51 protein-coding genes and 2 pseudogenes (1 of these 53 running past the window's edge) are annotated in these 56,117 nt (G+C 62.2%); 25 read left to right on the forward strand and 28 right to left on the reverse strand.

Translation table 11 applies throughout. The features are described 5' to 3' along the window. Window positions 1-128 precede the first annotated feature (128 nt). The 4 genes and pseudogenes from P0R31_RS32820 to P0R31_RS32835 form a co-directional block, all read right to left on the reverse strand. Window positions 129-497 (reverse strand): annotated as a pseudogene (locus P0R31_RS32820) (recombinase family protein); the annotation flags it as partial. Window positions 498-1,071: 574 nt separating this feature from the next. Beyond that, window positions 1,072-2,121 (reverse strand): hypothetical protein, encoded by a 1,050-nt coding sequence (locus tag P0R31_RS32825; protein WP_275518742.1) that lies wholly within the window; start codon window positions 2,119-2,121, stop codon window positions 1,072-1,074. Next, window positions 2,118-4,211 carry a hypothetical protein gene (locus P0R31_RS32830; protein WP_275518743.1) on the reverse strand — a complete coding sequence of 698 codons (2,094 nt, stop codon included), beginning with the start codon at window positions 4,209-4,211 and terminating at the stop codon, window positions 2,118-2,120. The genes P0R31_RS32825 and P0R31_RS32830 overlap by 4 nt, the downstream gene beginning before the upstream one ends. Next, window positions 4,208-5,503: a metallophosphoesterase family protein gene (locus P0R31_RS32835; RefSeq protein WP_275518744.1), complete on the reverse strand. Its 1,296-nt coding sequence runs from the start codon at window positions 5,501-5,503 to the stop codon at window positions 4,208-4,210. The genes P0R31_RS32830 and P0R31_RS32835 overlap by 4 nt, the downstream gene beginning before the upstream one ends. Before the next feature lie 732 nt (window positions 5,504-6,235). On the opposite strand from P0R31_RS32835, the gene P0R31_RS32840 reads away from it, so the two are divergent. Next, window positions 6,236-7,699, forward strand: coding sequence for a hypothetical protein (locus tag P0R31_RS32840; RefSeq protein ID WP_275518747.1), 1,464 nt, complete (start codon window positions 6,236-6,238; stop codon window positions 7,697-7,699). 291 nt (window positions 7,700-7,990) lie between these two features. Here P0R31_RS32840 and P0R31_RS32845 read toward each other — a convergent pair whose 3' ends face one another. After that, complete coding sequence (locus P0R31_RS32845; RefSeq protein WP_275518748.1) at window positions 7,991-8,314, reverse strand: hypothetical protein; 324 nt, start codon at window positions 8,312-8,314, stop codon at window positions 7,991-7,993. A gap of 760 nt (window positions 8,315-9,074) precedes the next feature. Between P0R31_RS32845 and P0R31_RS32850 the strand changes: the two genes are divergently transcribed. Beyond that, complete coding sequence (locus tag P0R31_RS32850; protein WP_275518750.1) at window positions 9,075-9,350, forward strand: Swt1 family HEPN domain-containing protein; 276 nt, start codon at window positions 9,075-9,077, stop codon at window positions 9,348-9,350. Window positions 9,351-10,188: 838 nt separating this feature from the next. Here P0R31_RS32850 and P0R31_RS32855 read toward each other — a convergent pair. Next, entirely contained in the window at window positions 10,189-10,506 is a 318-nt protein-coding gene (locus P0R31_RS32855) for a hypothetical protein (protein ID WP_275518751.1), read from the reverse strand. 1,575 nt (window positions 10,507-12,081) lie between these two features. After that, entirely contained in the window at window positions 12,082-12,711 is a 630-nt protein-coding gene (locus P0R31_RS32860; protein ID WP_275518753.1) for a DUF5343 domain-containing protein, read from the reverse strand. Window positions 12,712-13,129: 418 nt separating this feature from the next. Between P0R31_RS32860 and P0R31_RS32865 the strand changes: the two genes are divergently transcribed. The 3 genes from P0R31_RS32865 (at window position 13,130) to P0R31_RS32875 (ending at window position 17,513) form a co-directional block, all read left to right on the forward strand. Beyond that, the gene (locus P0R31_RS32865) at window positions 13,130-13,762 is read left to right on the forward strand and encodes a DUF1326 domain-containing protein (protein ID WP_275518754.1); all 633 of its coding nucleotides are present in this window, start codon (window positions 13,130-13,132) and stop codon (window positions 13,760-13,762) included. Window positions 13,763-13,822: 60 nt separating this feature from the next. Next, on the forward strand, window positions 13,823-14,602 hold the full coding sequence (locus P0R31_RS32870) for a DUF2182 domain-containing protein (protein WP_275518756.1): 780 nt from the start codon (window positions 13,823-13,825) through the stop codon (window positions 14,600-14,602). Between the two features lie 343 nt (window positions 14,603-14,945). Then, on the forward strand, window positions 14,946-17,513 hold the full coding sequence (locus tag P0R31_RS32875) for a bifunctional diguanylate cyclase/phosphodiesterase (protein WP_275518757.1): 2,568 nt from the start codon (window positions 14,946-14,948) through the stop codon (window positions 17,511-17,513). A gap of 88 nt (window positions 17,514-17,601) precedes the next feature. Here P0R31_RS32875 and P0R31_RS32880 read toward each other — a convergent pair whose 3' ends face one another. The 3 genes from P0R31_RS32880 to P0R31_RS32890 are packed head-to-tail and all read right to left on the reverse strand — an operon-like array spanning window position 17,602 to window position 20,929. Further along, window positions 17,602-18,819 carry an SAM-dependent methyltransferase gene (locus tag P0R31_RS32880; RefSeq protein ID WP_157283250.1) on the reverse strand — a complete coding sequence of 406 codons (1,218 nt, stop codon included), beginning with the start codon at window positions 18,817-18,819 and terminating at the stop codon, window positions 17,602-17,604. A gap of 3 nt (window positions 18,820-18,822) precedes the next feature. Continuing rightward, window positions 18,823-19,611 (reverse strand): DUF1365 domain-containing protein, encoded by a 789-nt coding sequence (locus P0R31_RS32885; RefSeq protein ID WP_275518758.1) that lies wholly within the window; start codon window positions 19,609-19,611, stop codon window positions 18,823-18,825. Window positions 19,612-19,615: 4 nt separating this feature from the next. After that, the gene (locus P0R31_RS32890; protein ID WP_275518759.1) at window positions 19,616-20,929 is read right to left on the reverse strand and encodes an NAD(P)/FAD-dependent oxidoreductase; all 1,314 of its coding nucleotides are present in this window, start codon (window positions 20,927-20,929) and stop codon (window positions 19,616-19,618) included. A 201-nt stretch (window positions 20,930-21,130) separates the two neighbouring features. Here P0R31_RS32890 and P0R31_RS32895 point away from each other — a divergent pair, with 201 nt between their 5' ends. Together P0R31_RS32895 and P0R31_RS32900 are read left to right on the forward strand one after the other, a co-directional pair. Beyond that, window positions 21,131-21,901, forward strand: coding sequence for a DUF1295 domain-containing protein (locus P0R31_RS32895; protein WP_430516880.1), 771 nt, complete (start codon window positions 21,131-21,133; stop codon window positions 21,899-21,901). Window positions 21,902-22,025: 124 nt separating this feature from the next. Next, entirely contained in the window at window positions 22,026-22,571 is a 546-nt protein-coding gene (locus P0R31_RS32900) for a DUF2177 family protein (RefSeq protein WP_343299352.1), read from the forward strand. Here the strand turns inward: P0R31_RS32900 and P0R31_RS32905 are convergent. The 4 genes from P0R31_RS32905 to P0R31_RS32920 all read right to left on the reverse strand — a co-directional run bounded on the left by P0R31_RS32905 (window position 22,487) and on the right by P0R31_RS32920 (window position 24,653). Beyond that, window positions 22,487-22,789 carry a hypothetical protein gene (locus P0R31_RS32905; protein WP_275518762.1) on the reverse strand — a complete coding sequence of 101 codons (303 nt, stop codon included), beginning with the start codon at window positions 22,787-22,789 and terminating at the stop codon, window positions 22,487-22,489. The genes P0R31_RS32900 and P0R31_RS32905 overlap by 85 nt on opposite strands. A gap of 16 nt (window positions 22,790-22,805) precedes the next feature. Next, on the reverse strand, window positions 22,806-23,390 hold the full coding sequence (locus tag P0R31_RS32910) for an RNA polymerase sigma factor (protein ID WP_275518763.1): 585 nt from the start codon (window positions 23,388-23,390) through the stop codon (window positions 22,806-22,808). A 79-nt stretch (window positions 23,391-23,469) separates the two neighbouring features. Beyond that, a complete protein-coding gene (locus tag P0R31_RS32915) occupies window positions 23,470-24,111 on the reverse strand; it encodes a ChrR family anti-sigma-E factor (RefSeq protein WP_128264882.1) in 642 nt (213 codons plus the stop codon). After that, window positions 24,108-24,653, reverse strand: a complete 546-nt coding sequence (locus tag P0R31_RS32920; RefSeq protein ID WP_275518838.1) for a sigma-70 family RNA polymerase sigma factor — start codon at window positions 24,651-24,653, stop codon at window positions 24,108-24,110. Before P0R31_RS32920 ends, P0R31_RS32915 begins: the two co-directional genes overlap by 4 nt. 295 nt (window positions 24,654-24,948) lie before the next feature. Between P0R31_RS32920 and P0R31_RS32925 the strand changes: the two genes are divergently transcribed. The 4 genes from P0R31_RS32925 (at window position 24,949) to P0R31_RS32940 (ending at window position 28,054) form a co-directional block, all read left to right on the forward strand. After that, on the forward strand, window positions 24,949-25,197 hold the full coding sequence (locus tag P0R31_RS32925) for a hypothetical protein (protein ID WP_025032359.1): 249 nt from the start codon (window positions 24,949-24,951) through the stop codon (window positions 25,195-25,197). A gap of 189 nt (window positions 25,198-25,386) precedes the next feature. After that, window positions 25,387-26,049 (forward strand): FABP family protein, encoded by a 663-nt coding sequence (locus P0R31_RS32930; protein WP_275518765.1) that lies wholly within the window; start codon window positions 25,387-25,389, stop codon window positions 26,047-26,049. A 19-nt stretch (window positions 26,050-26,068) separates the two neighbouring features. Next, window positions 26,069-26,776 (forward strand): RibD family protein, encoded by a 708-nt coding sequence (locus tag P0R31_RS32935; RefSeq protein WP_275518767.1) that lies wholly within the window; start codon window positions 26,069-26,071, stop codon window positions 26,774-26,776. 9 nt (window positions 26,777-26,785) lie between these two features. Further along, a complete protein-coding gene (locus tag P0R31_RS32940) occupies window positions 26,786-28,054 on the forward strand; it encodes a flavin monoamine oxidase family protein (RefSeq protein WP_275518769.1) in 1,269 nt (422 codons plus the stop codon). Window positions 28,055-28,098: 44 nt separating this feature from the next. Here the strand turns inward: P0R31_RS32940 and P0R31_RS32945 are convergent, their stop codons facing one another. The 6 genes and pseudogenes from P0R31_RS32945 to P0R31_RS32970 all read right to left on the reverse strand — a co-directional run bounded on the left by P0R31_RS32945 (window position 28,099) and on the right by P0R31_RS32970 (window position 32,531). After that, window positions 28,099-28,398 (reverse strand): hypothetical protein, encoded by a 300-nt coding sequence (locus P0R31_RS32945; RefSeq protein WP_275518772.1) that lies wholly within the window; start codon window positions 28,396-28,398, stop codon window positions 28,099-28,101. Window positions 28,399-28,632: 234 nt separating this feature from the next. Then, window positions 28,633-28,980, reverse strand: a complete 348-nt coding sequence (locus P0R31_RS32950) for a DUF3088 domain-containing protein (RefSeq protein WP_275518774.1) — start codon at window positions 28,978-28,980, stop codon at window positions 28,633-28,635. A 52-nt stretch (window positions 28,981-29,032) separates the two neighbouring features. Further along, window positions 29,033-29,611 (reverse strand): hypothetical protein, encoded by a 579-nt coding sequence (locus P0R31_RS32955; RefSeq protein ID WP_275518776.1) that lies wholly within the window; start codon window positions 29,609-29,611, stop codon window positions 29,033-29,035. A gap of 204 nt (window positions 29,612-29,815) precedes the next feature. Further along, window positions 29,816-31,129, reverse strand: coding sequence for a tetratricopeptide repeat protein (locus P0R31_RS32960; RefSeq protein WP_275518778.1), 1,314 nt, complete (start codon window positions 31,127-31,129; stop codon window positions 29,816-29,818). A gap of 15 nt (window positions 31,130-31,144) precedes the next feature. Continuing rightward, window positions 31,145-31,949: pseudogene (locus tag P0R31_RS32965) on the reverse strand (aldo/keto reductase). 156 nt (window positions 31,950-32,105) lie between these two features. Next, a complete protein-coding gene (locus tag P0R31_RS32970) occupies window positions 32,106-32,531 on the reverse strand; it encodes a PaaI family thioesterase (RefSeq protein WP_036014328.1) in 426 nt (141 codons plus the stop codon). Between the two features lie 70 nt (window positions 32,532-32,601). Here P0R31_RS32970 and P0R31_RS32975 point away from each other — a divergent pair, with 70 nt between their 5' ends. Continuing rightward, the gene (locus P0R31_RS32975) at window positions 32,602-33,228 is read left to right on the forward strand and encodes an NUDIX hydrolase (RefSeq protein ID WP_275518780.1); all 627 of its coding nucleotides are present in this window, start codon (window positions 32,602-32,604) and stop codon (window positions 33,226-33,228) included. A 56-nt stretch (window positions 33,229-33,284) separates the two neighbouring features. Next, window positions 33,285-34,502 (forward strand): hypothetical protein, encoded by a 1,218-nt coding sequence (locus tag P0R31_RS32980; RefSeq protein WP_275518781.1) that lies wholly within the window; start codon window positions 33,285-33,287, stop codon window positions 34,500-34,502. A 163-nt stretch (window positions 34,503-34,665) separates the two neighbouring features. On the opposite strand, the gene P0R31_RS32985 is transcribed toward P0R31_RS32980, so the two are convergent. After that, window positions 34,666-34,971: a hypothetical protein gene (locus P0R31_RS32985; RefSeq protein ID WP_275518783.1), complete on the reverse strand. Its 306-nt coding sequence runs from the start codon at window positions 34,969-34,971 to the stop codon at window positions 34,666-34,668. A gap of 193 nt (window positions 34,972-35,164) precedes the next feature. Between P0R31_RS32985 and P0R31_RS32990 the strand changes: the two genes are divergently transcribed. The 5 genes from P0R31_RS32990 to P0R31_RS33010 all read left to right on the forward strand — a co-directional run bounded on the left by P0R31_RS32990 (window position 35,165) and on the right by P0R31_RS33010 (window position 40,343). After that, the gene (locus P0R31_RS32990) at window positions 35,165-35,644 is read left to right on the forward strand and encodes a hypothetical protein (protein WP_275518785.1); all 480 of its coding nucleotides are present in this window, start codon (window positions 35,165-35,167) and stop codon (window positions 35,642-35,644) included. 336 nt (window positions 35,645-35,980) lie between these two features. Further along, window positions 35,981-36,928, forward strand: coding sequence for a TAXI family TRAP transporter solute-binding subunit (locus P0R31_RS32995; protein ID WP_275518786.1), 948 nt, complete (start codon window positions 35,981-35,983; stop codon window positions 36,926-36,928). 108 nt (window positions 36,929-37,036) lie between these two features. Continuing rightward, the gene (locus P0R31_RS33000) at window positions 37,037-39,145 is read left to right on the forward strand and encodes a TRAP transporter permease (RefSeq protein WP_275518788.1); all 2,109 of its coding nucleotides are present in this window, start codon (window positions 37,037-37,039) and stop codon (window positions 39,143-39,145) included. Next, the gene (locus P0R31_RS33005) at window positions 39,106-39,525 is read left to right on the forward strand and encodes a DUF1850 domain-containing protein (protein ID WP_275518789.1); all 420 of its coding nucleotides are present in this window, start codon (window positions 39,106-39,108) and stop codon (window positions 39,523-39,525) included. Before P0R31_RS33000 ends, P0R31_RS33005 begins: the two co-directional genes overlap by 40 nt. 11 nt (window positions 39,526-39,536) lie before the next feature. Next, window positions 39,537-40,343: an SDR family NAD(P)-dependent oxidoreductase gene (locus P0R31_RS33010; RefSeq protein WP_275518839.1), complete on the forward strand. Its 807-nt coding sequence runs from the start codon at window positions 39,537-39,539 to the stop codon at window positions 40,341-40,343. A gap of 78 nt (window positions 40,344-40,421) precedes the next feature. Here P0R31_RS33010 and P0R31_RS33015 read toward each other — a convergent pair whose 3' ends face one another. After that, on the reverse strand, window positions 40,422-40,757 hold the full coding sequence (locus P0R31_RS33015) for a putative quinol monooxygenase (RefSeq protein WP_275518790.1): 336 nt from the start codon (window positions 40,755-40,757) through the stop codon (window positions 40,422-40,424). A gap of 151 nt (window positions 40,758-40,908) precedes the next feature. On the opposite strand from P0R31_RS33015, the gene P0R31_RS33020 reads away from it, so the two are divergent. From P0R31_RS33020 to P0R31_RS33035, 4 genes are all read left to right on the forward strand, one after another. Further along, the gene (locus tag P0R31_RS33020; protein ID WP_275518791.1) at window positions 40,909-42,162 is read left to right on the forward strand and encodes an FAD-binding protein; all 1,254 of its coding nucleotides are present in this window, start codon (window positions 40,909-40,911) and stop codon (window positions 42,160-42,162) included. Further along, window positions 42,162-43,484: a glycolate oxidase subunit GlcF gene (gene glcF / locus P0R31_RS33025; protein WP_275518792.1), complete on the forward strand. Its 1,323-nt coding sequence runs from the start codon at window positions 42,162-42,164 to the stop codon at window positions 43,482-43,484. Before P0R31_RS33020 ends, glcF begins: the two co-directional genes overlap by 1 nt. 85 nt (window positions 43,485-43,569) lie before the next feature. Further along, window positions 43,570-43,941, forward strand: coding sequence for a histone (locus tag P0R31_RS33030; protein ID WP_275518793.1), 372 nt, complete (start codon window positions 43,570-43,572; stop codon window positions 43,939-43,941). 412 nt (window positions 43,942-44,353) lie between these two features. Beyond that, window positions 44,354-45,367, forward strand: coding sequence for a TorF family putative porin (locus tag P0R31_RS33035; RefSeq protein ID WP_275518794.1), 1,014 nt, complete (start codon window positions 44,354-44,356; stop codon window positions 45,365-45,367). Between the two features lie 302 nt (window positions 45,368-45,669). Here the strand turns inward: P0R31_RS33035 and P0R31_RS33040 are convergent, their stop codons facing one another. Further along, the gene (locus P0R31_RS33040; RefSeq protein WP_275518795.1) at window positions 45,670-47,421 is read right to left on the reverse strand and encodes an ABC transporter ATP-binding protein/permease; all 1,752 of its coding nucleotides are present in this window, start codon (window positions 47,419-47,421) and stop codon (window positions 45,670-45,672) included. A gap of 387 nt (window positions 47,422-47,808) precedes the next feature. Here P0R31_RS33040 and P0R31_RS33045 point away from each other — a divergent pair, with 387 nt between their 5' ends. Next, window positions 47,809-48,207: an META domain-containing protein gene (locus tag P0R31_RS33045; RefSeq protein WP_275518796.1), complete on the forward strand. Its 399-nt coding sequence runs from the start codon at window positions 47,809-47,811 to the stop codon at window positions 48,205-48,207. A 149-nt stretch (window positions 48,208-48,356) separates the two neighbouring features. On the opposite strand, the gene P0R31_RS33050 is transcribed toward P0R31_RS33045, so the two are convergent. From P0R31_RS33050 to P0R31_RS33060, 3 genes are all read right to left on the reverse strand, one after another. Continuing rightward, on the reverse strand, window positions 48,357-49,562 hold the full coding sequence (locus P0R31_RS33050; RefSeq protein ID WP_275518797.1) for a hypothetical protein: 1,206 nt from the start codon (window positions 49,560-49,562) through the stop codon (window positions 48,357-48,359). A gap of 196 nt (window positions 49,563-49,758) precedes the next feature. Further along, a complete protein-coding gene (gene groL / locus P0R31_RS33055; protein ID WP_212259319.1) occupies window positions 49,759-51,390 on the reverse strand; it encodes a chaperonin GroEL in 1,632 nt (543 codons plus the stop codon). Window positions 51,391-51,507: 117 nt separating this feature from the next. After that, a complete protein-coding gene (locus tag P0R31_RS33060; protein ID WP_008544107.1) occupies window positions 51,508-51,804 on the reverse strand; it encodes a co-chaperone GroES in 297 nt (98 codons plus the stop codon). A 313-nt stretch (window positions 51,805-52,117) separates the two neighbouring features. On the opposite strand from P0R31_RS33060, the gene P0R31_RS33065 reads away from it, so the two are divergent. Then, on the forward strand, window positions 52,118-52,639 hold the full coding sequence (locus tag P0R31_RS33065) for a hypothetical protein (protein ID WP_275518800.1): 522 nt from the start codon (window positions 52,118-52,120) through the stop codon (window positions 52,637-52,639). Window positions 52,640-52,892: 253 nt separating this feature from the next. Here P0R31_RS33065 and P0R31_RS33070 read toward each other — a convergent pair whose 3' ends face one another. Continuing rightward, complete coding sequence (locus P0R31_RS33070; RefSeq protein ID WP_275518802.1) at window positions 52,893-53,678, reverse strand: protein phosphatase CheZ; 786 nt, start codon at window positions 53,676-53,678, stop codon at window positions 52,893-52,895. 316 nt (window positions 53,679-53,994) lie between these two features. On the opposite strand from P0R31_RS33070, the gene P0R31_RS33075 reads away from it, so the two are divergent. Then, a complete protein-coding gene (locus tag P0R31_RS33075) occupies window positions 53,995-54,825 on the forward strand; it encodes a L,D-transpeptidase (protein WP_275518804.1) in 831 nt (276 codons plus the stop codon). Window positions 54,826-55,451: 626 nt separating this feature from the next. On the opposite strand, the gene P0R31_RS33080 is transcribed toward P0R31_RS33075, so the two are convergent. Continuing rightward, a protein-coding gene (locus P0R31_RS33080) for a DUF2076 domain-containing protein (RefSeq protein ID WP_275518806.1) crosses the window boundary here: on the reverse strand, window positions 55,452-56,117 show its 3' portion. 162 nt of this gene lie beyond the right edge of the window; 666 of the gene's 828 nt are visible here — the last part of the coding sequence; its start codon lies off the right edge, out of view — the gene reads right to left on this strand; the stop codon is at window positions 55,452-55,454.

A 56,117-nucleotide genomic window follows, 5' to 3' on the forward strand; every position in this document is an offset into this window, starting at 1 on the left:
CCAGAAAACAGACAGCCAGAACGCCTCGCGCCCCGGGCGACATCAAATCGGAATGGTGGGCGAGATCATCTCGGAATCCTGGGCGAGATCAAATCGGAATACCCGGGCGAGATCTTCGGAATCAGCAGTTGGAGCATGAATCGACCGGTGGGGCCTTCGATTTCAGGCAGGTCGGCGAAGCGAACTTCCACTCCGGATTCTAACAACCGCGAAAGAAATGCGACAGACCTTGTAAGGCGATCTACCTTGGCAACGACAATAGGAACGCGATGAACTCGGGCCTCAGCAAGAGCCCGCTCTAAGGCCGGCCTGTCGCTTCGGCGTCCACTCTCAACCTCCTTGAACTCCGCGATAACTTGCCCGTGCTCTTTCAGATAGGCCGCAACAGCGGACCTCTGTGCGGCTAACCCGAGGCCAGATACTCCCTGCTTCGCTGTCGACACGCGATAGTAAGCGACAAAGCGATTGATCGTGACTGACATGCACTGCTCCAACATTTGCAACAACGTCCGTTGATGCAAACGTAGAGCATCCTTTCACTAGCTCAACGCTGTCATCGTGAGTCAAATCGACTCAGCCTGACGAGATAAAGGGACTCTTCGAGGAAGGATGGCGTACATTGAACGGCTCGGAGAAACCTCGATCGATGAGAGGGGACGGGGGGTAAACCGGAAGCCGCCGCAACGAGGTCACGGCTCGCGTTCGGGACCCTTCGGGCAAATCCTCCCGCTGGCGCTGCCTCGGCCCGGGTCCGCTCCACGACACTGGCGGACTGGTCAGTGGGAGTCCTGCGCTATCAACTCGCGGCGAATACCCTAAGGAGGCTTTACTAAAAGACGACGCAGCTTGCGGGCGCTGCCCGACTCTGGCTCGACGGCTATGAAGGCGAAAGAGATGAATAGACCGCCCATATTGAAGCCCGGTTAGCTCGCTAACCCGCGAGTAGCTGGCAGAATCCGATGCGCCGTATCGTCAAGGTGGCAAGACTCAAACGTTCCTCGCAATAACCGCGCTGCTCGCCCTACGCCCTTAGATGTGGGTCTGCTTAGCCAAACTAAGAGGCCGGTAGTGTTATGAAAGATAGGCGTTCGGTTCGAATCGATCTTCAATTTCGAAGCCAACCACCCGGCCATTTGCCTCAACATCAAGTGTGGTGTAACGAGTGGGTATACGACAAATGATTTCCATTCTAGGCTGGCTCAGGGCAGCAATGCCTAACGCAAGCGCGTGAGTCTTCGAGCCGATAGCGAGAGCGGTGATTGTGTCGGCGGATGATTTCTTACAAAAATCTATTGAGTACCTGACCGTGCCGATTACGTCGGTGAGCGATAAATTGACACGTTCGACGTTTGGCTCACCTTGGAGTTCGCTCAAGGCATACTGTTCGCTCTTTGGGAGCCTACTGGGCGTCTGCACCTCACTCTCCGAAATCATGACCAACCCCAATCGGCGCGGTTCGTATTTTTCAATGAATGGCAGGGTCAAGCCTACTTCACCGCCGAGCGTCACCAAAACGTCTCGGTGGTTCGGAATAGTGCTTTCAGATTCGAAGAACGGTATCGGAAGAGACTCCCAAACGCCCTCCGACGTTATGCTGCCAGTCGTGTTCGCGAGAGAGGCTGATGCTTCATGCTGTTTCCCAAGCGGATATTGTCCTTCCGCATACAGGCAGTCCAGGCGTGCAAAGTAGTTTTTACGAAAGCCCAGACCGATAAGTAGCAGTAAATAAGACTTCGGGATGCAAGTGATGTCACAAAGAATCCGAAGCGGTCGCTTCTTGCTCACGACCTTTTCCTGCAAGAGATCGTCTATCCTCTGCATGTTCGAAGAGAAAGAGGTCGAGCTGTCGAGCTCCACCGGGATGCAACATTTTGAATACTTTGAAAGCAGCTTTAGCTGTTCATCTTTGCGCTGGTTTGCGGCCGGGTTCATCGAAGAGTTAAATCTCAGCAGGCAAAGCTCATCAATTTCTCTCCCGAGCCTCTTTAAGGCCGCAGTACCGCGCTGCTCCCAGCTCAGTGTAGACAATACCAAGTCGTATTCGCGATCTCGGAAGAAACCTAAATCGACAGACGATTGTCTCAATAGTACGTTTGCGCTTGCAAAAGCTTGCTCGTTCACTGATTGCCATCCCATCCCAGAGACAGTTCCCTCTGATCGAGCATGTTCGGATGAGCCGCCATCGCCTCAGCCCAAAGCATCGGCTCAACAGGACTGCTCCGATCGCAAAGCTGCCAAATTTCGGAAGCTGAAACCGCAACGGTCTCGTATGGTCCCCTGTAAGAAAAGCCATAATAGGGTGCCAGTCTCCGATGAAGACGAAAGCGCAGCAACTGACCTTGTCTCGGGTCGCCCCGTACATCGTGATTCGGAGGATCGACCATTCTGAGATAACCGGCGATTTCCGCTTGTCTCACAACATTCAATACAGCACGTTCGCGTCTTGCCGCGGCGTCCACCCTCTCGCTCCAAGCGGCTTCGAACCGCACTTGGAAGATGCCACGTTCAGATCTGCCCATTACACTCGGGTCGCGACGATCTGATTGCAACATCGTTGCATATCGCCCCAATCCTTCAATAAGACGCAGAACGACATCAAAGTCCCTTTCACCGCGAGCGCTCACCCCTGCATGATAGGCACTGCTCGCTCTATAAATTCCGGTTGTCTGGACTTCGTTAGCAATGGTCGTTCGAGCCAGAGCAAATTTATCCAAGCTCTCTTGGCTATAAGCGTCCAATTTGTGCCTTTTGGTGTAAGCCTCGTATATAAATCCCAAAATCTCTAAGAAGTCGCGGATAGAGCCATCCGACAACGAAATGATCACGTTTGCACCTGCGAGAGGCAGGCGCTTGAATCCAAGAGTCGACGCCAAATGAAGTAGTGCAGCGTTTTGCTTTCGTCTAAGCCAAGCCTCACCAGCCGGGCTGTTGCTTGACTGAGCTCGGCGCTCTAAATCGTCCTCGTCCGCGCTGTTGAATGAGGTCTTGAAGGCCTCTCCCTGGCCCTGCCAATGCAGCAGAACGTACGTCTGATACAAAGGGGGAGTGGTAGCATTGTTTATCTTTCCGGTTCGTATCCGTTGAACAATGGCCGCGTTCCTCGCGAGGCGCTCTGCGGTCGGGCTCGTTGATCGCTTAATCATCTGCTCCATGATGTCGTTGACGGAGCGGCTTCCCAATCGAGCATCTAAAGGAAAAAAGTCAGAGACCTCCTTGACGGAGCGCAATGTCCTTGCCTGCTCCGAAACCGAGAACATCAGACGCAGACTTACGACCGCTTGGCAGAGCTCTCGGTAATCACTTTCATTTCTTGAGTCGAGCGAGATGACGCGGCGGTCCGCATCAGTGAGGGGTTGCTGCTCAAGGTAGGTGCGGCTGTTCTCGAATAACGATCCTACGTAGCTTACGACCCATGAGACCGGAAATTTGGAATTGCGTACGAGTGTATTGAGGCTTACCTGCTGCGCAGTTCCCAAAACTTCGCAATCATCGAGGCAAAATTTGAAGCCTGGAGGACGCGAAGGCGTTACCCCGGCCAGTCGCACAGCGCTCGAGAGCTTTGTAACTAGCAGGGAGAGCATCTCTCCGGGCTCTCGCGGCGGGAGGCGCTCGTTTATCGAAGAGACTGTCCCCCGTACTGATGAGGCATTCATCTCCCGCACTATGTCGCGCAGGAGCCGCGCCAGCTCAAAGAAAGTTGCGGCTTCTGCGTGCGCGAAATGCGCTAGTCGCGGAAATTCTGCAATAAAGCTGCTCGTGATCTCCTTCTCCTTCGCTGGCGAGAATGTTGCAAGGCTTTGAGATCTAAGTTCGTGGCAGGCGTGCAGAGCTCTCTCGCAACATGTGAGTTCGACAAGCAGTGAAAAGAACCGATGAAATTCGAGCGCTGGTGATGGCGCGTCAGGATAAACCTTCGCCCAGTCAACAAACGACATAGCGACGGTCAGGTGGTCAGGAAAGCGGATGTAAATACCAATACTCTTGAAGTCTTCGAGCTTTCTCTGCATGCGTAGGGAGCTGTTAGTTGCCAAGTCGTCCCAGCAAACGCTTTTCAAAAGCGTCGTCTTACCACTCCCACGGCTACCGCTTACGTAGATCGACTTGTCGTCTGCTAGATTGTTCGCAATCCTCGTGTACCAGATCAGCTGTTTGCCGTCCTGTTGGTGCTCCCAACGAGTAGGTCTGAATGGATTGAGCGGCAGTCGTGTCATACGCGAGCTCCTATTATCCAATTTGTCGACCGCAGCTCGTGGTTATAAATTTCGATTTTCGCATCCGAAAGAAGCAACTCTAGCGACTCTTCAAGTTCTTCTTCAACGTTGGACGAATAGATGGCCTTCGCCTGAGTAACGAGATCTGTCCAGTATATTTCGCCATGCTTGAGGAGGAGGCTGTATAGACTTGCCAACGCCTCACTATGGGATCGTCGCCTGGACCCAATAAGCGGGATGGTGATAGGCCTCAGCTGCCTCAAGTATCCGCCTTGATCGAATCTCCACTTAATGACCCGGCAAGTTAGCGGCATCATTGTGCGCGTGAATACGAGTTCAATAATGTTGAAGCCTGCAACTATTTGAGGAGCGGCAATTGACGCCACAACGGCCCCGCCGGGGACTTGCAGCAATTCAATGGGGTCTTGATGGATGTGACCGTGAAGATAGAGGACGGGCCTATCGAGTTCCAGCAGCGCACTTCGGACGGCTCCAGAGTTAACTAACTCAGTGTAGGGCGCCAATCTCGTTTGTCGCTGCGGCAGCAGGTTGTGATGGGCCGCAACTATTAAGACGGAGCAATCGCTCGCTGACGGGGTGCTATTGAGTAGCTTTTCGATCGTATCGTTTGAAAAGGCGGGTGTATCGAATTGCCTGTCGTAGTACGCGGCGATCTTCTTCTCGTGCTCTCCGCGTTGTAGGGCCTTTTCGATGGCTTCCTGCACGTCGTCTCGAAATTCAGCTGGGATGAACTCTTTCGATCCGCAGCCCCAGCAACTGTTCAAGAGAACAAGGCCGATCGAGGCTCCCGGTGTTTCCAGCTCCAGCCATGTAGGATCTGTCACGGGAATCGCGGGCAGGCCTTCCGCTGCAAGCGCTGCCACGAGGGGTTTAAACTTTGCTGCGAAGCTTGCTTCCTTGGCGAGGGTGCGGTCGATATCGTGATTCCCCGGAATGATGCCGACCGGCATTTTTGAATTTTGACCCTTGGCGCCGATCTGAAGCGCCGTCGCGATATATTTTGCGCATGCGATGTACCCGTCGATCTTACCGAAGTCCGTCAGGTCGCCCATGAAAACTAATCCAGCAATCTGGGCGGATTCCGTGAGTTCATAAATCTTGCGAAATACCTGCTTTATGGGACTATTGGAGATGATTTTCTTCAAATCCGACGGGAAGCGAGAGTCCTTGTCGTCGATGGCCCCAGCGGATCGCCCGGCGGTGGGAAGGTGGATGTCCCCAATCTGGATCAAGCGGACTTTAGAGAGCAATGGACGGGCCTCGCTTTTCAAAAGGTTGTATCGCTATCACGAGTCGCGATTTCGCCCAAGTAGATGAAGGCGTTCTGCACAACTGCTTCCGGAGCCATCGGTTCTACTCGCGGGCTCCGAATGGGACGTGGACTGGGTCGCCCTTGGCTGGCTAAAAGTGAGATTCAGGTAACTCGCTGCTCGGCTTGAACCCCCCAGATCGCGCTTATGTCACTGCGTTGACCAATGAAGGGGCTTGGATCGGAAATCGGGACCATCCACGAAGGCGGCGCGTTCAACGTCGCTGACCAGGTCATTTCGGAAATTCGGGTGCACTCAACCTTAGCCCGGGGAATGCTTCGGAACACCTCTTTGAAGCGGCCACACGGCGCCTCCCGGGGACCAGACGTTGAGGGCTGACCAACGAGGTCTGAATTGACTCACCAGAGACCACTCAACGCAACAGACAGTCCACGCCTTTGATGATCCGCCCTCCATAGAGCCGCTCGAATAAAGGTCGCTCTTGAGCGCTCATTTCCCCATCCGGCACATCAAAGAAGGCTTGCCTTGAAATAGAAACCTGATGTCAAATACCTGACAGGTTGAGTAGACTAACCCGTCAATCCTTAGAAGGTTGGCAGGTTTCCGGGAAATGGGTCCCTGAAGCCAACGTTCAGCAGGATTATTCTGTCCTTGCGGCGAGGATCTGGGATTTGAGCAATGTCGCGCTTTACGAGCCGGCATCTTACGCAACTCTTTCTTTTGGAGCGGCGAATGAAGCAAGGGCCGTGGCTATTCTATTTGATCTTAGTTGCTGGCATCCAGATGGTTGGTCTTGAGCGTCCTGCCAATGCTCAAACACCGGGGTTTGTCAGTTCGCTGCTAGGCAAGCCGGTTGACTGGAATGGTTCTCCCTCAGACTTGTTCTCGGCGAACTTGAATTTCCCCACCAGGTATCCAGATTTGTCAAACGAGCCCTGGATGCGACTTGATCCGAGCGACCCCTCGCAGCGAAATGCCTATTTTCAAGCAGTCCTCGCCTACGGACTGAGCTCCTTTGTAAGCGATATCAGTGGTGCATGTCCGCGCACTAGTCCGGAATGGTTTCATGTACCCTGGCTTACCTTCTCAGTCGGCAATACCTCTGCCGATCTGGCGGCCGGAAAGATTGGAAGTGGTCGCGAGCCGATATGCGGGCTTACACAGGAAAGGCCGGCTCCAATCGGCTTCCTGCATGCCAAGCAAACTCGTCGTGTGCAGAGTTGGGCGGTCGGCTCGATGAACCAGGTTGGCGGCTACTTGCTGGGCAGAGTGTGGCGAGACCGCTCGGCAACAGACATCTCCGAGACGACGTTTCCGCGCGGCACCTTTGTGGTGAAGTTTCTTTTCACCGAAGCAACTACGGTAGAAGTGCCATATTTAGTTGGTGCACCCGAATGGGATGCCAACGTCTATCGAGTGGTCGATGGTAGCACGCGCGAAACTAAGCGGATGCGCTTGGTGCAGATCGATTTCTCTATTCGCGACCCCCGATTCGATGCCCAGACTGGATGGGTCTTCGGCACATTTATGTTTTTCAATGACAGTGGTTCGCCGCCAAGAGACTGGACAACGAAGTTAGTTCCTGTCGGCCTGATGTGGGGAAATGATCCAGGGCAGACAAGTCGGCCTCATTTCCGCGAGCAGGTGTTAGAACCATCTGTGATGGCCCTGCGTGATCAAGGACAAGTGTTTGATCTATCTAAGCGAACAACGTTTGGTTGGCTAGACAGAGTAAATGGACCTCTCGATAATCCCGTTTCATCGTGCCTTTCCTGCCATGCCACTGCGCAGGTTCACAAGTTGCGCATCATCAAGCATTTTCTCACGCCGACGCTCCAACCCGGCCAGAATACGGACCCGAATCGCATGCTGTGGTTTCGAAACATACCGCCGGGCACACCCTTTACGTTTTCAGCTACAGAGTTGGCCTTAATAGATCAGGGCCGCCCAAGCCTTGTACGTGAAGACTGGACTTCGGCATTGATGGCAGATTTCGTTTCGACGGACTATTCGCTTCAACTGCGCATGGCGATTGAGAATGCTCGCTTCCATGCTCTCCAGGGCGCGCCAAATGTACTTGATTCATTGATCCCGCCGACGAAAGAACGGCTACCCACAGGCGGCGCACGTGAGCGATTATTCGAAGATTTCAGGCGTGAGGCTGAGCGTATCGAAAGGTCAGGCGAGCTTGAGTAGCTGATTGTCGGCTTGGCTGCTTCGACAAAAGCGACGTAGACATTAAGCAATGCGTGTGCCTGGCATTCTGAGAAAGCGCCAAGGCTGGGTCCAGCGGGCTTATGCCACCAAAGCGCCCAGCCAACGAGGTTCATGCTGCAACACCGCCTTTAGAATCGACAGACATGGTCAGCGTCAGCCCCGCTGGACCAAGTGCTTAGATCAGGAAATCTTCGATCCTGATTGAGCCTGAGATAGGCTCGTCCTATTCCGCATTTCACTCGTTCTTCGACTGCTGCGAGTGAAACGGGGTCAGTAGATTCGGTCGGCATTGTCGCGCAGCCGCTGAGCAATGCACAGCAAACTGCAACGCTCGTCAGTTTGAACACGATTGCGCCCACCCGAATGCCCAAAACCAGAGAGAGCGTGCAAGTGGAAACAAGCGTTCCGCGAGGCCTCGGTCTTGACAAGTCCACGTGGAGTGACGCTCGTTTCAAAATGCAATTGCCTTTTGCGCATCTCCAAGGGTTTCGATATTCTTGATTGGCGGCCTGCTGCGATGCCCATCTTTTCGAAGGCTTCGATAATTGCGATTTCGATCAGCCGTCGCATCTTTAACGCGCAGCCGTCGGCCATCCCTCTCTCTCTCTGCGGTAGCCAATCCTGGTGATATCTGGGGGGAAGCGTCGGCTTGCAGGATCTTCCGCCGCGCCGAGCATAACGCGGCTAGTTGCCGATATTCCAGCCAAGCAGCTTTCATGCCGTCCGCCCCCATTCGGCATCCTGCAACAGCCGCCAGTTGATCTTGTTGCATTTGCTGCGATCGTGCTCAAGTAGTCTCGTTTGGCTTTGGCAATAAGCGCGAACAGGAATAGCTCATCGCCCAGTGCCTTTTCGTCTCTGGTGCCCGCCGACTTGTACGTAGAGATTGCAACAGCCCGCGGCAGGGTTGTGAAGGAAGGCGTTGATCCCAGTCACGGCTGGCGCCATCACTTCAAGACTATCGGGATCGAGCAGGGCGTTGAGACCCGCGGCTGGACGCCATATAGGGACATGCACCGAGCAAAGTCTCAGAGGGCTACGGAGACGTGACTATTAAGGCGAAGGCAAACGCCATCGCGCAGTTTCCGATCTTTGAGGTCGAGAGGCCTCATGGCCTCGAGCAGTCTTTCAAGGAGCTGGAGGCCGGCGGGATAGCTGTTCATCCCTAACAGAAAAGAAGGTCGCGGAGCGGGCAGCCCGCGCATTACGGCTGAAGCCGCGAAGATGGCTTCTGTTTTCGCTCTGTTCTTCTGCGTAGAGAATTCGTGTCGCGAGCTAATTACTGAGCGGCTGCTCGAAGGTCATGGGATCGATTGGTGGGAAAACGTGCGTACCAGTCAAGATCAGGACAGTTGTGCAATCACTCAAGGAGGCTGAGGAGCATCATCGGTATCATACTGCCCGCTCCTCAGAATCGATCGGCTACACGACCTTCGGCCATCTTGCGCAGATCGTGATCGCACGTTGGCAAGATTTCGAGGACTTATTTCCAGATCAGGCCTGGATCGTTTCGCGATTCAAGGACATGGAGATGTCGCGCAACATCATCATGCACACAGGTATCCTTGCCCCTATTGAAATCGACCGCGTTGAGAGCATTGCCCGCGACTGGGTGAGGCAGGTAGGTTAAGGCTACCTACGCTCGCGAGATGTAAGCTCCGCGTAACTCCAGAGTCAGCAAGGGTTGCAGGGTCAAAGATATCTCGAACTTAGTCCTCTGAACCAGATCGGGCCAAAGCTTGGATTGCGTTCTGCTCTGGACCTCTTGGGCCCAAAGCGAGGATCAAAATGGATAGTGCCGTGGGACAGGTCAGTATGCCTGCCACCAATCTGTCGCATTGCAACCTCCAGTGTGCCCGACAAAATGCAACTAAGAATCTGAGCAACTGAAGATGCGCATGTTCGAGTTTAGCACAATTACCAATGCTAACTCCAAAGTTCATGATCGGATAGTCAGGGTGAGGAGGGTTGGGAATGAAATTCATCGTCGCTCAGCTTTTACTAGCTGCGGGGATTTTCCTTGGTCTGGGAATCACACCAGGTGGTGCGGCATGCAGCCCACCCGATGGGTGCGTTGTGGAAGACAGTTGCAGACCTTTTGGAAACTATACTAGGTGCGGCGTAGCCTGTAACAACGGGAGTAGCGACAGGTGCTACAAGGAGATTAGCCCATATTGCGCACGATGGCCAAAATGCTCCGGCGCACTTCTTCGGAGGAAAGGATGAGTCCGAGGAACGCGTAAGCGAAGAGAGCTTTAAGGACGCAATGAACAAGCTGGCGCTTGCAATCGCAGCGGTCGGACTAAGTACTGCCAGTGCGTCGTCCAAGAAAGTCCCGTACATAACGCGCCTGTGGTGACGTACGGGTGACCAAAACGTCTTAACCCCAACCGATCGGTCCGCATTAGGTTACGCAGCCGCCCCGACAACCCGTCGGAATTGCCTCGCTCATCCGAGCAAGACGACCTTCACGGGCCGGCGACATTGTACGTTATATAAAAGTACCGGACATAATTAGGACAAACCTGCGTTGGTCCCTTAGACACGATATCAAGCTTAGGCACTTGATATCCCGAGGTAAATCCCGCACAAACACCGCCGGCAGTTCCTGCTCCCTTAAAGTAAATATACGAGCCGTGGTCCACGACAGAGTTTTCATCCACATAGCGACTATAGGTTGTCATGGGATGCGGCGTGAAGTCCGGTTCGGACGTAAACTGCTTCAGTTCCTCCTCAGTGGCTCGCTTCAACGTTTTCAGCCAAGCCGATATTTCTTGATTGGTCATTGTTGCCTCGTCTTTTCGTGACCGATGTGACCTTTCATCCGTTATTAGGTACGGCCTTAGATAACGCTGGTGGGCGCTTATCATGCCATAATATGGGATTATGGGCGCAACTGAAAGTCGAAATGCGCAACCTCTCTCGCGCTGCACAAGCTAACGATGTGTCAACCGTCGGCCAGGATGCCAGCAACATAGTCGCATCGGACACGACCCATTTCGCAAACAGACAACATCGAGAAGAACCCAACGAGCGGCTGATTTTTTGGTGCGAGCGCGATACGTGGTGGTCTTGGTCGCTGCGGCCTTGCTCGGGGCCTGTCTTTACGCGAGCCAAAAAGACGATTCGTATGAGGACGCCTGCGGATGGCGCTGTGATCGTTTGTTTGAAGATGACAGCTTGCAGAGCGGCAGCGACCGACTATGCCAAGAATTCGCTAGGAGTTAATTCGCTCCAGGCGGGGTGGCGCAGATTCAAGTGGCACTGGACCAGCTTCCAATAGTCTTCGCCGTCTGCAACGTAAGCAAGCGGCCGACGACACTCGGGTTGACCATCTGACAGCGCTGAGCGAACGAGGAATTAACTTTTGAAGGCGTCTTCCGCTCATGCCGTTTTACATTGATGGGCGAGCCTACTGTCGGTAAACCGATGCAGATTAGCTCAGCTGTCGAATAGCGGTAGCACATGCGCAGGTCTGTTATCAGCTCTCCTATGAATCAAACATAGTTATCGCAGAGACAGAGTGTGTTTGTTGTACCAGTTCTTGTAGCACGGAGTGACATAGGGCTCTCCAGCTGCTCGCTCAACGCCACTATACCAGGGAAGAGCGCTTTATAGCATATGTCAGAGAGGATGGCTCAACTCCGATGCGCGATGTCAGCCTTCCTTCGCATAAGTACACTTCATTAGTTGTCCTAACGTGGCGAAGCATCCTCCGGCTCCTCTTCGAAGTGGAGCATCGTGGTCTCTGGGCGCTTTACGACGCGAGCTGTTGAGCGCTAGCGGCGCCTTGGGGACCTTATCGGAGTGTGATTCCTAACTTGTCCGTCACCTCCGCACGTATGGCTTGACTCGCAGAAGCAGTCTACGCAGGCACCTTGCTCATCAAGGTAGCATATCTCCTGAGTACCGGAATAATCACAGCAACCACCGATGTAACAGATACCTCGTGGCCGAACGCGCGCTTTGCCCTTCGCGTGCAATATAGAATTCGCCGTTTCCGGCATCTGAGATTTTGATAGCTGGGCGAATTCGTTCAAACTGCCATCACTAGCCGCATAGGCGCTGGGGCAAGAAAAGTATAGAGCAATTGCAGATAAAATTCCTAGCACGAGTCTTATTGTGATGCTCCTGCTCGTTCGCTTATTGCTGAATATTAGCGGCAGGATGCTACACCAGGGTGTGACCTTGCGCCAGCTGGATTAGGGCACGGTTCAATGCATTTGGAGAGACGCGCCACGGCTCCACATGTGAAGCGGCTCTAATGGTTGATACGGAGCTCAGGCAATATCGAAGACGCGGTTAGCATTAAGGCTCGAGCAGAAGCCCATCGAAGACGAAGCGCTTCAGCTTCTCCAGGTTCATATTCCGAGGTTCTCTTTCAGTGATCGGAAGATGGCATTATAAATTGCAACATCACTCGTCGCGGGTAAGTGTATCTGCATATTGTAATGAAACTCCGTTGGCTTTTGGCCAGGCTGAGCTTGGTTGTGCGTCGGGGACACTGGCGGTGTTGCTGGTAAGGCAATAGGTTCAACCACCTTCGCGGGCTCTGCTCTCCGAGCTGACTGCGCCTTGAAGTCAGCCAGATTTGCTAACGCTCTAAAGGTTGATGCGTAACGCGCTACTGTCGCTGCATCCTTTCCGGTGATCCTGCTGATTGCGCCCCGTAACTCGTTGTCCGAAGCATCCTGCATGTTGATATTGATCGCGAAAAGATCCGCATACAGTTCTCGAAGTTTTTCCGCGAGGATCGCCCCACGCGTTTCCTTCACGCGCAGTACGTCAAAAGCATCGGTTGGGGCACCATCGCCGTTGAGAAAACCAAGCTTCCGGAACAGCGGAATAAGTGCCCGGTCATTTGTGCTGGTGAACCCGAGTGACCTTAGGAACTCTTGTGTGAGCTTTTGAGGTCTGGCGGCAGCACTGAGAGCGTCCAAGAATGAAGCAATTCTGTTGTTGCTGATTACAAACGGATACTGATCAGGCACGTATGCCCCTCCCTCTGAGCTCCCCAGATCCAATCATCTGGCGAGTCGGGGGTGGTCAACTTCTACGATATGTGTAACGTGACTGGTAAACACCTCCTACGGCTGCTAATAATTCGCTAGAAAAATCAAAGCCAAAGGCGTCGCGCAGCGCAATCCGCCCCTGGGCACCATGTCCCTGACATCGGACGTCCCCGAGACGTGGCTGCCCCTGAGGCACGACCCTCGTTCGCTATACGCGGCCGGCGGCCGCTGATATGATCCTCGGACGGTAAACGGCAGCTCGCCACCAACCTTTCTGCGATGCCGGCTTTCTGATCGGACCTCGATCCCGCTCGCGCCTTTTCGCATTGCTTCGACAACAACGCTGAACAAATTCGTCAACGGCTGCCGCGTCCCCGCTCATATTGGGAGATGTGCCATGACTGCATCGGACTGGCGTCTCGAAGGCGAATGGATGAAGAACTGCACCTGCGCGTTTGGCTGCCCCTGCGATTTCAACGCACGGCCGACCCAAGGCTATTGCAAGGGATTGGTCGCCATGCGGATCGCCAAGGGACATTTCGAAGGGACCAGGCTCGATGGTCTCTGCTTTGCGATCACGGTGGATTTCCCAGGGCCGCTGCATGAGGGCAACGGGACAATCCAGCCCATCATCGACGAACGCGCCACGGCGGAGCAGCGACAGGCGTTGTTCGATATCTTCTCCGGTAAGCATTCGGCCGAAGGCACGCTGTTCCAGATCGTCAGCATGATCGTCACCAAGATCCATGATCCCGTGTTTGTGCCGTTCGAGTTCTCCTTCGACAAGGACGGACGCGTCGCAAGACTCGTCGCCAAGGGCGTGCTCGAGACCGATGTCGAGCCGATCAGGAATCCGGTGACCGGTGATCCGCACCGCATCCAGGTGGTCATGCCCGAAGGGTTCGAACATCGGGCGGCCGAGGTCGCATCCGCCGACATCCGCTCGACCGGCGCGATCCCGTTCGAGACCCGCGGTACGCACAGCTCGCTCGCCAATGTCGTGCAGACGCCCAAGGGCGTTGCGGCATGATGCGGCGCTGACACCGACACGAGAGCTCGGCGTCAGCTCCTGATCGCCATGGACAAGTCGATGCAGGAGCGCTCGATACTGGAACACTTGCTCCACCGCGACCGGCTGATCGTCGCGATCGGGACCGCCGCAGTGGTGGCGCTCGCCTGGGCCTATCTCGCTGCCGGCGCCGGCATGGACACGGAGATGATGGCCGAGATGCCGGACATGGCGCCGATGCCGTGGACGCCATTCTATGGCGCGCTGCTGTTCGTGATGTGGTGGGTGATGATGGTCGCGATGATGGCGCCGAGCGCGGTGCCCACCGTTCTCTTGTATGCGACCGTGAAGCGCAAGCAGGAGGCTGCTTCTCGCGCCGCAATCGATAGCTGGATCTTTCTCGCCGGCTATCTCGTGACGTGGGCCGGGTTCAGTCTCGTTGCAGTCCTGGTGCAAGGAGCGTTCGAACGCTTCGGGTTGCTGTCGATGGCGATGGCAAGCACCAGCGCCATTCTGGGCGGCGGCGTTCTGATTGCAGCAGGGCTTTATCAGTTCACGCCGCTCAAACAGGCCTGCCTGCGCTATTGCGACAGCCCGCTGTTGTTTCTCAGCCGACATTGGCGGCCCGGCACGCGCGGCGCATTCCGGATGGGACTTCGCCACGGCAGCTACTGCGTCGGCTGCTGCTGGTTTCTGATGGTATTGCTGTTCGTCGGCGGCGTGATGAACCTGGCCTGGATCATCGGCATCGCACTCTATGTCGCCGCCGAGAAGCTGCTGCCGTTCGGCCAACGACTGAGTTATGCGGCAGGCGCGCTTCTCATCCTGTCCGGCACGATCGTCCTTGCGCGCGCGATGTGAAAAGCGGTCCAAAGACGGTTAAAATGTGCCGCTCGCGACATGCCGATGCCCGAAACCATCCGACCTCCGTGATGATACGGATGCTTGGAGCTGAAGAATTGAGCATTGTCCCAACAAAAACTTAAGGCTGTTTCAGCTAGCTTTGTGCCATGAACAGCACCGCGCCCCGGCATCGAACCGCGGGTGCCCCTGTGCAGTCGAGGCGGAGACAAGCGATGCCAATACTGCGGGCGAACGCAGTTCTGCCCTGGCGGCCAAAGCGGGGGTGCGCGTCGTGATTCCCGCAGGGGCAGTCCGCAAAGCCGGAAGAACGATCCTGCGGAATGGCCCGCTGCAGATCGCATTGTTCTTTCTGCCCCTGGTCTGGATCGGCTATTTCGCAATCACCGCCTCTGAGCGGATGGATGCGATGCAGCAAGCGCGGTCGCACGGCAACAGCGTCGCCGAATTGTTCGAGGAGAACACCGAGCGCATCTTCGAGCGCGTGGATCAGTCGTTGCTGGTGGTGCGGGCACTTTACGCCCAGGATCCGCCGGCCTTCAGCCTGAAGTTCTGGTCCGACAAGGCCCGCATCGCCACCGGCGACGTGGTCCAGTTCGCTCTGATCGGATCGGACGGATACATGATCGAGACGACGGCGGGCTATTCCGGTCCGCCGCTCTATCTCGGTGATCGCGAGCACTTCATCCATACCCTGTCGCAGGTCGACGATCGCCTCTACGTGGCGAAGCCGGTGCTGGGCCGCGCGTCCAAGAAGTGGACGATACAGCTCGCGAGAAAGCTGTTCGACCTCGCCGGGAATCCGGTCGGCGTGGTTGTCGGCTCGATCAGCGTCGACGTCGTCGGCAGGTTCTACGACACCGCAAAGCTCGGCGTCGGAGGAACGCTGATGCTCAGGAACGCGAGCTACGTCGTGCTCGCCGCCCGGGGCGTGGACCAGGGCTCCGTGCTGGGACAGCGCGCGCCGAGCCGCGTCGAGGGCGAACTGGGCGACGGCTTCTATGCGCAATATTGGAACGAGAATCGACCGAACCGCAGCGACCGGCTGATCACGGCGCGCCGGTCGCGCGTGTTTCCGCTCATCTTCACCGTCGGCATTTCGGAGGAGGAGATTTATTCCCGCTCCGCCTTCAGGCAGAAGGTCTATCTAGGCGGGGCCCTGCTGCTTACGTTCATCATCCTCGTCGCGACGACATTCCATTGGCGACGGCAGCAGGCGCTGGATCGCGCCCACCGCGAGCGGCGCGATTTTTCCAGCAAGTTCGAGGATGCGCTCAGGAACCTTCCCCAGGGCTTGAGCATGTTCGACGGCCGCGACCGCCTGATCGCGTTCAACCGGCAATGGCTCGAACTCTATGACCTCGTGCCGGAAGACATTCGGATCGGCATGGACTTCCGGGAGGTGTTCGCGAAGCAGACCGCCGTGCTCGACGTCGAGATGTACCTCGTCGATCTGAAGAACCGGCTCGCTCAGTCGGAGCAGATCTCGAACACCGTGCAGTTCCCGGACGGCCGGGTCGTCTACATCTCCTACGGCCGGCGCGAGGACGGCGGCTGGGTTGCCACGCATGAGGACATCACCGAGCGAAAGGCGTCGGCGGACCGCATCGAGCGGCTCGCGCATTACGACAGCCTGACCGGCCTTGCCAATCGCAACCTGTTCAAGGAGCGCATCGACGAGGCGCTGGCCCGCTCGCGTCGGCTGGAGCCAGCGTTTGCCGTACTCCTGCTCGATCTCGACAAGTTCAAGTCGGTCAATGATGCGCTCGGCCATCAATGCGGCGACGCGTTGCTGAAGCAGGTCGCCGACCGGATCAAGGCGCAGATCCGTGATGCCGATACGGCGGCGCGGATCGGCGGCGACGAGTTTGCCGTGATCGTTGCGCCCGGCCGGGCCGTGATGGGCGACGGCGCTGCAAGCCTGGCCGCGCGGCTGGTCCAGGCCATTGCCGAGCCCTATCACATCGATGGCCATCCGGTCGTGATCGGCTGTAGCATTGGTCTTGCGCTCGTGCCCGAGCACGGCACGCGGGTTGACGAGATCCTTCGCAATGCCGATCTCGCGCTCTACAGGTCGAAGAATGCCGGCCGCAGCTGCTTCCACGTTTATTCAGCGGAGCTCAAGGCGGAAGCGGATCAGCGCAACGTGCTCGAGATCGAGCTGCGTGAAGCGATCTGGCGCGAGGAGATAGAGCTCTATTATCAGCCCGTGATCGAGCTTGGCAGCGGTCGGGTAAAATCGGTCGAGGCCCTGGCGCGCTGGCATCACGGCACCAGGGGCTACATCCCTCCGGCGGAGTTCATTGCGGTTGCGGAGGCGGGGGGATTGATCGTCGAGCTCGGCGATCAGGTGCTCGCCAAAGCCTGTCGCGATGCGATGAGCATGCCGGCCGACGTCAAGGTCGCCGTCAATCTCTCCGCCCTGCAATTTGCCAGCGCCAATCTCGTCGACACCGTGACCTTTGCGTTGGCGCAGAGCGGGCTTCCGCAAACCCGGCTCGAGCTCGAGATCACCGAGAGCGTATTTCTCGCCGACACCGAGGAGAACCTCAGGACGCTCCAGCGACTCAAGGCGCTCGGCGTCTCCATTGCCCTCGACGATTTCGGCGTCGGATACTCGTCTTTGTCCTATTTGACGGCCTTTCCTTTCGACAAGGTCAAGATCGACAAATCCTTCATCGACAGGATCGATCGCTGCGAGACCGTCGCCGTGCTGAAATCCATCGTGCAGCTCGCCAAGACGCTGAAGCTGTCGATCGTCGCCGAGGGTGTCGAGTCCCCCGAACAGGTCAGACGGCTCCAATCACTCGGCATCCCGCTCGGCCAGGGATTTCATTTCAGCAAGCCCGTGCCGCTTGCAAACCTCTCCTGGCAAGCCGCCACAGCGCGCCGGAAACGGCGGGCAGCGTGAGCTGAATGGCGCCGGCGTTTGTCATCATGACCCGCCACTATAGCCGCTTGGACTGAAGAGCAGTCGGGCTGCCGCGTCCTAAGCCGCCTCACCCCCGCCGCGCAAATACCAACTGCTTGACGTCGATCTTTCCGGCCCTGAACCCGGCCTCGCAGTAGCACAGATAATATTCCCACAGCCTGCGGAATGGCTCGTCGAAGCCGAGCGAGGTGAGGTCGGTCCATGCGCGGCTGAAATTGTCGCGCCAGAGTGAAAGTGTCCTGGCATAGTCCTGTCCAAAGACGCGCTCATGAATCACGGGCACCTCGAAGCGTTCGCCGAGCGTGTGCAGGATATTGGTCGAAGGCAGCATCCCTCCGGGAAATATGTACCTCTGGATGAAGTCCACGCGCTTGCGATAGAGGTCGAAGAGCTCGTTGCGGACCGTAATGGCCTGGATGCCCGCCAGACCGCCCGGTTTCAGCCGCTGGTACAGCTGGCTGAAATAGGCCGGCCAAAATTGCTCGCCGACGGCCTCGATCATCTCGATCGAGGCAATGCGGTCGAAACGACCGTCCTGGTCTCGGTAATCCTGCAGCCGCACCTCGACCTTCTCAGCGAGCCCGGCTTGGTGAATTCGCCGACTCGCAAATTCGTGCTGCTCCTTGCTGATGGTCAGTGCCAATACGCTGGCGCCGTAAGTCTTTGCGGCAAATTCGGCGAAGCCGCCCCAGCCGCACCCGATCTCGAGCACGGTCTGGCCGGGCTGCAGTTCGATGGCCTTTGCGAGCTGTTCGTATTTGTGTTGTTGAGCCGCGGGCAAGTCGGTCGTTTCGGCTGAAAACAAAGCCGATGAGTAGGTCATGCTGGAATCGAGCCAGGCGCCGAAGAACGCGTTGCCGAGATCATAATGCCTATGAATGTTGTGCCTCGACCCCTGTCTGGTGTTTCGGCGCAGCCGATGAAGGGCCTTTCGGCAGAGCCGGATCACCACATTCCCGGCAAAGGCGCCGTCGATGAGATCTTCGTTGAGGCAGAAGACGTAGAGAAGCTGCGTGAGATCAGGCGTGGTCCAATCGCCGCGTATGTAGGCCTCGGCCATGCCGATGTCGCCGCCCAGGACGAGGCTGCGCGCGAATCTGTAATTGTTGAGCTCGATCGTGGCCGACGGACCCGGAAGCTGCCCACGCAAGCTAACGGTTCTGCGGTCGGGCAGGCGCACATGGACGGTGCCGTACTTGAGCTGCGACGCCAGGCGTAGAGCCAGCCGGGCAAGGAATGGGACACCATCAAATTGAACGGCTCGATGAGCGGCTGCCAGGTCCATGGATCAAATCCCGCGTTGTTTCAAACGAGGCAAGTACGGCACACCTTTGAGCCACAGCCGCGTCGCTTCCCAATGAATGGCTGCGGTCACCTTGATCGTCAGGAAGGGCAGGCGGACGAGCGACGCCAGCAGCGCGCGGCTGGTGAGCGCCCGGCGTCGTCCGCGGAAAGCTGCGGCGAACATCGCGCCCTGATCGCCCGCCTGTACGATTCTGACCGTCACATTCTGCCCCGGCGGAGAAATGCTGAAGCGGTAATACGTCCCCATCTCCATGAAGGGTGAAACGTAGAACTCCTTGGCCTGGCCCTGTCTTATTGCGCAGCCCGTTGCCGCGTCCTGCACTGGCAGGACGTAGGAATGCATCTCTCCGAAGGTGTTGCGGACCTCGTAGATCAACAACACAAGATCGCCAGATGCGCCATAGCAGAAGTAGATCGAAAGCGGGTTGAACACGTAGCCCAGCACCCGGGGATAACACAGCAGGAGGATTCGGCCCTCCGAGAGGTCGAGGCCGCGCTCCGCGGCCATGCGCCGGGCGTGTTGGCTGAGGCTCGCGCCTTTGCCGTCGCCGTGATCGCGCTCGTGGAAGCTGAAGGGGGCCGCTCGATTGACATCGAACAGCCACGACTGGCGAGTTGCCTCATGCAAGCGGTCGAGGTCGATCAAGAGGCTCATCACGCGATAGGTGAACCGGTGTTGCACAGGCCGCCAGCGTGCGTGCATCACCTTTCCCCAATAGAGCGCGGCGGGTGCCGTCGCACCGTCCGCTTTGTCGGGGTTGGTTCGGATCATCGGGCTACTCGGCAGCTTGGACCAGCAGCGAGTCCGACCGCCGCCAGGGAGCCTGGCCCCCCAGTGCCTCGGCAATGGAAATGCCGGACTGCAAGCCGTCCTCGTGAAAGCCGTAGCCGGTCCACGCACCGCAGAACCAGGTCCGACGCCGGCCCTGAATTGCGGGGAGCCGTCGCTGCGCCGCGAACGCAGCCAGGTCGTATTGGGGATGAGCAAAGCTGAACTTTGCAAACGTCAAGTGATCCGCCGGCTCGAAGGGAGGGTTGAGGCTGACGAACAATGGCTTGCGGTCGTCGATGCCCTGCAGCCGGTTCATCCAATAGGTCACCGCAACGTTGTTCTGAGCCGGCGTTTGTCGCGGCCATTGCAGGAAATTCCAGGAAGCCCAGGCTTGGCGGCGCCTGGGCATGAGATTGCGATCGCGATGCAGATAGATCGTGTTCGGAGCGTACCTGATCGCGCCGAGAATGGACCGCTCGCGGGCATCGGCATCCGACAGCGCGGCCAAGGCCTGATCGCTGTGGCAAGCCATCACCACCGCATCGTAGGTTTCAGCCCCGCCATGAGTGTCGCGGATGGTCACGCCATGCTCCGCCCGGTTGACTGACGTCGCGGCACAGCCTAGCCGAATGTTGTCCTTGAACAAAGCGGTGAGCTTGTCGACATAGCGCCGGCTGCCGCCCGCGACGGTCCGCCAGCGCGGCCGGTCAAGGTGCAGGAGCCGGTGATTGTCGAAAAAGGCGACAAAGTTCTCCGCCGGAAAGGACAGAATGTCGGCCGACGAGGCCGACCAGATGGCCGCTCCCATCGGTCCGAGATAATCGGCGAACAGGCGGGGTCCGAATGATTGCTTGCGCAGATACTCGCCGAGCGTCAACCGCTGCAGCCTGCCGGCGCGCAAATCCGTCACGCTCTGCCGGTTGAACCGCAGCACTTCGGCCAGCATGCGAAAATATGACGGCGATCCGAGATTGCGCGGTTGTGCGAACAAGCCGCAGGCGGTTTGGAGAAGAGTCTCGCCGCCGCCCCGCCATTCGAACCGGCCGTGGTCGGCAGACATGGCGAAGCTCATGCAGGTCTCGACGGTCTCCACGCCCAGGTGCGCGAACAGCGCCGTCAGCTGCGGATAATTCGTCTCGTTGTAGACGATGAAGCCGACATCGACGTCGATGGGCTCACCGTCATAGTCGATGCGAACGGTGCGGCTATGCCCGCCCGGCCGCAGCTCCCGCTCGTACACCGTCAATGCATGGCGTTTCGACAGGAGCCACGCGGCAGCGTTGCCGGCAATTCCCGTCCCGATCACGGCTAAACGCATAATCTCTCGCCCCCAATGCTGTATCGCCAGCTACGGTCGTTGAAGAATGATCTGACAGGGAAACGTCTGCCGCTATGGTACGGATCACTCCGCCGCCAGGTCCGTCGTCGGACGTGAAACCGGCTCTTGCAGCCGACGTATCGATGGGATGTCAACTGCGGGTAAGGCATGATTCCAGTGCAGGTTCAGGCGATCGGCGGCATGGCGCTGGCATTCTGTCTCTTGATGGGACTGGCCTGGGTGGTCCAGCAGCGCACCGGCAATTCCGGCTGGGTCGATGCAATCTGGTCCTACGCGACCGGTCTCATCGGTGCGGCTGCTGCCGTGTGGCCGCTTGACGGCTCCCTCCCGGCTCGCCGGGCGCTCGTTGCAGGGCTGGTGCTGCTTTGGTCGTTGCGGCTCGGGACGCACATCGCGGCTCGCTCCTCCGCCGGGATCGACGATCCCAGATACGCGAACTATGCACGCCAATGGGGAGCGGATGCCCCGCGCCGGATGTTCTTCTTCCTGCAATCGCAAGCGCTGGTCTCGCTGCCGCTGCCGTTCGCCGTGTTCCTCGCAGGCCACGCACCGGCGCCGGGACTGCGGCTGCAGGATTATCTCGGGGTGGTGATCATCCTGGTTGCCGTCGCCGGCGAGGCCTTGGCAGACCGGCAGCTGCGGCGCTTCAAACACGATGCGTCGAGCAAGGGGAAGGTCTGCGACGTCGGGCTCTGGCGCTGGTCGCGCCATCCCAACTATTTCTTCGAATGGCTGGGATGGCTGGCTTACCCCGTCATCGCGCTCGAACCCGGATACCCGTGGGGCTGGGCCAGCCTGGCGGCGCCAGTTATCATGTATTGGATCCTTGTGCATGTGACCGGGATACCGCCGCTCGAGGAGCAGATGCTGCGGTCGCGCGGCGACCTGTATCGGCAGTATCAGGCCCGGACCAACGCATTCTTCCCATGGCCACCCAAACAGGCGCTGTGATTCGGTGTATCGCCGCTGCGGCCATGACGGACATGCGTGCGCTCGTGTGATCCGGCTTGAATGTACGGGCGTTATCTCTGGCCACTCGACAATCGGCCAGATGCATTGCACGGGGAATGCGGACATGAATCTTCTCTTCACCTATCTTGCCGTGGCCGTGACCTTCGTTGCAATCGACATGATCTGGCTCGGGATCATGGTCGAGCGGCTTTATCGGCCGGTGATGGGCGATATGTTGCGAGCTGAGCCCAACCTGCCCGCCGCCGCGGTCTTCTATCTGCTGTATCCCCTCGGCTTGATCTGGTTCGCCGTGCTGCCGGCACAGAACGACGGCAGCGCGCTGCGCGCTTTCACCTCCGGCGTGCTGCTCGGCTGCTTCACTTATGCGACCTATGATCTCACCAATCAGGCGACCTTGCGGAATTGGTCGATCGGACTGACCCTAGCCGACGTCTGCTGGGGATCGTTGCTGGCTGGCGTCAGCTCCTGGATCGGATTTCTCATGGCCCAGAGCTGGCCCACTGAACACGGGCCGCCTGCCGCGCGCAAAGCCGAGTTGATTTCGGGCAATCGTGCACAGGCGGGTCAGGTCGAGCTTCGCCCCCCGAGCCGGTCGAACGTGTCCCTGGTTTCCGCGATCTTGTCGGTCAAGGATATGAATGCAATCTGAGCCTGCGCTCTTGTCTCGTCGTCGAGCAACAGGCATGCGAGGTCGACCAACTGATGGCCCATGCGTTCCATGGCGGCAAGGAGTCCATCGAGGCCGGATCCAGGATCGTCGGGCGCAAACCGCTCGACCTCGCTGATGATGGCTTCGAGTCGCGCGACCGAAGAGACAAGCCGGTCCTTGCGCCCACGCTCGGGAAACTCGATGATCTCCGCGGCCATGCCTGCATTCTCCGCTTCAGGCCGCGGCCGCTGCCGCGAGGCAATCCTTGCGTACCGCCACGATGGTCCGGTGCAGCCAGGTCTTGACGGTGCCAACCGGCACACCGAAGCGTCGCGACAAGCTCGCGCGGCTCTCGCCTTCGAGGTAAGCCAGAGCCACGAGCCTGCGGCGATCTTCCGGAAGCCGCGCCAGGACCGCGCGTGCAATCGGTTCGGCGCGGGCGTAATCGAAATCATCGGCGGCCGAGGCACAGGACGCCGATGCAATCAGGAGCGCCTCGTCCAGTTCGTAAGTTGGCTGCCTTCGGATCCGCAAATGGTCGATTGCGGTATTCCGGACGATTGCGGACATCCACGCCAGAGCCGGGGCCCGCCTGGAATCATACCGTGTAGCGTTGCGCCAGATCTTCAGGAAGCTTTCCTGGAGGATGTCGTCGACGTCATCGGGCGCGGCGCCAACGGCCAGCACGATCCTGCGCAACCTGGCGCGTGTCAACGCATGAAGTTCCGCGAAGGCCCGCATCTCACCTGAGGAAACGCGCGCCAGCAGTTCGGGTAACCTCTCGCTCCGCACCTGACTTGCCAGGCTTGAACAGGCCATGCCCTGTCTCCCTTGCGTTTCTTGCTAAACGCTTCGGGTGCAGGCCCGGATCACTCCGACCGAGAGGACGGAACGAGAATCACAGCCGCACGAATGGCCCGATCAGACGGCCGAGCAGGCCGTTCATGCGCAGGTTGCCGGTCATCGCGACCAGGCAGAGGCATGGGCCTTCGTCGCCGACAATCGGACGGTGCTCGACCTCGTCGTCGCCGTAATCGAAATCACCGGGACCAAACCGACCGCCCTCGTGGCTGAAGCTGCCTTCGAGCACGAGCGTGAGCTCGGTGCCGGTATGCGTATGCTCGAGCATGCGCGAGCCCGGCGCGGACCGAAGCAGGAAGGCGCGCGCCTTGCCCGAACCGGAAAGCTCGATCGGCCGCATGCTCAGACCGGGCGCGACACGCCGGCGCTTGCCGATGCGGTAGTTTCGCAGGGCCGGCGGAATATCATGGTCCGCGGCGGAGGCGGGAGGAGGAGCCGCACTGGCGGCGGGAGAATTCTCAATTCGCGACATGACGCGGTCGAACGCATCCGGCGCGGTCGGCACCGGCTCGACCTCCTCCAGCGCCGCGCCCGCAAGCTGCTCTATGGCCCGCACGAAGCGGGTGCACCGTGCGCAACCTGCCACGTGCACACCGACCACCAGCTGATGGGCCTCTTCCAACTTGCCGGCCGCGAAATCGGCCAGAAGATCTTCAGGCGGATGGTGGCTGATCGTCATGTGTCTTCGTCCAAGATGTCTCTCAACCGGTTCATCGCCAGTCTGATCCGCGATTTCACCGTACCGAGCGGAATACCAAGCAGGCCCGCGATTTCAGGATGCGCCTTCTCCTCGATGAACGACAGCCTGACCACCATGGTCTGCTCTGCCGAGAGTTGCTTGATGGCGGCTTCGATGCGCGCGGCGTCCTGGACGCGGGAGATGGCTGCGTCCGCCGGTTCGGCCGGGTCTGGTGCATCAGGCAGCTCGGAGACGGCTTCCAGGCGGTCGCTCCGTGCTCTGCGGCGAAGCAGGTCGATCCGCAGATTGCGCGCGATCGTGAAGATCCAGGCCGCCGCCCCGGCTGTGGCGGGATCGAACAGGCCTGCTTTCCGCCACACGGCGAACATCGTGTTTTGCGCGATCTCTTCCGCCTCGTCGGGGCTGCACCCGGCCTTCTGCATCAACCCCTTGATGCGGGGCGCGAAATGCTCGAATAGCCGCTTGAAGGCCTCCCGGTCGCGGTGAGAGGCGACGCGTCCGATCAAATCAGCCCAGTCCACCTTTGCCTTCGGCCCTTTGCTCGCACCAATCGACCGCTGCGCCTCGAACCGCCGGGTCAAACCAGCTTCAGCCCGGATTGGCACGTCCATAGCCCGGATAGCAGCGATCATAGCGCCTCGACAAGCGACCTCTGAGGCTGACAACGGGCGGGAACGGCCGTCGGATCACCGTGAGCTGCTCAATTGTCGGTTCCGAGCCTGCGCCCGCGCGCCCGCCCGTCCTGGCACTCCACTTGCTCAGTCATGACCCAAGCCATGGTCTCGGCGGAGAGGCCGTTTCAGGTTGAGGCAAGTGATGCAGGAAGTGTCCCGTTCTGGTGCTGCTGACGAACTCCGGCTCGACGCGTTGATCGCCGATCTATGGTGGCGCGTTCGGCTGATCAATACCGACATTCTCGAGGAGGAGGCGCGCGCCGGGGTGTTCGACCCGGTTCAGCCGACCTATCCGCTTCTCGCGGCCAACCTTCGCGCCCGACGCGACAATCTGGTCGCGACGATCGGCGTGCTCGAGCAGCGTGCGAGATCGGTGTCGGAAGCGGCTTGAAGCGGTCGCGGGGGCGCGCCAGCCTCGACGTCTTCGTCAACCGGCCGGCCGCAGCGCCAGAGGCGGGCGCGGGATGCAACGCGCATCATCGCATGGCTCGAATGCCTCCGGCGCTGTGCCGCTAACAGTTGAATTCAGGCCGCCGCCTGCCCGTGTTATGGCTGGTCTCCGCACCCCCGCGAGGCCGCCATGCTCCCCATTCCCGCCGATATTTTCACCGAACCCGAGGACGTCTCGCCCGACGGCCTGGCCAATCTCGGCCCGCTTCGGCGTCTTGCCGGCACCTGGCAGGCGGACAAGGGCATCGACATCAATCCGAAGGCGGAAGGGCCGGAGCGACGGACCTTCATCGAGCGCATCCGCATGGATCCGATCGATCCGCAGGCCAACGGGCCGCAGCTGCTGTACGGGCTGCGCTACCACATCCACATCAACACGCCCGAGGAAGACATCACCTTCCACGATCAGGTCGGCTACTGGCTGTGGGAGCCGGCGACCGGGCTGATCATGCAGACGCTGGCGATCCCGCGCGGGCAGGTGCTGCTGGCCTCGGGCAAGGCCGCCCCGGACGACAAGACGATCTCGGTCACCGCCAAGCGCGGCGACACCGCCTACGGGATCTGCTCGACCGATTTCCTGGAACAGGCCTTCCGCACCGATGCTTACCGCTGCGACATCACCTTCAACGACGACGGCAGCTGGACCTATCTGATCCAGACCGAGTTGTTCGTGCGCGGCGCGCCGTTCAATCACCACGACACCAACACGCTCCAGCTCATAGCGCCACCCAGGCTCAATCCGCTGGCGGTGATCGTGAATGATCGTGCCGCAGGCGACGGACCCGCGGCCTGAGCGCTGCCCTGAGGATTGCATGAAACCGTATGTCATCTGCCTGATGCACTCCAGCCTCGACGGGCGCACGCATCCCAGCCGCTGGCGTCCGGAAGGCGCAGGCACGGACTGGTTCGAGAAGATCCACGATGAGCTTGGCGGCGATGCCTGGGTGATCGGCCGCGTCACGGGTTCGGAGTTCGCCAAGGGCAGGCCCTATCCCCCGACAGACGCGAAATTTCCCCGCGAAAACTGGTTCGCCCGGCGCGATGCGAAGACCTACGGCGTCGTGCTCGATGCTGAGGGCAAGATTGGCTGGGGGCGCGCGGAGATCGGCGGCGATCCGATCGTCGTCGTGCTGACCGAGAACGTCGCGGATTCGCATCTCGCCGGCCTCCGCGGCGAAGGCGTGTCCTACATCTTTGCCGGCAAATCCGAGATCGACCTCGCACTGACGCTGGACATTCTCAGCCGCGAGCTCGGCGTGAAGCGCCTGCTGGTGGAGGGCGGCGGCGTCGCCAACGGCGCCTTCCTGCGCGCCGGCCTGATCGACGAATTCAATCTGATCCTCAGCCCCGCGATCGACGGCGCGAAAGGCGCTCCCTTCGTGTTCGATTCGACCGAGGCGGAGAGCGACCGGCGCGCGCCGATCGCCGCGATGACGCTGGAGAGCACGCGCGAGCTCGGCGGCGGCGTCCTGCTGCTGCGCTATCTGATCCGGAACGATCCGCAAGCCGTGAGCCGGTAAGGCGCGGCCATGTCCGATTCGTCCGAGCACATCGTCATCGTCGGCGCCGGCGCGGCCGGCCTGATGGCGGCGCGCGAGCTGGCGCGTGCCGGCCGCAAGGTGACGATCCTGGAGGCGCGCCAGCGCTGCGGCGGCCGCATTCATCCGCTGCCGGCCTCGGAGTTCGGCTATGCCGCCGACGGCGGCGCTGAGTTCGTCCATGGCGAAGCGCCGGTCACCCGCGCATTGCTGCGCGAGGCCGGCCTGTCGCTTTCCGAGATCGAAGGCGAGCAGTGGCGCTTTGACGGGACGAAGCTCACGCGCGAGCGCGACGATCCTCATGAGGCGGAGCTTCAGGCCGTGCTGGGGGAATTGAAGGACGACCTCACGGTCGCCGACTTCCTGCGCCGGCATTTTGCAGGCGACGACTACGCGCCGCTGCGCCGTTCGATCGAGCGGATGGTCGAGGGCTATGACGCGGCCGATCCCGAGCGCGCCTCCACGCTGGCGCTGCGCGCGGAATGGATGGACGGCGGGCACGCTCCGCAGGCGCGCATCGAAGGCGGCTACGGCGCGATGATCGACGTGATGACGGCCGACTGCCGCAGGCACGGCGTCACCATCCGCCTCGGCAGCGTCGTGTCGGCGATTGCCGAGGAGGGCGGCGCGGTGATCGTTCGCTGCGCCGGCGGCGACGTGCACGCCTGCGACCGCGTGATCCTCGCCGTGCCGCTGCCGCTGCTGCGCGAGATCGCGCTGCCGGCAGGCGCGCGTGCGAAGCTGGCTGCTGTCGACGACATCGGCTTCGGCAATGTCATCAAGATCCTGCTGCGCTTCGCCCGGCCATGGTGGCGCGAGCGCAAGGAAGAGCTCGCCGATATGACCTTCCTGCTGTCGGATGAGGCGATCCCGGTCTGGTGGACGCGCTACCCGGACCAGCATCCCGTGCTGACGGGCTGGTTCGGCGGACCGCGCACGGCGGAGCTGGAAAGCCTCGACCCGCAAGCGTTGATCGATGCCGGGCTCGGCTCGCTCGCCGCAATCTTCGGCCTGCCGCGCGATCACATCGCGCGCGAGCTGGTGGCGTCCGCCGCGACCAACTGGGCGCATGATCCGTTCGCACGCGGCGCCTATTCGTGGGCGACGCCGCGCACCCGCGCGGCACAGGCGATCCTCGCGTGTGGCGACGGCTTGGTGCTGTTTTCCGGTGAAGCGCTCTATCGCGGCCGCGACATGGGCACGGTCGAGGCGGCACTGGCGAGTGGCCTGGAGACGGCGGGCACGATCCTGCGGGGATAATAAAAAAGAGACCCGCATCTCTGCGGGCCTCTCGTCTTTCCGTTTTACCAGCGGCCGCCGCCGAAGCTGAACGTCACGCCGGGGCCTCCGCCGTAATAGCCGTACGGTCCACCGCCGTAATAGCCGTGGTGCCGCGGATAATAGCCGTAGCTCCTGTAATAGGGCCGGTAATAGCCGTGATGATGCCGCCAATGATGATGCCGGTACCTGCGGTGCGCGCTGATGTCGGTGGTCTGGCTTTCCTGCGCGGTCTGCTTGGCACTTGCGCCGCTGCCGGTCGCGTTCGCTGATCCGCCGGCCAACGCCACAGTACCGAGGGCGATCGCAGCAATGAGATATTTCATGTCATCACTCCAGTTGAAGGTCGCGTGACAACACATGAGCATCCCCCGCGTTCCTGCCCGCGCGGGCGTCGAAACGACGCAGATTTCAGTTCCCCGATGAACACGCGTTAACGTTTGTGAACGACTGAAGGCTGCGCGTTCTTTCGTCGCATGAACGAGGCGTGGCTCTCGCGCAAGGAGCACTAAGCGCGTCCGGGACACGAGAGTGGCGCACGCAGATCTTCGCAAACACTTTCACGGATGCGGATCGGGAAAGCCGTGCCGCTCGGCGAGCGCAGCGAGGATCGCGTCCTTGTCTGCGATGAAGGCTCGGCCATGATAGCTGCCAGTCTGATGCGGCGAGGTCGCCCCAGTCGCGAGCACGAGCAGCGGCAGCGATTGATTCTCCTCGCCGAGCAGCGCGATCACGGCTTGCCGCGGCCGTGGCCAGGGAATCCGCTCGACCTCGAGCTTCTCGGCGAGCTGTGGAAATGAGGCCAGCACGCCCTCGATCAGCGCGCAGTGCCAGCAATAGAAGCGCCTGCCCGGAAAGGCCGGATCCTCGAAGCCGGGGCGCAGCAGAAACAGGCGGTCACGTTTCATGGGTCGCTCCGTGGCATCATCGCGATCGTACACGTTGACGCCAGCGGACGAGTTACTTGAACGGATCCTGGATCGACGGGGCCGACTGGCGGATGCGGCGCACGCTCACCGGGGTGCCGTCGGAGACGAACAGCAGCTCGTATTTGCGGCCCTCGCTGTCGGTCGCCGAGCAGGTAACGTCGTTCACCTTCCTGGCGGCGAAGTTGCCGGTCTGGCGGCAGATGCCGGTCGAGGTCTGCTCGGCGGGCACCGGCAGGCCATCGACCTTGGGGCGGTTCTTGGAGTTGAGCAGCACGCGGTCGATCCGCAGCTCGTAGGAATTGTCGTCGGCGCGCTTGCCGTTCTCGCCGGAGAACGACACCACGTGGCTGTCATCGGAGGGATCGTCGACCGCGACCGCGAAATTGACCCGGCCCGTGTCGCCATGGGCATAGGCCACCGTCTTGCACGGGAAGGTGCGACCAGCGACCCTGAACGTCTTGCAGTGGCCGGACATCAGCGCCAGGAGGTCGATGAAGGCGTTCGGCTGCGCGGGCGGATTGTTGACCGGAATGGGCTTGGAAGCCTCGGCAAAACAAGGACTTGCCGCAACCACGAGCAGCGCGGCGAGGACCAATCGGCGAAGGTGCATCGTCGGGCTCATGAGCCAGAGGGGCATGGCGGCGGAACAGTTCCGCACCATAACCATCGAACCGCAAATTGGTTGCGATCCCGTTTGTGCTGCAAGTCCCGACTGGAATACCACCGCGTCAACCCCGACGGCGATTTGTCCAAATCGCCCGATCCGTCCCAACGGGGCACATGCCACCAGGGTGGTGTTTTTTTCGTGGCGGAGCTAGCCCATCGCCGCCTGCCAGCGCGTGTCGCGGAAGGAGGGGCGGCGGTGGAGGCGGGCGTCCAGCACGGCGCGGGCGCGGGGCAGCTCACCGCTGCGCATGAGCGCGACGATATAGGTGTCCTCGATCAGCTCGCGCTGGGCGTGGCTGCCGCCGATGCGCACGACCTCGCCGAGCACGGGCGCGAGCATCTGCGCGCAAGTCCGGTAATCCTCATCGGCGAAAGCCGCGAGCGCGCGGAAGATCGCCGGCACCACAGGGCCCGCCGGCAGCTTGCCATCGGCCAGCCGCTGCTCGATCGCCGCAAGGCGGGCGGCGAGCGCTTCGCGATTCTGCGTCGCGGCTGCGAATAGCGCCATGTGGACGTCGGCAAAGGACAGACTCGATTTCGGAAACAGTTTTTGCGCGGCGGCGTCGGCTTCCTGCCAGAGCGCCTTCGGCACCGCATGACCGTACATCGACAGGCGCCATAGCAGCGAAGCGCTGTCGGTGATGACGTTGAGCGGCGGCGCCTGCGTGGCAGTGGGCCGAAGCACGTCGGCATAGATCGCGAGCGCCCGCGCCGCATCGCCATGCTCGAGCGCGCCGAGCGCCTGATGCCAGCTTATATGGCCGTGGAGGATTCCGGAGCGGTCATAAGCCGGGAGCCATTCGTCCACGAGACGATCGGCGTCCTCGATCGATCCATCCTCGAACATCGCATGCAGCACCGCGTGCGCGGCGTGGGCATTGTCCCGGCGCAGATTGAAGCCGCGCTCGGTGACGGCGCGGCCGCGCGCGACGTCGCCATTCTCCGTCATCGCCCAGCCGGACATGGTCAGGAACCACCAGTCCTCGCCATAATGCGGCGCGACGCTATCGCAGAGCTCGTGCCGGGCGCGATCGTGATCGGCCATGCCGGAGAAGGCGAACAGGCCGAACGCGCCGAGCGGCAGCGACAGCACGACAGCGTCGCGCGGCCATGCGTCGATATGCTTCAGCATCGATGCGATCGCCTCCGGCAGCCGGCCCTCGATCGCCAGCGCCAAGGTCTCGACATGCGAGCGCTCGCGCATCGAGCCGCGCTTCATCACCAGCTCGCGCGCCAGCGCCGCCTTCTGCCGTGCCAGATCGCCCTGCTGGTAGAAGGCATGAACGCGGCCGCGGGCGATATGGGCCAGCGCGAAATCAGGATCGGCCGCGATCGCGCGCTCCAGCGTCTCCGCCGTGCCGGTCCATCCCGCGAGCATGAGGTCGACGCCGTCGCGATAGGCACTTGCCGCCTCGTGCGATGAGTTCGAGAGCGGCAGGCCGTAGCGGTCTTCAAGCCCCATGATCGTCTCCCGCCCTCAAGCCGTCCGCGCGCGGCGGCCTTCGATCGGATAGGCCGGGTCGTTGTAGCCTGGCGTCGAGGGATGGCCCGGCGTCACCAGGCGGTCGATCAGCGCCTCGTCCTCCGCGGTGAAACGATAGTCGAGCGCGCTGATGTAGCCGTCCCATTGCTCCTCGGTGCGGGGACCGGCGATCACCGACGAAACGAACGCGGAGTTGAGCACCCAGCCGACCGCGAACTGGCCGGCGGTGATGCCTTTCTTCTCGGCGTGAACCTTGATCTCCTGCGCAAGCTGGCTGGCTCGCCGCGGGCCGGTCGATGCCGAGGCGGTCGCAGATGTTGCAGATCTCGGCGACGCGCCAGGCGCGGTAGTTCGAGACGCCGAAATAGCGCACCTTGCCGGCGTGGATCAGGTCGCCCATGGCGCGCACCGTTTCCTCCAACGGCGTGGCATGGTCTTCCTTGTGCAGATAGTAGATGTCGATGTGATCGGTGCCGAGCCGCATCAAGCTCTCGTCCGCCGCCTGCAACACCCAGCGCCGCGACAGCCCGCCGCGATTGGGATCATTGCCCATGGGGTTGGCAAGCTTTGTGGCAAGCACCCAGGCGCCACGATTGCGGGCGATGGCGCGGCCGACGACCTCCTCGGAGGCGCCTTTCGAATAAGCGTCCGCCGTGTCGATGAAATTTATCCCGGCGTCGCGTGCCTTGTCGATGATGCGCTTTGAGGTGGCTTCATCGGTCGGCCCGCCGAACATCATGGTGCCGAGACAGATCGGCGACACTTTCAGGCCGCTCCGGCCGAGCTGGCGGTATTGCATGGGCGGATCCTCGATGTCTTTATGGAGCGCAGCATAGCCGCCTGGTTCCGTCATTGCGAGCGCAGCGAAGCAATCCAGAGATGCATCCGCGGAGAGATTCCTGGATTGCTTCGCTGCGCTCGCAATGACGGCAGAGGGCGATGGCTGCCTGACCGGCTATCCCGGCCCCTTCAGGATCTTGAACACGCCGTTCGCCATCACGATGCAGCGGTCGTCCACGGTCACCTCGGTGCTCATGAAGATCAGGCTGCGGGTCGAGCGCACCACGCGCGGACGGGAGATCAGGGTGTCGCCGATCTGGCCGGCCTCGACGAAATGGGTGTCGAGCTGCACCGTCGCCAAGTACTCCTTGCCGGAGACGTAACGGGCCGTCATGCCGCAGGTGCGATCGGCGAACGTCATCATCACGCCGCCCTGGACCATGCCGCGGCGGTTGTGGTGCTTGTCCTCGGTCGCGAGCGCGAACTCGTAATGGCCGTCGACCTTGCGCTCCCACAACGGGCCGATCAGATGCAGGAAGCCCGTGGTCTCCAGGATGCTCCAGCCCTCTGATTTCAACCTTGCGGCGGCCTTGCTGGTCATGTCGTCGTCCGTCCTTGCAATGCGATGTCTCCTCGTTTCATCAGATGCAGTCCTGGTGTAGTCAAGGATCATGAGAGCGTTCGACGATGCCACCAGACGGAATATCGCAGAGGCCTGCGCGGCCTTCGCGCGGCTGCCCGACACAGCCGAGCCGTCGGCGCTGAAGCGCGCCGCGGTGGTGCTGGCGCTGACCGAATCCGACGACGGTGGCGACACCGCCTTCCTGCTCACCAGGCGCGCCTCGCACCTGCGCGCCCATCGCGGCCAATGGGCGCTGCCCGGCGGACGCTGCGATGCCGGCGAGACGCCGGTCGAGGCGGCGCTGCGCGAGCTCGATGAGGAGCTCGCACTCGCGCTGTCAGGCGATGCGGTGCTCGGCCTGCTCGACGATTATCCGACGCGCTCGGGCTATCTGATCACGCCGGTCGTGGTCTGGGCGGCCGACAGTGCTGCGATCCGCCCGAACCCGGACGAGGTCGCCTCCGTTCATCGCATCGCGCTGGCCACGATCGAGCGCGACGATGCCTTCGATTTCACGGAGATCCCCGAGAGCAGCCGCCGCGTGATCCGCTTCCATCACCAGATGAGCCTGATCCATGCTCCGACCGCGGCGCTGATCTACCAGTTCCGCGAGGTGCTGGCGGGGCGGCACACCCGCGTCACCGACCTGGAACAGCCGGTATTCGCCTGGACGTGACGATGGTAAACGGCGCGTTAACGCGACGGTTACCGGATGCCTGCTAAGAAGGCAGCATGCATCATTCGATTCGAAACAAATTGGCGCTGGTTCCGCTCGCGCTCGTCCTGATCTCGCCCGCGGCGCGCGGCGCCGAGGCCGACGCGCTGTCGCCCGCCGTTCGCAATGCCAACGCCCAGCTGCTGTCGCAGTTTTTCGCGCAAGGCGCGGCGGCTTCGCCGGCCGTGCTCGAATATCGCCGCAAGCTCGCCGAATATCAGGCCGCGCGCGCCGCCTTCGATGCCGAGGCCGGCGCCTATTGGAGCCAGATCTCCGAGAAGCGGAAGACCCGCAACGCCAAGCGGCGCAATGGGCAGCAGGTCACGCTCGATGATTACGTGCTGGAGCATCCGCCGCTCTATACCGGGCCGAAGAAGCCGGTGAATCCGGAGCCGGAGGAAACGCCTGACCGCCCCACAAGGAGGCCGATCCCGGTCGTCGCCGATTTCCTGCGTGCGGCGCAGGAACTCTACCAGTTCACGCCGCAACGCCCGTCCAGCGAGCTCGAGTTCAAGCGCGCCTATGCGCGCTACGCTCTGGCCCATGGCCTGACGCGCGAGCAGGCGGTGCGCGTCTATTCGTTCGAGACCGGCGGCACCGGCAGTTACGACGTGCAGGCGGGCATCGAGCATGGCGGCAAGCGCGCGATCTCGACCGCGATGGGCTACAACCAGCTGCTCACAACCAACAGCGTCGAACTGCTCGCTGAGCAGGGCCATGAACTGATCCGCGCGCTTTCCGAGAAGGTGGCGCGCACATCAGGACCGGCGCGGCCTGCGCTCGAGCACAAGCTCGCTGTCCTGAAGAAGATGGTGGCGCACGCGAAGTCGGTGCCCGATACCTGGTCGGAGCACGAGAAGATGGGCGCTACGCCGCAGGGCTGGGCCATGCATGCGATGGTTCTCGACATCGATATCGGTCCGATGCTGCAGACCCACAAGCTGCTGACTTCGGTGCATTTCGCCCGGGCCAAGGGCCACACGCGCCCGCTCTCCGCGGCCGAGCTCGAGATGATGAACCTCACCGGCGACGGCACCGGCCTCGACATGGTGACGATGCCGCAGGCGATGCGCGAGCGGGTGCCGACCTCGAACTTCTTCCAGCGCGGCGGCTATGAGCGCAACCCGGTCGCGATCCGCCACAACACGGTGGCGAAGCTGCTGGCCGTGACGGACGAGCGCATGGACGTGAACAGCGGCAAAGCCGGCGCAAGGGAATTGGCGGCGGCGTTTTAACTTGTCCTGCATTCCTCCGCTGTCATGCCCCGGCTTGACCGGGGCATCCAGTACGCGCGGCTTCCCATTGAGATCACAATGGCCTCTGGAATACTGGATCGTCCGCCTTCGCGGACGATGACACCGGGTGTGTTGCGGCTGCGTCGCGCCTCCGCCTTGAGCCCTACTGGTCCGGCCCGAACTTGAACTTGCCGTCGCCCTCCAGATACGGGCCGGTGCGCATGTAGAGCTGGCCGTTGTGGCCGATGAAGAACAGCGTGCCCTTGGGCACCTTCTTGGCGCCCTTCAAGAGCTCGCCGGCGTTGCTGGTGCCCATCTTGTAGGAATAGGTCTTGCCGTCCTTGTCGTAGGCATAGCCGGTGTCGGACTTCAGCTCCCAGGGGGTCGCTGCGGTTTGCGCCAATGCGGGCACTGCCAATGCGCCGAGCGCGGCTGCGATTGCAAATGTCTTGATTGAAAATGCCGTCATCCCATCCTCCCAAGATCGGGACATTCCAAGATTGAACAAATCACGAACGCTGCGTCCCGGTCAATTTGCGATAGCGCCGCAGCGCATCACGTCTTGCCCAGCAGTTTGTGATTTTCCCTCCGTCCCTTCGCGACTATGTTCCGCTTTCCGTCTAGAACGCAACTCGACAAAAATATTGGTGGGGGTGATTCGAATGAACCTTGTCGTCAAAGCCTGCTCGGCCGCCGCGCTGTTGCTCACGGCGCTGGCGCCGGCCGCCCAAGCCGATGACTACCGGCTCAGCCACAACCAGCGGATTTCGTGCAGCCGCGGCCTTGCCCCGGGCAAGCTGAACACGGCGACCTGCAAGTCCTACACCTATCTCTTCAACACCAGGACCTCGGAATATTTCCGCTGCCAGGTCTCCCTGGCGCTGACCCGCGACAACAAGGAAGTCATCAACGTCCAGACCGACGGCGGCTGCACCAAGAAGCCGCGCATTTTCGAGACCGATGGCAAGTACGATTTCGACGCCACCGAGACCGAGCCGCCGAACACCAATTCCTTCTTCGGCCCCGGCGGCTACTCGATCTGGGCCGCCGATGTCGGCGCGCAGAAGGTGCGCGGCTGCATCACCATCTCCTCCGGCCTCGGCTCCGACATCTCCAAATGCCTGGACATGACGTTCCAGTGAGGGAGCGCTCGATCGCCACTGCGTAGACGGTGCGCTCCCTCCCCCGCCTGCGCGGGAGGGTTGGGGAGAGATGTCTCCGCACCGGGACACTCCCCTAGAGGAGAAAACCCTCACCCGCGCCTTCGGCGCGACCTCTCCCGCAAGCGGGAGAGGTGACCGAGCAAGCCGCTCCGGTTCGAACCTAACGCAACCCCAGTCACCTCGCCGCACCATCCGGTTCCAAAAGAAAGCCCAACCGGACGCCCCTTTGCCGCAGTCCTGTTTTGCCTTTTGGATGGGTTGACCCGCATCCCTCATCCGGCCAATTTCGCCGCCGGTTTGGGGAGAACAACAACCATGAAACGGACGATTTTCGGCGCGGCCGCGGCTCTGGCTCTGGCGGCGTCGGCACCTTGCGCCCAGGCGCAATCCTTCATCAACGTGCTGACCGGCGGCACCTCCGGCGTCTACTATCCGCTCGGGGTCGCGATCGGAAAGATCTACGGCGAAAAGATTCCGAACGTGAAGACGCAGGTGCAGGCCACCAAGGCGTCGGTCGAGAACCTGATCCTGCTGCAGCAGGGCCGCGGCGAGCTGGCGTTCACGCTGGGCGACTCGCTGAAGGCTGCCTGGGACGGCGAGGAGGAGGCGGGCTTCAAGACCAAGCTCGACAAGCTCCGCACCATCGGCGCGATCTATCCGAACTACATCCAGATCGTCGCGACCGCCGACAGCGGCATCAAGACGCTCGCCGATCTCAAGGGCAAGAGCCTGTCGGTCGGTGCGCCGAAATCGGGCACGGAGCTTAACTCCCGCGCGATCCTGGCCGCTGCCGGCATGAGCTACAAGGAGCTCGGCAAGGTCGAATATCTGCCCTTTGCCGAATCCGTCGATCTCATGAAGAACCGGCAGCTCAACGCCACGCTGCAATCGGCCGGGCTCGGCGTCGCCTCGCTGAAGGACCTCTCGACCTCGAGCCCGATCACGGTGGTGTCGGTGCCGAAGGAGACCGTCGACAAGATCGGCCCGCCCTTCGTGGCGGCGACCATTCCGGCCAACACCTATACCGGCCAGGACAAGGACGTGCCGACTGCGGCCGTGATCAACTATCTGGTCACGAGCTCCGCCGTCTCGGATGATCTCGCCTACCAGATGACCAAGCTGGTCTATGAATCGCTGCCAGAGCTCGTCAATGCGCACGCGGCCGGCAAGGAGATCAAGCTCGAGACCGCCGCCACCGGCAGCCCGGTCCCGCTGCACCCCGGCGCGATCCGCTATTACAAGGAAAAGGGGCTGATGAAGTGATACAGGTGTCATGGCCGGGCTTGACCCGGCCATCCATCCTCCAGGAGTTATTTCTTGATGGATGCCCGGGTCAAGCCCGGGCATGACGATTTCAGGCGGGGAATATCGATGTCGCAGGCAGAGGCCACCGAGGCCCCAATCAAGGTCGAGTTCGACAATTTCGAGCATGGTTTTCCGGAAGGCTTCGGCCCGGGCTGGTGGGGCCGACTCGCCTACTGGATCGGCATCGCGTTCGCGATCTTCCAGCTCTATGTCGCCGCCTTCAACTATCTGCCGAGCCAGGTGGTGCGCGGCGTCCATGTCGGCTTCCTGCTCCTGCTGACCTTCGGCCTGATCGCCAATTTCACCGCGAAGAGCAATTTCGGCCGTGCGCTGGGCTGGGTGATCGGCGCCGCCGGCTTCTACTGCGGTCTCTACCAATGGATCTACTATGCCGACCTGATCGCGCGCGACGGCGATCCGACCAGGCTCGATCTCGCCGTCGGCACCCTGCTCGCGGTGCTGATCTTCGAGGGCACGCGGCGGCTGATGGGCGCGGCGCTGCCGCTGATGTGCGGCGCCTGTCTGCTCTATTGGTTCTTCGGGCAGTACCTGCCGTCGCCGCTCAACCATCGCGGCTATGATTTCGACCAGATCGTCACGCATCTGTCGTTCGGCACCGAAGGCTTTTACGGCGTGCCGGTCTACGTCTCGGCGACCTACATCTTCCTGTTCATCCTGTTCGGCTCGTTCCTGGAGCGCGCCGGCATGATCCAGCTGTTCACCGATGTCTCGCTCGGCCTGTTCGGCCGCACCCGCGGTGGACCTGCCAAGGTCGCGGTGTTCGCCTCGGGCATGATGGGCACCATCTCCGGTTCGGGCGTCGCCAACGTTGTCACCGTCGGCCAGTTCACGATTCCCTTGATGATCAGGTTCGGCTATCGCCGCGCCTTCGCGGCGGGCGTCGAGGCGACGGCCTCGATGGGAGGCCAGATCATGCCGCCGGTGATGGGCGCGGTCGCCTTCATCATGGCCGAGACGCTCGGCGTGCAATATTCGGAGATCGTCAAGGCCGCCGCGATCCCCGCGATCCTCTATTTCGCCTCCGCGTTCTGGATGGTGCATCTGGAAGCCGGCAAGCACGGCCTCGTCGGCATGAAGCGTTCGGAGATCCCGAGCGCCTGGAAGGCGCTGGTGACGCGCTGGTACCTCGTGCTGCCGCTCGCAGCGCTGGTCTACATGCTGTTCGAGGGTTTTACGCCGCTCTATGCCGGCAGCATGGGCCTTGCGCTGACGGTGACGCTGATCCTCGGCACCGCCATCACGACGGGCGCCTCCTCGAACGTGATCCGCACCATCTTCTGGGTCGGGCTCGCGCTCGTCGTCGCGGCATTGTCGCGCGACGGCCTCCAGATCGTGCCGGTCGCGACCGTCGTGGTCGGCCTGATCGTGATCACGGCGTTCGTGCGCGGCGGCTTCGCTGCGTTGCGCGCCTGCCGCGATGCGCTGGCCGAGAGCGCGAAATCCGCCATCACCGTCGGCATGGCCTGCGCCATCGTCGGCGTCATCATCGGCATGATGTCGCAGACCGGCGTCGGCACCATTTTCGGCGGCTGGGTGATCGGTCTCGGCGAGAAGAGCCTGTTCCTGGCGCTGGTCATGACGATGGTGCTGTCGATCCTGCTCGGCACCGGCATCCCGACCATCCCGACCTACATCATCACCGCCGCGCTCGCGGCGCCCGCGCTGGCCAAGCTCGGCGTGCCTCTGATCGCGAGCCATATGTTCGCATTCTATTACGGCATCATGGCCGACCTCTCGCCGCCGGTGGCGCTGGCCGCGCTCGCGGCGGCGCCGATCGCCAAGGAGAATCCGGACAAGATCGGCTGGGAGGCGATGCGCATTGCGCTCGCCGGCTACGTCATTCCCTTCATCTTCGTCTATTCGCCGGCCTTGATGCTGCAGGCCGGCGATCCCATGGCGGCCAAGCTCGGCTTCTATGGCGCCGTGGCGCTCGCGAGCTTGAAGGCGCTGGTGGCGATCGGCCTGTTCGGCATGGCCGCGATCGGCTTCCTGTTCACGCGGCTGACGTTGATCGAGCGCCTGGTCGCGCTCGGCGCCGCATTCTGCCTGCTCGGCGAATTCCCGTTCAGCGACAGCGCGGGCTTCGTGCTCGCCGCCGCGCTCGCGCTGTGGCAATGGCGGCAGCGTCCGCCGGCACCGGTCGAGGCGGTGTGAGTCTCTGTCTTGCGACAGCCGGCGGCGTGAAGGCGCTGGCGCTGTCCGCGTTCACGCTCAGTTGGACGCATTCGATCGCCAAGGTCGAATGGCAGGAAGACTGGCGCCTCACACCCGCCGGCCTCGAGCTGGTGCAGGCCCGCGTCAAGGGCACCGGCCCCGGCATGGAGCCGCCGGCCGAGGCGCGGCTGGTCGACGGCTGGTTTCGATGGCGGCCGCAGCGTGCGCCGATGCCGGAATTGGTGCTCGGCAATTCCGGCGCGGCCGGGGAATGGCAACTCTGCCATGACGGGACGTGCCGGACATTGTCGGCGATTGTCGGGCATCCCATTGGTGCTAACGTCACCAAAATGAGCATCTGCAAACAACAAGAGAAATAAGGGAGATCATGATGGATCGGCTCAAGGGCAAGGTTGCGATGGTGGTGGGGGCCGGCTCAATCGGTCCAGGCTGGGGCAACGGCAAGGCGACCGCGGTGACCTTTGCGCGCGAGGGCGCGCAGGTGTTCTGCGTCGATCGCAATGGCGCTGCGGCCGAGGAGACCGCCAGGATCATCAGCGGCGAGGGCGGCAAGGCGATTGCGTTCACGGCCGACGTGTCGCGCGCCAGCGAGATCGAGGCGATGGTCGCGGCGTGCCTGAAGGCCTATGGCCGCATCGACGTGCTCGACAACAATGTCGGCATCGCCGAGATGGGCAGTGTTGTCGAGGTGAGCGAAGACAGCTGGGACCGCGTCTTCAGCGTCAACCTCAAGAGCGCCTATCTCGCCATGAAGCACGTGATCCCGATCATGGTGAAGCAGGGAAGCGGCTCGATCATCAACATCTCCTCGATCGCCTCGATCCGCCACATGGGCATCTCCTACGTCACCTACGGCACCTCGAAAGCGGCGATGAACCAGATGACGCGCACCACAGCGATCGAGTTCGCGCGCCATCACGTCCGGGTCAACGCGATCCTGCCCGGCCTGATGAAGACGCCGATGGTCGAGCACTCCGCAGGCCTCGCCGCCAGTTACGCCAAGGGCGATGTCGAGGCGATGTGGCGCGCGCGCGACGCGCAGGTGCCGATGGGTCATATGGGCGATGCATGGGACGTCGCCAACGCCGCGTTGTTCCTGGCCTCGGACGAGTCGAAATACGTGACCGGCATCGAGCTCGTTGTCGACGGCGGGATCACGTGCAAGGCCGGGGCTTGATCCAGCCCCAGCTTGCACGCAGCCCGCCGCTGCGAGTCATAGGCGATAGCCCTGGCCCGCAAGAAGGAAGCAGATCATTCACAGCAGGGCGTATTGCGCGCGTTCGCGCCTGCTCAGCAGCGGCAGCGCCTGTTCCGCGATGTAGCGCTTGAAATGCGCGCTCTCCTGGTGCGCCCGAAAGGCGGCTTCGTCGCGGAACAACTCGTAGAACAGGAACTGGGCCGGATTGTCCCTGGCGCGCGAGATCAGGAACAGCTTGACGCCTGGCTCGCGCTGCGCCTGAGGGAGGAAGCCGCGCAGGATTTCAGCAACGCGGTCGACCTCTTCGGCCTTTGCTTCCCATTGCGCCACGACGAGAAGTCCGCCGCCGATGGCCGGGTGGCCGGTCTGTTGATTCATTGCCTGTTCGGTCATGATGGTGCTCCCTGAGAATTCTCCATTCGATAGCGCAGCTCTGGGCGACAATGGTTCGATGAAGATCGTAGTGCGAATGTCGCCGAACGGCCCAGCGTTCCGTCGCGGGTCGAATTGATTTCCTGCGCGAATTTCGCTACCGCCTTTTCCCGTGGATACGCTCAAGGTCAGAGACGCCAAAGACGTCGAAGAGGTGGTGCGCGCGGCGATCGCGAGCGAGCAGCCGCTCGAGATCATCGGCCATGGCGGCAAGCGCGGCATCGGCCACGCGATGGCGACCAACGCCGTGCTCGACCTCTCCGCGCTCAATGCCGTCACCGCCTACGAGCCGAACGAGCTCATCATCACGCTCCAGGCCGGCGCGCCGCTGGCCGACGTGCTGGCGCTGATCGACGCCAAGAACCAGCAATTCGCCTTCGAGCCGATCAACACCGCCCCGCTGCTCGGCACGCCGGCAACAGGCACCATCGGCGGCATGATCGCGGCCGGGCTCGCCGGGCCGCGGCGGATCCGGGCGGGCGGGGCGCGCGACCACCTGCTCGGCGCGCATGCCGTCTCGGGCTTCGGCGACAGCTTCAAGACCGGCGGCAAGGTGGTGAAGAACGTCACCGGCTACGATCTCTGCAAGCTGCTGGCAGGGTCCTGGGGCACGCTGTCGGTGATGACCGAGGTCACGCTCAAGGTGATGCCCAAGCCCGAGGCCGAGCGGACGCTGTTGCTGCGCGGGCTCGACGATGCCACGGCCAACAAGGCCATGACCGCGGCGCTGGGCTCGCCGTTCGACGTCTCCGCCGCCGCGCATCTGCCGAAATCCGCGTTCCGGGCCGGGACCGAGGGGCTGAGCGACATTGCGGGCCAGGGCGAGGACAAGGGCGAGGCCGAGGCGCTGACCGTGCTGCGGCTCGAGGGCATCACCGCGTCCGCTGCGCACCGCGCCGGCTCGCTGCGCCAATTGCTGGCGCCGTTTGGAACCGCGACGCTGATCGAGGACGTGGCATCCGCGGCCCTGTGGAGCGCGATCCGCGACGTGCTGCCGTTCGCGGCGAGCGGCGCGCTCGGCGCCTGGCCGGTCTGGCGGATCGTCTGCCCGCCGGCCTCGGGCGCGGCGCTGGGCACGCAGCTGGCGCGCGAGACGGGGGGCGATGTGATCTATGATTGGGGCGGCGGTCTGATCTGGGCGGCGCTCCCGCCAAAGCCGGACGCGCATGCCCCGGCGGTGCGTGCGCGCGCGAACGCGGCCGGCGGGCATGCCACGCTGATCCGGGCGACTGATGATGTCAGGCGCGAGGTCGACGTGTTCCATCCGCAGGCGCCGGGGATTGCCGCGCTGAGCGAGCGGGTGCGCGCCAGCTTCGATCCGAAGATCATTCTCAACCGGGGGCGGCTCACGCGGAGCGCTGGCTGATGAAGACCGAATTCTCACTCGCGCAGCTCGCCGACCCCGATATCGCGGAAGCCGACAAGATCCTGCGCGCCTGCGTCCATTGCGGCTTCTGCACCGCAACCTGCCCGACCTATGTGCTGCTCGGCGACGAGCTCGATAGCCCGCGCGGCCGCATCTACCTGATCAAGGAGATGCTGGAGAAGGACCAGGCGCCGACGGCCGAGGTGGTCAAGCATATCGACCGCTGCCTGTCGTGCCTTGCCTGCATGACGACCTGCCCCTCGGGCGTGAACTACATGCACCTCGTCGACCAGGCCCGGGTCCGGATCGAGCAGCGTTACCAGCGGCCGCTGACCGAGCGGCTGTTGCGGCAGGTGCTGGCCTTCGTCCTGCCGGACCCGCAGCGCTTTCGCATCAGCATGTGGCTGGCGCGGCTCGCCCGTCCGCTCGGCGCCTTGCTGCCGACACCCCGGCCTTCGGCGACGCCGGGCTTGATCCAGCGCATCAAGGCGATGCTGACGCTGGCGCCGGACCGGCTGCCGCCTGCCGGGCCCGCCGCCGGCAGCGTGTTCGCGGCGCTCGGCAGGAAGCGCGGACGTGTGGCGCTGCTCCAGGGCTGTGCCCAGCAGGTGCTGGCGCCCCGCATCAACCAGGCCGCCATCAATCTTCTGACCCGCCACGGCATCGAGGTCGTCCTTGTCAGGGACGAGCAGTGCTGTGGCGCGCTGACCCATCACCTCGGCAACGACGGGGATGCGCTGGCGCGGGCTCGCGCCAACGTCGCGGCGTGGCGGAAGGAAATGGCCGGCGAGGGGCTCGATGCCATCCTGGTGACGACCTCCGGCTGCGGCACGGTGATCAAGGATTACGGCTATCTCCTGCGCGAGGACACAGCGTTCGCGGCCGATGCTGCGAGGGTCTCGGCGCTTGCCAAGGACATCACCGAATACGTCGCCGGCCTCGAGCTTGCGACGGCGGCGCGAGCGGACGACATCGTCGTCGCCTATCACTCCGCGTGTTCGTTGCAGCATGGACAGAAAATCACAGGCCTTCCGAAAGAATTGCTTTCCAAGAATGGATTCGTGGTGAAAGATGTGCCCGAGAGCCATTTGTGTTGCGGTTCGGCGGGGACCTACAACATTCTCCAGCCCGAGCTTGCGGGTCGGTTGCGTGATCGCAAGGTCGCCAACATCGCGAGCGTCAAGCCGGACATGATTGCCGCGGGCAATATCGGCTGCATGGTGCAGATTGCCAGTGGCACGTCAGTTCCGGTCGTACACACGATTGAGCTTCTCGATTGGGCGACGGGCGGGGCGCGGCCGGCACTGAACGCGCAGGTTTGAGCTTTCAGGAGCCCGAACTGTCCTCCCGGGGTGACGACTGAAGGCGCCCGATCAAGCATTGTTCGGCGGCAACAGGAGGACCACGATGGCGAAAGCGAAGAAGAAGAAAAGCAAGAAGGCCAAAAAGGCCAAGAAGGCCGTAGCGGCGAAGAAGGCGACGAAGAAGAAGACGGCCAAGAAGACCGCCAAGACGTCTGCCAAAAAATCTGCCAAGAGATCTGCCAAGAAATCTGCCAAGAAGGCCGCCCCGAAGAAGGCTGCCAAGAAGACAGCAAAGAAGGCGGCGGCCAAGAAGGCTGCTCCGAAGAAGGCCGCGAAGAAGGCGGCACCGAAGAAGGCGAAGGCAGCGCCTGCTCCGAAGCCGTCGGCACCGGCGGAGGCTCCAGCGCCCGCCGAGACAAGCTGGGCGATGCCTTCGTCTTCTGCGGAAGCGGCGCCTGCCGAGGGGCAGGGGTAGGAAGGCGGTCTCTCATCGTCTTCGGACTGTTACTTGGGATTGTAACGAGAAGGCCGCGGCACCCCGGTGCTGCGGCCTTTTTGCATCGCGGAAAGCCGCCCTGGCGGCTGGCGCTCCGGGCCCACCCTGATTCGTAGCGAAGGTGTCACGCCGCCTGGCGACCCCCGGGTTTACACGGGTCTGCGCTGCACCTTGGAATGCAAATAATGTGATCGAGAAGCCACACAGCCTGACAACCTTTCGTGAATTCGTCAAAACGCCTAAAAAGTCGGCAGATGCTCGCGCTTTTTGCTTCACGGTTCCTATACATCGATCCAAATTGCCGCAGTGACGCAATTTTGCAGGTAGGCCGCATGCCCCGGGGGGTTTCCGGGGGCGACTGCTAAGTAAGAACGGGTAGATGGGGATCGAAATGAAAAAAGTGGCTTTGTTGGCAACGGCGCTGGCATTGGTGACGACGGGTTCGGCGTTCGCGGCAGATCTGCGCGTGAAGGCACTGAAGGCCCCGCCGCCCCCGGCGTTCGATCCGTGGGATATCGCTTTCGGCGGCGGCATCATGAGCGATTACGTCTTCCGCGGCATCACCCAGTCGAACCATAAGCCGGCCGTCACGGCCTATTTCGAGCCCCGCTACAACGTCACCAAGGACCTGCAGCTCTACGTCGGTACGTCCGCCTCGAGCATCTCCTTCCCGAACCGCGCTGCGGCGGAAGTCGACTTCTACGGCGGTATCCGCCCGACCTTCGGCATGTTCGCCTTCGACTTCGGTCTCTGGGGCTACCTCTATCCGGGCGGACAATGCTTCGGCTCGCAGGGCACCTTGGCTCAGGGCAATTGTGGCGGCGACATCGATTACTCGCAGGGCGCGATCGGCCTTCCCATCAACGGTAACTTCGCCAAGAAGGACGCCAGCTTCTTCGAAGCCTACGCCAAGCTGAATGTCGTCATCAACGATCAGTGGACGGTCGGCTTCAACGAGTACTACTCGCCGAACTTCCTGAACCTCGGCGCCTGGGGCAACTACGCCTCGATCACCGCCAAGTGGACCGCCCCGAGCACGATCTTCGGTGCCAGCGGCGTCGGCATGTACGTGTCGGGTGAGTTCGGCCGGCAGTGGTTCGGCACGTCCGACATCTTCTACGGCATCGCGGGCGATCCGGTGTATGCGAACGGCATCAAGGAGCCGAGCTACAACACCTGGAACGTCGGCGTCGGCTTCACTTACAAGGTGTTCACGCTCGATCTGCGCTATCACGACACCGACCTGAACAAGGGCGACTGCAACGCCTTGACCAGCGATCACACCGCGAAGTTCACCGGAAGCTTTACCCCCATCAACCCGGGCGGCTTCGGCTCCAACTGGTGCAGCGCGGCAGGCGTGGCCAAGCTCTCCTTCGATCTGACGGCGATGAGCAATCTGAAGTAAGCTTCTTCCCGAACGACTTCGCGAGGGCGGCAGGGCAACCTGCCGCCCTTTTGCTTTTGTGGCCGGAGGTGAGGCAGGGACGGCCTTGGGAGCGGGCTGGCCGAGCCACTACAAAGCTGCGTCTTGCGGCTCCAAATGCGGGCCGGGAGAGCGGCGCCGCCGCCCACACTCCGTCATTGCGATCCAACGGGTCCGCACGAAGCGCGGCTCGATGACAGGCTCCGCGAAGCAATCCAGAGTCTTTCTGCCGAGGCAGTCTGGATTGCTTCGTCGCAAGAGCTCCTCGCAATGACGAATGCGCCTCAGCGCGCGGCGCTCGGCTCCGCCGCAGTCCGCTCGCCGCCGACGACGTGGATCGCACCGTCCTTCACCAACGCCACCTTGCGAGTGTGGAAGGCATCGAGCGTCGAGCGGTGCCCGATCGAGACGATGGTGGCCTGCGGCAGTCTCTCCGCCAGCAGCCGGTAGAGCCGGGCTTCCGACGGCTCGTCGAGCGAGGCGGTGGCTTCGTCCAGGAACAGATAGTCCGGCGCATGCAGCAGCGCGCGCGCAAGCCCGAGACGCTGCTGCTCGCCGAGCGAGAGCATTCTGTTCCAGTGGCCGTCCTCGTCCAGCCGCTCGGCGAGATCGGGCAGCCCGACCGCGATCAGGGCCTCGCGGACCTGCGCGGCGTCGAACGCGCCCGGCGCTGCCGGATAGACCACGGCATCGCGCAACACGCCGACCGAGAAATAGGGCCGCTGCGGCAGCATCATCAGCTTTGCCTTTTCCGGGACCACAACCGTGCCGGTGCCGAACGGCCAGATGCCGGCGATGGCCCGGAACAGCGTGGACTTGCCGGAGCCGGACGGTCCGGTCACCAGCACGCGCTCGGAAGGCTGAATGGTGAAGGCCTTGGCGGCCACCAGCGGCGTGCCGTTGGGCAGGTTCACGCAGAGCTGCTCGAGGTCGATATGGCGGCCGGCGACCTCCAGCGCGATGGCAGGCTCATGTGCCGGCAGATTGACCGCCGAGGCGACCGACATCTCGAAGCCGTCGAGACGGGCAACCACCGCACGCCATTCGGCCAGGGAACGGTAGGCGGTCACGAAGAAGGACAAGGCCTTCTGCACGCTGCCGAAGGCGGACCCGGTCTGCACCATCCCTCCAAGTTGAATCTTACCGGCAAAGTAGGCAGGCGCGGTGAGGATGAAGGGGAAGATCACGGCGGCTTGGGAATAGCTCGCCGTGAAGGCGGTCAGACGCTTGGTCCGGCTCATGATCGCGTACCAATTGCCGACGACAAATCCGTAGCGGAGCAGGAGCCGTTCGCGTTCGGCGCCTTCGCCCTTGAGCAGCGCGATCTGTTCGGAGTTCTCGCGCACACGGACGAGGTTGAAGCGGAAGTCGGCCTCGTAGCGCTGCTGCTCGAAATTGAGATTGACCAGCGGCGAACCGATCCAGTGCGTGAGCGCGGTGCCGAAGATCGCGTAGACGAGCGCCGCCCACACCAAATAGCCGGGGATGGGAAAGTCGATGCCGGAGATATGCAGCGGTGCCGCGTTCGACAGCCCCCACAGAATGACCACGAACGAGAGCAGCGTGACGATCGAGGAGAGCAGCCCGATGCCGATATTGAGCGTCTGCTCGACGAAACTGCGGACGTCGTCGGTGATGCGTTGGTCCGGATTGTCGGCCGCATCGCCCTTGAGCTGCATCCGATAGTGGGTCGCGCTATTCAGCCATTCGGCCAGATAGTGACGCGTCAGCCATTGCCGCCAGCGAATCTGGAGCCACTGATTGAGATAGAGCTGGTAGACGGAAAGCGCGACGCTGGCGCTCGCGAGCAGTGTAAAGACGCCCAGTTCCCAGACGAAGCCGTTCCAGTCGCGCTCCTGGAGATAGTTGTAGAAGCGGCTGTACCACTGGTTCACGAGCACATCGATGGCGACCAGCATCAGTTCGATCACGATCACCGCGGCGAGCAGGCCGCGGCCGGCCCATTTATCCTCTGACCGGAAATAAGGGATGGCGATTCGCCAGACGATCGCGAGCGTGGCGCGGATGTTGTTCACAGAGCTGGATCTCCTCAGGGGATGTGCATGATGCCCAGAGCCAAATAGCTGAGGCGATGGCGGAAATGGGCGCGCTTAGACGAAAGTCGCAAGTTCTGCAATTTGCGTTGGATTGTCGCAGCCAGCAACCCTAGCATGGTGCCCGCCGGTGCGGGGCAGGGTGCTCCGGGATTTCGCGACCTTGTGAGCGGCCGGGAACCGCCGCATGCGCGAGAATTTCGCGCCGCGGCTGCAACTGGCTGCCGATCGCTTTCTCGTTCGGCGTGGTCTTCGAAGGCGCCCCGGGCTTCGCCATGCCGGTGCGCCTGCATCGACCATGCGCGAACCTTCTCAACGCCCCCGCCGTCTCATAGAAGGTGCGGCAAGTCAGGTCGGTCGAGAGGTCTCATGGTTTCGTTCCAGCGATTGGTGTGTGTGGCGGTTGCAATGGTCGCGATGTCCACACTCGCGCGTGCCCAGGAGGGGTTTCCGTTCGGCACCGAGATGACGCTGGAGGCGTTGCCGCAGGCAGGCTCGAAGCGGATTCCCAACATCGAGATCGGCGACAATGGCGAGGTCGTGCTGGAGCTCTGGTGCAAGGGCGGCAAGGGCCAGTTCTCGGTCGCCGGCAACACCGTGATCTTCGTGCTAGGCCAGATCCAGAACCGCAACTGTCCGCCGGCGAGAGCGCAGGCCGACGACGAGCTCGTCGCAGCCCTCGGCAGCGTCGAGACCTGGAAGCGCCAGGGCGACGTGCTGACGCTGATCGGCCCGAAGCCGCTGCGCTTCAGGACGACGGGGAATTAAAAATCGCAAGCAGCGCTCGCATGTCCCGGACGCGGTGCGGCACGACGTGACGCTCTGCAGAGCCGAGACCCAGACTCTTTCTGCAATCGCGTGGGTGGCCTCTGGGCCCCGGCTCGCAGCGCTTCGCGCTACGTCCGGGGCACGTAAGGTCACTTCCACACCGACTTGTCGGCGTCCCAGCGCTGGCCCTTCAGCTCCTTGACGAGCGCCTCGATCGAGCCGTTGTCGTCGGGCAGATCGCCTTCTTCGTCGAGGCTCGCATCGTCGGACAGATTGAGCCTGGCCCCGCTGCCCTCGTCGGCCGTCGTGGTCGCCGGGCTGCCGATCCAGAGCATGAGCTTGTCGGTGGTGCCCGGCTTGTCGGGCGAGACCAGGCCTGTGACCTCGATCGTGTCGGTGAGCTCGAGCGCGGGAAAGTCCTGGTTCGGCCGCTTGAACACCAGCTTGAGCTTGCCGGTGGCCGGGTTGAAGTTTTGCGCGACCGGCTTTGCCGCGAGCGTCCTGCCCAGCACGTTCGCCACCGCCGTTGCAAGCTTGGCCTTGTTGATCCTGTCGCCCTCGCGCCAGTCGGCCGCAGGGAAGCGGATGGTGCGGTCCATCTCGGTCATGCCCGCGGTCCAGCCTGCGGCCGTGACGCCCGGCATCGCCTTGAATTTCGCCAGCAGCGCGCCGGCGCGCTCGGGATCGACCGACATGGTGATGGTCTGCTCGCCGGCGCGCAGCGCGTCGCAGCCGACATTGAGGCTCGCCAGCGTCACCTCGACCTCCTGGCCCTTCAGGCTCTTCAGGAAGTCGGTCGCGGCGTCGAGCTTGACCTTGACCGCGATCGCTTCCGGCGAGACGTCGGTGAAATCCTTCGGCTGCGGCGTGATGCCGTCGTCGGAGGTCTGGCTGTCCAGGAATTCCTTTTCGCTGAGATCGGAATTGTCCGGCGAGGTCACTTCGGTCACCGCCTGGCCGATCGCGATCTGGCCGCGGAATTCGAACATGTCGCCGGACTGCTTGCGCGTCAGCTTGACGCTGACCGGCGACTTCTCGCTGATGCTCTGCGTCGTTCCCGTCAGCGTCTGGCCGGCGACCTGGAGGTTGACGACGAAGCGGTCCTTGCGGTCGGAGTTCTTCGCGATGGGGTAGCAGACGTCGAGCACCGCCGCGGTCAGCGTCTTGCCCTGGCGCGTCTCCTTCAGGATCACGTCGGCATTGCCGTCCATCAGCCCGTCGATCGAGGTGAAATAGCGCGTCTCGGCTCCGCCCGGCGCCGTCGCCTTCGGCGACAGCTTCATCTGGGCGGAGGCCTGCGGCGGAACGGCGAGCAGGGCCAGAACGGCCATGGAGCAAACCAGAAGCGCACGCATCGATGACATCCTCGCGCAACGGCCATGATCCGGAAAGCGTGAAGCGGTCTGAGGATCATGCCCAAACAATCAGAATCGGCGCGCCACCGTAGTGGGTTTTGGCCGCTGGTTGAATCGGAAAGCGAAACGGGCAGGGTCGGCAAAAAAGAAGGCCGCCCGGAGGCGGCCTTCGCAACTCTGTCACGGAACGGAAGGCTTAGAAGCCGCCCATGCCGCCGCCGGGGGGCATGGCGGGCGGAGCTTCCTTCTTCGGCAGCTCGGCGACCATGGCTTCGGTGGTCACCAGGAGGCCGGCCACGGAGGAGGCGTCCTGCAGCGCGGTGCGCACCACCTTGGCGGGATCGATGATGCCCTTCTCGACCATGTCGACATAGTCCTCGTTCTGGGCGTCGAAGCCGAAGGTCTCGGACTTGTTCTCCAGGATCCTGCCGACCACGATCGAGCCTTCCACGCCGGCGTTCTCGGAGATCTGGCGGATCGGAGCTTCCAGCGCCTTCAGCACGATGTTGATGCCGGCCTGGACGTCGTCATTGGCGTTGGTGAGACGGCCGACCGCCTTCTTGGCGCGGAGCAGCGCGACGCCGCCGCCGGGGACGATGCCTTCCTGCACCGCGGCGCGGGTGGCGTTGAGCGCGTCCTCGACGCGGTCCTTCTTCTCCTTGACCTCGATCTCGGTGGCGCCGCCGACGCGGATCACCGCGACGCCGCCGGCGAGCTTGGCGAGGCGCTCCTGCAGCTTCTCGCGGTCGTAGTCCGAGGTGGTCTCCTCGATCTGGGCCTTGATCTGGCCGACGCGGGCCTCGATGTCAGGCTTCTTGCCGGCGCCGTTGACGATCGTGGTGTTCTCCTTGTCGATCACCACCTTCTTGGCGCGGCCGAGCATCTTCACCGTGACGTTCTCGAGCTTGATGCCGAGCTCCTCGGAGATCAGCTGGCCGCCGGTCAGGATCGCGATGTCCTCCAGCATGGCCTTGCGGCGGTCACCGAAGCCCGGCGCCTTCACCGCGGCCACCTTCAGGCCGCCACGGAGCCGGTTGACGACCAGGGTGGCCAGCGCCTCGCCCTCGACGTCCTCGGCGATGATGACGAGCGGCTTGCCCGACTGCACCACGGCCTCCAGCACCGGCAGCATGGCCTGCAGGCCCGAGAGCTTCTTCTCGTGCAGGAGGATGTAGGCGTCCTCGAGCTCGGCGGTCATCTTCTCGGCGTTGGTGACGAAGTAGGGGCTGAGATAGCCGCGGTCGAACTTCATGCCCTCGACGATATCAACCTCGGTCTCGAGCGACTTGTTCTCCTCGACGGTGATGACGCCCTCGTTGCCGACTTTCTGCATCGCCTGGGCGATCATCTTGCCGATGGCGGCATCGCCGTTGGCCGAGATGGTGCCGACCTGGGCGACCTCGGAGGAGGCGGCGACCGGCTTGGCGCGCTTCTCGATGTCCTTGATGACGGCGGCAACCGCGGTGTCGATGCCGCGCTTGAGGTCCATCGGGTTCATGCCGGCGGCGACTGCCTTGGCGCCTTCGCGCACGATGGCCTGGGCCAGCACGGTCGCGGTGGTGGTGCCGTCGCCGGCGAGGTCGTTGGTCTTGGAGGCGACCTCACGCACCATCTGGGCGCCCATGTTCTCGAACTTGTCCTCGAGCTCGATCTCCTTGGCGACGGTGACGCCGTCCTTGGTGATGCGGGGGGCGCCGAAGCTCTTCTCGATGACGACGTTGCGGCCCTTGGGGCCGAGCGTCACCTTGACGGCGTTGGCGAGAACGTCGACGCCGCGCAGCATGCGATCGCGCGCGTCTCCGGAAAACTTGACGTCTTTGGCAGCCATGGTCTGCAATCCCTCGTGTTAGGTGATGTGTGTTGTCTTGTGCCGTGCGGCGGAACGATGGATGCCCGGATCCCTGGATCCGGGCATGACATTCAGCGGCCGTTCAGGCGAATGGCCTTAGGCCAGCACGCCCATGATGTCCGACTCCTTCATGATCAGGAGCTCTTCGTTGTCGATCTTGACCTCGGTGCCCGACCACTTGCCGAACAGCACGCGGTCGCCGACCTTGAGGTCGATCGGGATCAGCTTGCCGGTCTCGTCGCGGCCGCCGGGGCCGACGGCGACGATTTCGCCCTGGGACGGCTTTTCCTTGGCCGTGTCCGGAATGATGATGCCGCCCTTGGTCTTTTCCTCGGCGTCGATACGTTTGACCACGACACGGTCATGCAGCGGACGAAATTTGGATTTAGCCATGACGTTTCCCTTTGGAGGCTCGCTTCGGAAGTAGTGGGGTCGGTAGGGCGGCGCTTCCGTCCCCCTCTCGTCGAGGATCGAACGGCGCGCTTAGCAATCGGGCTTTCCGAGTGCTAATAGTGGGTCCGGAAATATGGCTTGGCCGCGATCCTGTCAAGCAAAGGTGGTTAAGCGATTGTTGAGGCGGATATAGGATGGTGGCATTGGAAACTCGCTCGGGGCGTCGGCGTAGAGAACGACGTCATTGCTCCGGCAGCGGTTTTGCGCTTGGCTGCGGGAGGGGTGCGGCCATGGTCTTGTTCGGGGGAATGCCATGATCAGTTCGGCTCACGCGCGCTCGGTTGCCAATCTGGCGGCCGCCTCTTGTCTGGCGCTGCTGCTGGGCGCCTGCGGCGGCGGCTTCAACCTGCCGTCCCTCACGTCGTCCCCGCCGCCGCCCGAAGCCGAACCTGGCGTCGCTCCGGAAATGCCCGCCACCATCCGCGGCGACGAGATCGTCGGCCGCTGGGGCCTCGCCTCGTTCCAGAACCCGGCCGACCGCGCCCGCACCGAGAAGATGGCGCGCGAGCAATGCAGGAACCCCTACGTGATCACCGCCGGTTCCTCCGGCGGCGTGATCATGCATCTCGCCGACCAGGCGACGCCGCAGGAGCTGCGGCTGAAGGGCTCGCCGAGCGGCAAGAACTACATCGGACCGGCCGGCCCGACCCCCGGCGACCAGGACCGCGAGATCGTCTCCTTCGACGGTCGCGTCATGATCACCCGCTTCATCGACAAGGACGCCGCCACCCGCTACGGCAACATGGTCTACGTGCGCTGCGCGCCGAGGGCTTAAGGCGATCGTGCGACTTCCCCTCTCCCCCCTGTGGGAGAGGGTGGCTCGCCGCGAAGCGGCGAGACGGGTGAGGGGTCTCTCTCCCCACGTCTAACTCTCATTGGAATGCGCGGAGAGATACCCCTCATCCGGCGCTTCGCGCCACCTTCTCCCACAACAAGGGGAGAAGGGGCAGTCTCTTTGCTGGGGGATAGAAATCAAAAAAACGCCGGCCTCAGGCCGGCGTTCTGCTTTGTCCGTATCCCGCGTCCGCTTAGTCGAACAGCGCGTCGATGTCGTCCTGCGAGGCGTGGCCGACGTCGCCGGCGAGCTTGGGGCCGTTGAGGAGCTTCTCGTCCTCGCTGCGGTTGTCGACCTGCGCGGGCACATGGGACTTGATCGCGTCGACGCCGCCCCAGATCTCCATCATCGCGTTGATGTGCTGCTCGATGAACTTCATCGTGCCCATGACCTTGCTGATGCGCTGGCCGGTCAGGTCCTGGAAGTTGCAGGCTTCGAAGATCGAGATGACGCGTTCCTGAATGTCGTCGGCAAGGCGCTTCTGCTGATCGATCGAGTCCACCTTGGACATCGCGCTGGCGGCCTGGTCGATCGATTCCGCGGCTTCGAGGATCTGCTGGGTCGCCTGCTCGGTGCCGCCGACCACCGCGCCGAGCTCGCCGTTGACCTTGGCCATCTCGCCGCCGTCGAAGCTCTTGCCGTGCAGCGTCGCGATCTCGCGCTTGGTGCGGTCGATGGCGTCGTGGATGAGGTCGAGCTCGACCTTCAGCTTCTCGCACTGCTCGATCTGCGCCCGATAGGTCTCGAGCATGGTGCGCGCTTCGGCAAGCTCGTGCGCGGTCGAGGCGTCGATCGCCGCCATGGCAGCGCTGCCGGACAGCGGGGCCGCGACGATGCCCTTCGCCATCTGGGCCCGGATCGCGCGCAGCTCGGCCATGATCTCGCTATGCATCGGGGGCGCCTCTTCAGTTACGTCTATAATGGGCATCTCGCCAGCGACGATATCTTCGACGCGAAAACGCTTGCGGTGAACAGCCATCAGGATACTCCCCCCACCTCACTCACGCGTCTTTGTAGACAGAAGCGATTTAACACGAAGTTCACAGCAGGAACTGCTGATCGGCCGCGCGCGACGCGGCGCAAAGAAGCGATTAACCATCGCCGCGCGGCGTTCATCGAAAATAAACGCTGATCGCCAAATTGCAGGCGCGCTCGCGACGTGGTGAATCCAAATGCGCTGTCCGTTTACCAAACAAAACGGCTTTTGCTTTTTATTGACCACGTCGAAGAGCGCGGATCAGCCACCGGCTCTCCACGACGCATGTGATCTAGACGAAACAGTACAGAGTACGTCGATGTTCAAGAAAATGTCTGTCGCGCTGCTCGGCAGCGCTTGCACCTTCATGGCCGGCGCCAACGACGCCAACGCCTTCGACAACAGCGTGCCGAACGATCCGCCCGCGGTGCTGTACCAGCCGCGCGTGCCGCCGGCGCCGGTGCGCGTGGCGTCCCATTCCAACATGGGCGGCGGCTTCATCGAATTCCTGTTCGGCGACGGCCCCGGCCGCGGCCCGGCCTACGCGCCGGAGCAGCCGGTGTATCAGCAGCAGCCGGGCTATTACGACCAGCGGCGCCTGCCGCCGATGGGCGAGCCGCAGATGCAAGGTGGGTATCAACAAGGCGGATATCAGCAGGGCGCGTCTCTCCAGCAGGAGGCGGTCGATCCCCGGCAGCGTCCGTTCGATCCGAAATTCGAGAAACAACTCGTTGACTATAGCGGCAAGGAAAGTCCCGGCACGATCGTGGTCGATACGCCGAACAAGTTCCTCTATCTCGTCGAGGGCAACGGCCGGGCATTGCGCTACGGCATCGGCGTCGGCCGTCCCGGCTTCACCTGGTCCGGCGTGAAATCGATCACCGCCAAGCGCGAATGGCCGGACTGGACGCCGCCGGCGGAAATGCTCGCGCGCCGGCCCGATCTTCCCAGACACATGGAAGGCGGCCCGGAAAATCCGCTCGGTGCCCGTGCGATGTACCTGGGATCGACGCTCTATCGCATCCATGGCTCCAACGAGCCCTGGACCATCGGCACCAACGTCTCCTCCGGCTGCATCCGCATGCGCAACGAGGACGTCATCGACCTCTACGGCCGCGTCAACGTCGGCACCAAGGTCGTCGTGATGTGAAGCGTCATGCGTGCGATGGAGCGATGAAATCCGCGTGCCGCGTCGGCTCGAACTGCGCGGCATCGAAGGGGGCGTTGCCGCTGCCGAACGCCAGCCTGAATGGTCACGTCTGCTGACTGTGCTTCGACCCAGGACGAGGGACAGCGGAGCGGCGACGACGAGTTGATGAAGCCGAATGCGGTGCGCGAGCCGAGCGCTTCAACCACCGCACCGACAGCTCTGCCTTCCTGAGGCGCTCGTGCAGTCCCTCCAACTCGTACAGTTCGGTGATGAGATGGGTTGTGACGTCGCTCAGGTTCGCGATGCGCTGTTGAAGTGGGCTCATTCTTGAAACTCCCGACTGTAGCCAAGAGAGGCAGCCACGGCGTGTGGCATAAGCAACGTGTTCTTCCAGTTGAACACCCATGTCCAAATTTGGAAATCCGGGAGTCTACGGCGGCGTGTGTTGGCGGGCGATTTCGCTCTGTATGGTGAAGGTGCACGGTGCTGTCCGACGGCGCATGCACTAGTCATATTATATCGAATGGCCTCGTGGCGTGTGGTCGGAGAGCAGACGCCCATTGAGCTCTGCTGGAAAGAAATCGGCCGCCCGGAGGCGGCCGTTCCACATCTGTCGGTCGAATAGCCTACGCGTAATCGCTGCCGCCATCGTCATCGCCGCCGAAGTCACTGTCGTCGGCCGCCGTGTCGAAGCTGTCGTCTCGATGATCGCCGTAGTTCTGGTCGTTGTTGTCGCGCTCGTTCGACGCCTGGTCGAAGAAGCCGTGACGGGACTCCCGGTTCGAGCCGATATCGTCGAGGCCGGCATCGCGCGCGAGCGAGCCGCCGGGCTGATCGCCGCTGCCGCCCCAGGGACTTCCACCAGCACTGCGGTCACCGAAGGCGCTACTGTCGCCAAAAGCCTGCTGGTGCGATCCGCCCATCATGCCGCGGATGCTCGAGAGCAGCAGCGAGCCGCCCACGACGCCGGCCGCGGCCGCCGCCGCCGTGCCGAGGAACGAGCCGCCACCGCCGACCGGCGGAGCGCCGTAGCCCTGGCCCTGGCCATAGGCCTGTCCATAAGGCGGAGGAGCGCCGTAGCCCGGCTGGCCTTGCGGCATCGCCTGTCCGGTATTCCAAGCCGGCCGCTGCTCACGCTGCGGCACATTCGGCACCGAACCGCGGGACGGGCCGCCGCCAAACCCAAACAATGTGTCGCGCATGGTGTCGAGGAAGCCACCGGACTGCGCCTGTTCGGGCGCATGGGCCGCTTCCAGCTCCTGGATGCGGGCATCGGCGCGTTTCAGCGCCTC

Source organism: Bradyrhizobium yuanmingense (assembly GCF_029167105.1).
Taxonomy (GTDB): Bacteria; Pseudomonadota; Alphaproteobacteria; order Rhizobiales; family Xanthobacteraceae; genus Bradyrhizobium; species Bradyrhizobium yuanmingense_A.

Excerpts from the sequence above, each read along its gene's own strand:
- P0R31_RS32830 (WP_275518743.1), bottom strand. The coding sequence starts at position 4,211 with ATGACACGACTGCCGCTCAATCCATTCAGACCTACTCGTTGGGAGCAC.
- P0R31_RS32840 (WP_275518747.1), top strand. The coding sequence starts at position 6,236 with ATGAAGCAAGGGCCGTGGCTATTCTATTTGATCTTAGTTGCTGGCATC.
- P0R31_RS32845 (WP_275518748.1), bottom strand. The coding sequence starts at position 8,314 with ATGGCCGACGGCTGCGCGTTAAAGATGCGACGGCTGATCGAAATCGCA.
- P0R31_RS32855 (WP_275518751.1), bottom strand. The coding sequence starts at position 10,506 with ATGACCAATCAAGAAATATCGGCTTGGCTGAAAACGTTGAAGCGAGCC.
- P0R31_RS32865 (WP_275518754.1), top strand. The coding sequence starts at position 13,130 with ATGACTGCATCGGACTGGCGTCTCGAAGGCGAATGGATGAAGAACTGC.
- P0R31_RS32870 (WP_275518756.1), top strand. The coding sequence starts at position 13,823 with ATGCAGGAGCGCTCGATACTGGAACACTTGCTCCACCGCGACCGGCTG.
- P0R31_RS32880 (WP_157283250.1), bottom strand. The coding sequence starts at position 18,819 with ATGGACCTGGCAGCCGCTCATCGAGCCGTTCAATTTGATGGTGTCCCA.
- P0R31_RS32885 (WP_275518758.1), bottom strand. The coding sequence starts at position 19,611 with ATGATCCGAACCAACCCCGACAAAGCGGACGGTGCGACGGCACCCGCC.
- P0R31_RS32890 (WP_275518759.1), bottom strand. The coding sequence starts at position 20,929 with ATGCGTTTAGCCGTGATCGGGACGGGAATTGCCGGCAACGCTGCCGCG.
- P0R31_RS32895 (WP_430516880.1), top strand. The coding sequence starts at position 21,131 with ATGGCGCTGGCATTCTGTCTCTTGATGGGACTGGCCTGGGTGGTCCAG.
- P0R31_RS32900 (WP_343299352.1), top strand. The coding sequence starts at position 22,026 with ATGAATCTTCTCTTCACCTATCTTGCCGTGGCCGTGACCTTCGTTGCA.
- P0R31_RS32905 (WP_275518762.1), bottom strand. The coding sequence starts at position 22,789 with ATGGCCGCGGAGATCATCGAGTTTCCCGAGCGTGGGCGCAAGGACCGG.
- P0R31_RS32910 (WP_275518763.1), bottom strand. The coding sequence starts at position 23,390 with ATGGCCTGTTCAAGCCTGGCAAGTCAGGTGCGGAGCGAGAGGTTACCC.
- P0R31_RS32915 (WP_128264882.1), bottom strand. The coding sequence starts at position 24,111 with ATGACGATCAGCCACCATCCGCCTGAAGATCTTCTGGCCGATTTCGCG.
- P0R31_RS32925 (WP_025032359.1), top strand. The coding sequence starts at position 24,949 with ATGCAGGAAGTGTCCCGTTCTGGTGCTGCTGACGAACTCCGGCTCGAC.
- P0R31_RS32930 (WP_275518765.1), top strand. The coding sequence starts at position 25,387 with ATGCTCCCCATTCCCGCCGATATTTTCACCGAACCCGAGGACGTCTCG.
- P0R31_RS32935 (WP_275518767.1), top strand. The coding sequence starts at position 26,069 with ATGAAACCGTATGTCATCTGCCTGATGCACTCCAGCCTCGACGGGCGC.
- P0R31_RS32940 (WP_275518769.1), top strand. The coding sequence starts at position 26,786 with ATGTCCGATTCGTCCGAGCACATCGTCATCGTCGGCGCCGGCGCGGCC.
- P0R31_RS32945 (WP_275518772.1), bottom strand. The coding sequence starts at position 28,398 with ATGAAATATCTCATTGCTGCGATCGCCCTCGGTACTGTGGCGTTGGCC.
- P0R31_RS32950 (WP_275518774.1), bottom strand. The coding sequence starts at position 28,980 with ATGAAACGTGACCGCCTGTTTCTGCTGCGCCCCGGCTTCGAGGATCCG.
- P0R31_RS32955 (WP_275518776.1), bottom strand. The coding sequence starts at position 29,611 with ATGCACCTTCGCCGATTGGTCCTCGCCGCGCTGCTCGTGGTTGCGGCA.
- P0R31_RS32960 (WP_275518778.1), bottom strand. The coding sequence starts at position 31,129 with ATGGGGCTTGAAGACCGCTACGGCCTGCCGCTCTCGAACTCATCGCAC.
- P0R31_RS32970 (WP_036014328.1), bottom strand. The coding sequence starts at position 32,531 with ATGACCAGCAAGGCCGCCGCAAGGTTGAAATCAGAGGGCTGGAGCATC.
- P0R31_RS32975 (WP_275518780.1), top strand. The coding sequence starts at position 32,602 with ATGAGAGCGTTCGACGATGCCACCAGACGGAATATCGCAGAGGCCTGC.
- P0R31_RS32980 (WP_275518781.1), top strand. The coding sequence starts at position 33,285 with ATGCATCATTCGATTCGAAACAAATTGGCGCTGGTTCCGCTCGCGCTC.
- P0R31_RS32985 (WP_275518783.1), bottom strand. The coding sequence starts at position 34,971 with ATGACGGCATTTTCAATCAAGACATTTGCAATCGCAGCCGCGCTCGGC.
- P0R31_RS32990 (WP_275518785.1), top strand. The coding sequence starts at position 35,165 with ATGAACCTTGTCGTCAAAGCCTGCTCGGCCGCCGCGCTGTTGCTCACG.
- P0R31_RS32995 (WP_275518786.1), top strand. The coding sequence starts at position 35,981 with ATGAAACGGACGATTTTCGGCGCGGCCGCGGCTCTGGCTCTGGCGGCG.
- P0R31_RS33000 (WP_275518788.1), top strand. The coding sequence starts at position 37,037 with ATGTCGCAGGCAGAGGCCACCGAGGCCCCAATCAAGGTCGAGTTCGAC.
- P0R31_RS33005 (WP_275518789.1), top strand. The coding sequence starts at position 39,106 with ATGGCGGCAGCGTCCGCCGGCACCGGTCGAGGCGGTGTGAGTCTCTGT.
- P0R31_RS33010 (WP_275518839.1), top strand. The coding sequence starts at position 39,537 with ATGGATCGGCTCAAGGGCAAGGTTGCGATGGTGGTGGGGGCCGGCTCA.
- P0R31_RS33015 (WP_275518790.1), bottom strand. The coding sequence starts at position 40,757 with ATGACCGAACAGGCAATGAATCAACAGACCGGCCACCCGGCCATCGGC.
- glcF (WP_275518792.1), top strand. The coding sequence starts at position 42,162 with ATGAAGACCGAATTCTCACTCGCGCAGCTCGCCGACCCCGATATCGCG.
- P0R31_RS33030 (WP_275518793.1), top strand. The coding sequence starts at position 43,570 with ATGGCGAAAGCGAAGAAGAAGAAAAGCAAGAAGGCCAAAAAGGCCAAG.
- P0R31_RS33035 (WP_275518794.1), top strand. The coding sequence starts at position 44,354 with ATGAAAAAAGTGGCTTTGTTGGCAACGGCGCTGGCATTGGTGACGACG.
- P0R31_RS33045 (WP_275518796.1), top strand. The coding sequence starts at position 47,809 with ATGGTTTCGTTCCAGCGATTGGTGTGTGTGGCGGTTGCAATGGTCGCG.
- P0R31_RS33050 (WP_275518797.1), bottom strand. The coding sequence starts at position 49,562 with ATGCGTGCGCTTCTGGTTTGCTCCATGGCCGTTCTGGCCCTGCTCGCC.
- groL (WP_212259319.1), bottom strand. The coding sequence starts at position 51,390 with ATGGCTGCCAAAGACGTCAAGTTTTCCGGAGACGCGCGCGATCGCATG.
- P0R31_RS33060 (WP_008544107.1), bottom strand. The coding sequence starts at position 51,804 with ATGGCTAAATCCAAATTTCGTCCGCTGCATGACCGTGTCGTGGTCAAA.
- P0R31_RS33065 (WP_275518800.1), top strand. The coding sequence starts at position 52,118 with ATGATCAGTTCGGCTCACGCGCGCTCGGTTGCCAATCTGGCGGCCGCC.
- P0R31_RS33070 (WP_275518802.1), bottom strand. The coding sequence starts at position 53,678 with ATGGCTGTTCACCGCAAGCGTTTTCGCGTCGAAGATATCGTCGCTGGC.
- P0R31_RS33075 (WP_275518804.1), top strand. The coding sequence starts at position 53,995 with ATGTTCAAGAAAATGTCTGTCGCGCTGCTCGGCAGCGCTTGCACCTTC.